The 55,837-nt window shown below is 68.2% G+C and carries 55 protein-coding genes and 1 riboswitch (2 of these 56 running past the window's edge); of the genes, 40 read left to right on the top strand and 15 right to left on the bottom strand.

The features are described 5' to 3' along the window. The 17 genes from nuoG to ACMV_RS04680 form a co-directional block, all read left to right on the top strand. A protein-coding gene (nuoG, locus tag ACMV_RS04760) for an NADH-quinone oxidoreductase subunit NuoG (RefSeq protein ID WP_013639708.1) crosses the window boundary here: on the top strand, positions 1-1,528 show its 3' portion. It extends 533 nt beyond the left edge of the window; 1,528 of the gene's 2,061 nt are visible here — the last part of the coding sequence; the start codon falls outside the window, past its left edge; it ends in the stop codon at positions 1,526-1,528. Between the two features lie 5 nt (positions 1,529-1,533). Further along, entirely contained in the window at positions 1,534-2,550 is a 1,017-nt protein-coding gene (gene nuoH, locus ACMV_RS04755) for an NADH-quinone oxidoreductase subunit NuoH (protein WP_013639707.1), read from the top strand. A gap of 15 nt (positions 2,551-2,565) precedes the next feature. Beyond that, entirely contained in the window at positions 2,566-3,054 is a 489-nt protein-coding gene (nuoI, locus tag ACMV_RS04750; RefSeq protein WP_035186180.1) for an NADH-quinone oxidoreductase subunit NuoI, read from the top strand. A gap of 6 nt (positions 3,055-3,060) precedes the next feature. Continuing rightward, on the top strand, positions 3,061-3,711 hold the full coding sequence (locus ACMV_RS04745) for an NADH-quinone oxidoreductase subunit J (RefSeq protein WP_013639706.1): 651 nt from the start codon (positions 3,061-3,063) through the stop codon (positions 3,709-3,711). Continuing rightward, a complete protein-coding gene (gene nuoK, locus ACMV_RS04740) occupies positions 3,708-4,019 on the top strand; it encodes an NADH-quinone oxidoreductase subunit NuoK (protein WP_011941875.1) in 312 nt (103 codons plus the stop codon). The genes ACMV_RS04745 and nuoK overlap by 4 nt, the downstream gene beginning before the upstream one ends. Before the next feature lie 6 nt (positions 4,020-4,025). Beyond that, positions 4,026-5,954 carry an NADH-quinone oxidoreductase subunit L gene (nuoL, locus tag ACMV_RS04735; protein WP_013639705.1) on the top strand — a complete coding sequence of 643 codons (1,929 nt, stop codon included), beginning with the start codon at positions 4,026-4,028 and terminating at the stop codon, positions 5,952-5,954. A 13-nt stretch (positions 5,955-5,967) separates the two neighbouring features. Beyond that, positions 5,968-7,485: an NADH-quinone oxidoreductase subunit M gene (locus ACMV_RS04730; protein ID WP_013639704.1), complete on the top strand. Its 1,518-nt coding sequence runs from the start codon at positions 5,968-5,970 to the stop codon at positions 7,483-7,485. Between the two features lie 8 nt (positions 7,486-7,493). Beyond that, positions 7,494-8,930: an NADH-quinone oxidoreductase subunit NuoN gene (nuoN, locus tag ACMV_RS04725; RefSeq protein WP_011941877.1), complete on the top strand. Its 1,437-nt coding sequence runs from the start codon at positions 7,494-7,496 to the stop codon at positions 8,928-8,930. Beyond that, positions 8,927-9,655, top strand: coding sequence for a biotin--[acetyl-CoA-carboxylase] ligase (locus tag ACMV_RS04720; RefSeq protein ID WP_007422401.1), 729 nt, complete (start codon positions 8,927-8,929; stop codon positions 9,653-9,655). Before nuoN ends, ACMV_RS04720 begins: the two co-directional genes overlap by 4 nt. 21 nt (positions 9,656-9,676) lie before the next feature. Next, the gene (locus ACMV_RS04715; RefSeq protein ID WP_007422400.1) at positions 9,677-10,477 is read left to right on the top strand and encodes a type III pantothenate kinase; all 801 of its coding nucleotides are present in this window, start codon (positions 9,677-9,679) and stop codon (positions 10,475-10,477) included. 34 nt (positions 10,478-10,511) lie between these two features. Beyond that, entirely contained in the window at positions 10,512-12,158 is a 1,647-nt protein-coding gene (locus ACMV_RS04710; protein ID WP_013639703.1) for a ribonuclease J, read from the top strand. Between the two features lie 251 nt (positions 12,159-12,409). Further along, positions 12,410-13,504 (top strand): acyltransferase family protein, encoded by a 1,095-nt coding sequence (locus ACMV_RS04705; protein WP_013639702.1) that lies wholly within the window; start codon positions 12,410-12,412, stop codon positions 13,502-13,504. Positions 13,505-13,537: 33 nt separating this feature from the next. Then, on the top strand, positions 13,538-14,851 hold the full coding sequence (gene proS / locus ACMV_RS04700) for a proline--tRNA ligase (RefSeq protein ID WP_007422397.1): 1,314 nt from the start codon (positions 13,538-13,540) through the stop codon (positions 14,849-14,851). Then, positions 14,851-16,098, top strand: a complete 1,248-nt coding sequence (locus ACMV_RS04695; protein ID WP_007422396.1) for a lipoprotein-releasing ABC transporter permease subunit — start codon at positions 14,851-14,853, stop codon at positions 16,096-16,098. Before proS ends, ACMV_RS04695 begins: the two co-directional genes overlap by 1 nt. Further along, a complete protein-coding gene (locus ACMV_RS04690) occupies positions 16,091-16,768 on the top strand; it encodes an ABC transporter ATP-binding protein (protein WP_013639701.1) in 678 nt (225 codons plus the stop codon). The genes ACMV_RS04695 and ACMV_RS04690 overlap by 8 nt, the downstream gene beginning before the upstream one ends. Before the next feature lie 22 nt (positions 16,769-16,790). Further along, positions 16,791-17,729: an alpha/beta hydrolase gene (locus ACMV_RS04685; protein ID WP_013639700.1), complete on the top strand. Its 939-nt coding sequence runs from the start codon at positions 16,791-16,793 to the stop codon at positions 17,727-17,729. After that, entirely contained in the window at positions 17,719-18,189 is a 471-nt protein-coding gene (locus ACMV_RS04680; protein ID WP_007422393.1) for a phosphate-starvation-inducible PsiE family protein, read from the top strand. Before ACMV_RS04685 ends, ACMV_RS04680 begins: the two co-directional genes overlap by 11 nt. Here ACMV_RS04680 and ACMV_RS04675 read toward each other — a convergent pair. Further along, positions 18,149-19,954 carry an ABC-F family ATP-binding cassette domain-containing protein gene (locus ACMV_RS04675; protein WP_041665238.1) on the bottom strand — a complete coding sequence of 602 codons (1,806 nt, stop codon included), beginning with the start codon at positions 19,952-19,954 and terminating at the stop codon, positions 18,149-18,151. The two genes, ACMV_RS04680 and ACMV_RS04675, sit on opposite strands and share 41 nt — an antisense overlap. Positions 19,955-20,021: 67 nt before the next feature. On the opposite strand from ACMV_RS04675, the gene ACMV_RS04670 reads away from it, so the two are divergent. Beyond that, on the top strand, positions 20,022-21,626 hold the full coding sequence (locus tag ACMV_RS04670) for an NAD(P)/FAD-dependent oxidoreductase (RefSeq protein WP_013639698.1): 1,605 nt from the start codon (positions 20,022-20,024) through the stop codon (positions 21,624-21,626). Between the two features lie 100 nt (positions 21,627-21,726). Here ACMV_RS04670 and ACMV_RS04665 read toward each other — a convergent pair whose 3' ends face one another. Beyond that, entirely contained in the window at positions 21,727-22,497 is a 771-nt protein-coding gene (locus ACMV_RS04665) for an exodeoxyribonuclease III (protein ID WP_007422650.1), read from the bottom strand. A 7-nt stretch (positions 22,498-22,504) separates the two neighbouring features. Further along, positions 22,505-22,846, bottom strand: a complete 342-nt coding sequence (locus tag ACMV_RS04660) for a HesB/IscA family protein (protein WP_013639697.1) — start codon at positions 22,844-22,846, stop codon at positions 22,505-22,507. A 79-nt stretch (positions 22,847-22,925) separates the two neighbouring features. Between ACMV_RS04660 and ACMV_RS04655 the strand changes: the two genes are divergently transcribed. From ACMV_RS04655 to ACMV_RS04595, 13 genes are all read left to right on the top strand, one after another. Further along, positions 22,926-24,068: a deoxyguanosinetriphosphate triphosphohydrolase gene (locus tag ACMV_RS04655; protein WP_007422648.1), complete on the top strand. Its 1,143-nt coding sequence runs from the start codon at positions 22,926-22,928 to the stop codon at positions 24,066-24,068. Positions 24,069-24,077: 9 nt separating this feature from the next. Then, positions 24,078-25,868 carry an arginine--tRNA ligase gene (locus ACMV_RS04650; RefSeq protein ID WP_013639696.1) on the top strand — a complete coding sequence of 597 codons (1,791 nt, stop codon included), beginning with the start codon at positions 24,078-24,080 and terminating at the stop codon, positions 25,866-25,868. A gap of 25 nt (positions 25,869-25,893) precedes the next feature. Further along, on the top strand, positions 25,894-26,760 hold the full coding sequence (locus tag ACMV_RS04645; protein WP_148360933.1) for an SPOR domain-containing protein: 867 nt from the start codon (positions 25,894-25,896) through the stop codon (positions 26,758-26,760). 10 nt (positions 26,761-26,770) lie between these two features. Further along, on the top strand, positions 26,771-27,697 hold the full coding sequence (gene nagZ / locus ACMV_RS04640) for a beta-N-acetylhexosaminidase (RefSeq protein WP_013639694.1): 927 nt from the start codon (positions 26,771-26,773) through the stop codon (positions 27,695-27,697). Continuing rightward, entirely contained in the window at positions 27,694-28,389 is a 696-nt protein-coding gene (locus tag ACMV_RS04635) for a site-2 protease family protein (protein WP_007421380.1), read from the top strand. Before nagZ ends, ACMV_RS04635 begins: the two co-directional genes overlap by 4 nt. Then, on the top strand, positions 28,376-29,170 hold the full coding sequence (locus ACMV_RS04630) for a segregation and condensation protein A (RefSeq protein WP_013639693.1): 795 nt from the start codon (positions 28,376-28,378) through the stop codon (positions 29,168-29,170). Before ACMV_RS04635 ends, ACMV_RS04630 begins: the two co-directional genes overlap by 14 nt. Further along, complete coding sequence (scpB, locus tag ACMV_RS04625) at positions 29,163-29,720, top strand: SMC-Scp complex subunit ScpB (RefSeq protein ID WP_007421382.1); 558 nt, start codon at positions 29,163-29,165, stop codon at positions 29,718-29,720. The genes ACMV_RS04630 and scpB overlap by 8 nt, the downstream gene beginning before the upstream one ends. A gap of 48 nt (positions 29,721-29,768) precedes the next feature. Further along, positions 29,769-30,212, top strand: a complete 444-nt coding sequence (gene tatB / locus ACMV_RS04620; RefSeq protein WP_007421383.1) for a Sec-independent protein translocase protein TatB — start codon at positions 29,769-29,771, stop codon at positions 30,210-30,212. 9 nt (positions 30,213-30,221) lie between these two features. Beyond that, entirely contained in the window at positions 30,222-31,028 is an 807-nt protein-coding gene (tatC, locus tag ACMV_RS04615) for a twin-arginine translocase subunit TatC (protein ID WP_007421384.1), read from the top strand. Beyond that, entirely contained in the window at positions 31,021-32,322 is a 1,302-nt protein-coding gene (gene serS, locus ACMV_RS04610; RefSeq protein ID WP_013639692.1) for a serine--tRNA ligase, read from the top strand. The genes tatC and serS overlap by 8 nt, the downstream gene beginning before the upstream one ends. A gap of 82 nt (positions 32,323-32,404) precedes the next feature. After that, on the top strand, positions 32,405-33,274 hold the full coding sequence (locus ACMV_RS04605; protein WP_013639691.1) for an MBL fold metallo-hydrolase: 870 nt from the start codon (positions 32,405-32,407) through the stop codon (positions 33,272-33,274). A gap of 18 nt (positions 33,275-33,292) precedes the next feature. Beyond that, entirely contained in the window at positions 33,293-33,730 is a 438-nt protein-coding gene (locus ACMV_RS04600) for a YeeE/YedE family protein (protein ID WP_013639690.1), read from the top strand. Then, positions 33,730-34,194 carry a DUF6691 family protein gene (locus tag ACMV_RS04595; RefSeq protein WP_007421388.1) on the top strand — a complete coding sequence of 155 codons (465 nt, stop codon included), beginning with the start codon at positions 33,730-33,732 and terminating at the stop codon, positions 34,192-34,194. Before ACMV_RS04600 ends, ACMV_RS04595 begins: the two co-directional genes overlap by 1 nt. Here the strand turns inward: ACMV_RS04595 and ACMV_RS04590 are convergent. The 5 genes from ACMV_RS04590 to thiC all read right to left on the bottom strand — a co-directional run bounded on the left by ACMV_RS04590 (position 34,143) and on the right by thiC (position 38,619). Beyond that, positions 34,143-34,502: an ArsR/SmtB family transcription factor gene (locus tag ACMV_RS04590; protein WP_231295369.1), complete on the bottom strand. Its 360-nt coding sequence runs from the start codon at positions 34,500-34,502 to the stop codon at positions 34,143-34,145. The genes ACMV_RS04595 and ACMV_RS04590 overlap by 52 nt on opposite strands. 198 nt (positions 34,503-34,700) lie before the next feature. After that, a complete protein-coding gene (gene thiG / locus ACMV_RS04585) occupies positions 34,701-35,468 on the bottom strand; it encodes a thiazole synthase (RefSeq protein WP_007421389.1) in 768 nt (255 codons plus the stop codon). A gap of 1 nt (position 35,469) precedes the next feature. Then, a complete protein-coding gene (gene thiS, locus ACMV_RS04580) occupies positions 35,470-35,676 on the bottom strand; it encodes a sulfur carrier protein ThiS (RefSeq protein ID WP_007421390.1) in 207 nt (68 codons plus the stop codon). Continuing rightward, entirely contained in the window at positions 35,673-36,794 is a 1,122-nt protein-coding gene (thiO, locus tag ACMV_RS04575; protein WP_013639689.1) for a glycine oxidase ThiO, read from the bottom strand. The genes thiS and thiO overlap by 4 nt, the downstream gene beginning before the upstream one ends. Before the next feature lie 4 nt (positions 36,795-36,798). Next, positions 36,799-38,619, bottom strand: coding sequence for a phosphomethylpyrimidine synthase ThiC (thiC, locus tag ACMV_RS04570; RefSeq protein WP_007421392.1), 1,821 nt, complete (start codon positions 38,617-38,619; stop codon positions 36,799-36,801). Positions 38,620-38,661: 42 nt separating this feature from the next. Then, a riboswitch (TPP riboswitch) is annotated at positions 38,662-38,766 on the bottom strand. Positions 38,767-39,038: 272 nt separating this feature from the next. On the opposite strand from thiC, the gene ACMV_RS04565 reads away from it, so the two are divergent. The 7 genes from ACMV_RS04565 (at position 39,039) to metG (ending at position 46,674) form a co-directional block, all read left to right on the top strand. Beyond that, positions 39,039-40,922, top strand: a complete 1,884-nt coding sequence (locus ACMV_RS04565; protein ID WP_007421393.1) for a putative bifunctional diguanylate cyclase/phosphodiesterase — start codon at positions 39,039-39,041, stop codon at positions 40,920-40,922. A 74-nt stretch (positions 40,923-40,996) separates the two neighbouring features. After that, on the top strand, positions 40,997-41,659 hold the full coding sequence (locus ACMV_RS04560) for a DsbA family oxidoreductase (protein ID WP_011941891.1): 663 nt from the start codon (positions 40,997-40,999) through the stop codon (positions 41,657-41,659). 42 nt (positions 41,660-41,701) lie between these two features. Next, positions 41,702-42,661 (top strand): lytic murein transglycosylase, encoded by a 960-nt coding sequence (locus ACMV_RS04555; RefSeq protein ID WP_013639688.1) that lies wholly within the window; start codon positions 41,702-41,704, stop codon positions 42,659-42,661. Continuing rightward, positions 42,658-43,545, top strand: a complete 888-nt coding sequence (locus ACMV_RS04550) for an SPOR domain-containing protein (RefSeq protein ID WP_013639687.1) — start codon at positions 42,658-42,660, stop codon at positions 43,543-43,545. Before ACMV_RS04555 ends, ACMV_RS04550 begins: the two co-directional genes overlap by 4 nt. Next, positions 43,542-44,174 carry a dTMP kinase gene (gene tmk / locus ACMV_RS04545; RefSeq protein ID WP_011941894.1) on the top strand — a complete coding sequence of 211 codons (633 nt, stop codon included), beginning with the start codon at positions 43,542-43,544 and terminating at the stop codon, positions 44,172-44,174. Before ACMV_RS04550 ends, tmk begins: the two co-directional genes overlap by 4 nt. Further along, positions 44,174-45,142, top strand: coding sequence for a DNA polymerase III subunit delta' (locus ACMV_RS04540; protein ID WP_013639686.1), 969 nt, complete (start codon positions 44,174-44,176; stop codon positions 45,140-45,142). The genes tmk and ACMV_RS04540 overlap by 1 nt, the downstream gene beginning before the upstream one ends. Further along, positions 45,139-46,674: a methionine--tRNA ligase gene (gene metG / locus ACMV_RS04535; RefSeq protein WP_007423208.1), complete on the top strand. Its 1,536-nt coding sequence runs from the start codon at positions 45,139-45,141 to the stop codon at positions 46,672-46,674. The genes ACMV_RS04540 and metG overlap by 4 nt, the downstream gene beginning before the upstream one ends. 69 nt (positions 46,675-46,743) lie before the next feature. On the opposite strand, the gene ACMV_RS04530 is transcribed toward metG, so the two are convergent. After that, entirely contained in the window at positions 46,744-47,757 is a 1,014-nt protein-coding gene (locus tag ACMV_RS04530) for a flagellar motor switch protein FliM (protein ID WP_007423207.1), read from the bottom strand. Between the two features lie 156 nt (positions 47,758-47,913). Between ACMV_RS04530 and ACMV_RS04525 the strand changes: the two genes are divergently transcribed. Continuing rightward, a complete protein-coding gene (locus ACMV_RS04525; protein WP_013639685.1) occupies positions 47,914-49,419 on the top strand; it encodes a glycosyltransferase family 39 protein in 1,506 nt (501 codons plus the stop codon). A gap of 6 nt (positions 49,420-49,425) precedes the next feature. Here the strand turns inward: ACMV_RS04525 and ACMV_RS04520 are convergent, their stop codons facing one another. The 3 genes from ACMV_RS04520 to ACMV_RS21430 all read right to left on the bottom strand — a co-directional run bounded on the left by ACMV_RS04520 (position 49,426) and on the right by ACMV_RS21430 (position 52,054). Then, positions 49,426-50,058, bottom strand: a complete 633-nt coding sequence (locus ACMV_RS04520) for a TVP38/TMEM64 family protein (protein WP_011941898.1) — start codon at positions 50,056-50,058, stop codon at positions 49,426-49,428. Further along, the gene (locus ACMV_RS04515; RefSeq protein WP_007424799.1) at positions 50,055-50,831 is read right to left on the bottom strand and encodes a glycosyltransferase family 2 protein; all 777 of its coding nucleotides are present in this window, start codon (positions 50,829-50,831) and stop codon (positions 50,055-50,057) included. Before ACMV_RS04515 ends, ACMV_RS04520 begins: the two co-directional genes overlap by 4 nt. 227 nt (positions 50,832-51,058) lie before the next feature. After that, entirely contained in the window at positions 51,059-52,054 is a 996-nt protein-coding gene (locus ACMV_RS21430) for a hypothetical protein (RefSeq protein ID WP_231844484.1), read from the bottom strand. Between the two features lie 454 nt (positions 52,055-52,508). Between ACMV_RS21430 and ACMV_RS04505 the strand changes: the two genes are divergently transcribed. Next, positions 52,509-53,414, top strand: a complete 906-nt coding sequence (locus ACMV_RS04505) for a bifunctional helix-turn-helix transcriptional regulator/GNAT family N-acetyltransferase (protein ID WP_013639683.1) — start codon at positions 52,509-52,511, stop codon at positions 53,412-53,414. Between the two features lie 11 nt (positions 53,415-53,425). Here the strand turns inward: ACMV_RS04505 and ACMV_RS04500 are convergent, their stop codons facing one another. The 3 genes in view from ACMV_RS04500 to ACMV_RS04490 are tightly spaced (each overlapping or abutting the next) and all read right to left on the bottom strand, a layout consistent with a single transcriptional unit that may run on beyond the window. Continuing rightward, entirely contained in the window at positions 53,426-54,274 is an 849-nt protein-coding gene (locus tag ACMV_RS04500; RefSeq protein WP_011941901.1) for a phosphodiesterase, read from the bottom strand. After that, a complete protein-coding gene (locus tag ACMV_RS04495; protein WP_013639682.1) occupies positions 54,268-55,056 on the bottom strand; it encodes an inositol monophosphatase family protein in 789 nt (262 codons plus the stop codon). Before ACMV_RS04495 ends, ACMV_RS04500 begins: the two co-directional genes overlap by 7 nt. After that, positions 55,053-55,837: the 3' portion of an ABC transporter ATP-binding protein gene (locus ACMV_RS04490; protein WP_011941903.1), read on the bottom strand. The gene runs 277 nt beyond the window's last position; the window shows 785 of its 1,062 coding nt (coding positions 278-1,062); its start codon lies beyond the right edge, outside the window — the gene reads right to left on this strand; its stop codon occupies positions 55,053-55,055. The genes ACMV_RS04495 and ACMV_RS04490 overlap by 4 nt, the downstream gene beginning before the upstream one ends.

Raw genomic sequence — 55,837 nt, 5'->3', positions numbered from 1 at the left:
CTATGTCGAGCGCGGACTGTCGTCCGAGTTATCGGGCAATATCATCGATCTCTGCCCGGTTGGCGCGCTGACCTCGAAGCCCTATGCGTTCACCGCCCGCACCTGGGAGTTGCGCAAGACCGACAGCATCGACGTGTTCGACGCGGTCGGCACCAATATCCGCATCGATGCGCGCGGCAGCGAGGTGCTGCGCGTCCTGCCCCGGCTGAACGACGCGGTGAACGAGGAATGGCTCGCCGACAAGGGCCGTTTCTCGATCGACGGGCTGAAGCGCCGCCGGCTCGACCGGCCCTGGTTGCGTGAGGCGGGCAAGCTGCGCCCGGCGAGCTGGGACGAGGCGCTTGCCGCCATCGCCGGCCGGATCAGAGGAATCGACGGCAGCCGGATCGGCGCCATTGCCGGCAATCTCTGCGATGCGGAGAGCATGATGGCGCTGAAGGACCTGATGGGGGCGCTCGGCTCCACCAATCTTGACTGCCGGCAGGATGGCGCGGTGTTCGATGTGTCGAGCCGGGAATTCCACCGCTTCAACACGACGATCGAGGGAATCGACGAGGCCGACGCGCTGCTGATCGTCGGCGCCAATCCGCGACAGGAAGCGCCGGTCCTGAACGCACGGCTGCGGCGCCGCTGGGTCGAGACTCCCGGTTTCTTCGCCGGACTGGTCGGCGCGCCGGCCGACCTGACCTATGAGCATGAACATCTCGGCGAGGGTGGCGATGCGCTGAAGGCGCTGCTCGATCCGGAGCATCACTTCACGAAGCGGCTGGCGGCGGCGAAACGGCCGATGCTGATCGTGGGCCCGCAGGCCTTCGCGCGGCCGGATGCCAAGGCGGTGCTAGCTTGCTGCTGGCAGATCGCGCTTCAGACCGGCATGCTGATCGCCGACTGGCACGGGTTCAACGTGCTGCACAACGCGGCGGCGCGGATGGGCGCGCTCGAACTCGGGTTCCTGCCGGGGGAGAACGGCAAGGACATCGCCGGCATGATGGGCGGCGGCGTGGATGTGCTGTGGCTGCTCGGCGCGGATGAATTCGACGTCTCGCAGATCGGCGCGGACACGTTCGTGATCTACCAGGGTCACCATGGCGACCGCGGTGCGGCGCGGGCCGACGTGATTCTTCCCGGTGCAGCCTATACCGAGAAATCCGGCACCTATGTGAATACGGAGGGCAGGGTGCAGCGCGCGCTGCGGGCGATTTTCCCGCCCGGCGAGGCGCGGGAGGACTGGGCGATCCTGCGCGCGGCGAGTGCCGCACTTGGCCAGGCGCTGCCCTATGACGATCTCGACACGTTGCGCACGCGCATGGTCGAGGCCAATCCGGTCTTCGGCGAGACGGGCGCGCTGCGCCGCATCGGCCATGCCGGGGGCGAGGCGCCGCGCGGCGATGCCGCCGCCGTGAGCGACGCGCCGTTCGGCCGCGCCTTCGCGACCTATTACCAGACCGATCCGATCAGCCGCGCGAGCCCGACCATGGCGAAATGCATCGAGGAAATCATCCTCCCGCGCCAGATGGCGGCGGAGTGAGCGCGATGGAGGCGGGTTTCTTCTCGACGGATTTCGGCATTCTCGTTCTCACCCTGCTGCGCACGCTGGCGCTGCTGGTGCCGCTGCTGATCGGTGTCGCGTATCTCACCTATGCGGAGCGCAAGGTGCTGGCGGCCATGCAACTGCGCAAGGGACCGAACGTGGTCGGCCCGTTCGGGCTGTGGCAGCCCTTCGCGGACGCGATCAAGATGCTGTTCAAGGAGACCATCATTCCGGACGGCGCCAACCGGATGCTGTTCCTGTTCGCGCCGATGATCACCTTCGGGCTCGCGATCATCGCCTGGGCGGTGATTCCGGTGAACGACCACTGGGGGATCGCGGACATCAATGTCGGACTGCTCTACCTGTTCGCGATTTCCTCGCTTGGCGTCTATGGCGTGATCATCGCGGGCTGGGCGAGCAACTCGAAATTCGCCTTTCTCGGCGCCATGCGCAGCGCGGCGCAGATGGTGAGCTATGAGGTCTCGATCGGCATCGTCATCCTCTCGGTGCTGGTCTGCGTCGGCAGTCTCAACCTGAATGACATCGTGACGGCGCAGCGGCATATCTGGTTCGCGATCCCGCTGCTGCCGATGCTGGTAGTGTTCTTCATCTCGGGCCTCGCCGAGACGAACCGCGCGCCGTTCGACCTGCCGGAAGGCGAGAGCGAGATCGTCGCCGGGTTCTTCGTCGAATACAGCGCGATGAGCTTCGCGCTGTTCTTCCTCGGCGAATACGCGAACATGATCCTGATGAGCGGGATGACGACCATCCTCTTCCTCGGCGGCTGGCTCTCGCCGATCCCGATCGCGCCGTTCACCTGGATCCCCGGACCGGTCTGGTTCCTGCTCAAGGTCATGATGTGCCTGTTCGTTTTCCTCTGGGTGCGCGCGACGCTGCCGCGCTACCGATACGACCAGCTGATGCAACTTGGCTGGAAGGTGTTCCTGCCGTTTTCGCTCGGCTGGCTGGTGCTGACGGCGAGCGTTCTCGAAATTTTCGGCTGGTTGCCGCATGCGTGACCGGGAGATCGGATGATGGCCAGACTTGATCGCATCGCGCACCGCTTCCTGCTGCTGGAGATTCTCTCCGGCCTGCGGCTGACCCTGCGTTATTTCTTCACGCGCAAGGCGACGCTGAACTACCCGTTCGAGAAGAACGCGATCAGCCCGCGTTTCAAGGGCGAACACGCGCTGCGCCGGTATCCGAACGGCGAGGAACGCTGCATCGCCTGCAAGCTGTGCGAGGCGATCTGCCCCGCGCAGGCGATCACGATCGAGGCGGAACCGCGCGAGGACGGCTCGCGCCGGACCACGCGCTACGACATCGACATGACAAAGTGCATCTATTGCGGCCTCTGCGAGGAAGCCTGCCCGGTCGATGCGATCGTCGAAGGACCGAACTTCGAATTCGCGACCGAGACGCGCGAGGAGCTGATGTATGACAAGGAAAGACTGCTCGCGAACGGCGACCGCTGGGAAAGCGAACTGGCCAAGCGCCTCGAACTCGACGCGCCTTACCGGTAACGCGCCATGATCGTCACGCTCGCATTCTACGTCTTCGCCGCGATCCTGCTGCTCTCGGCCTGCATGGTGATCACCGCGCGCAATCCGGTGCATTCTGTGCTGTTCCTCATCCTCGCCTTCATCAACGCGGGCGCGCTGTTCGTGCTCGCCGGCGCCGAATTCCTGGCGATGGTGCTTGTGATCGTCTATGTCGGCGCGGTTGCCGTGCTGTTCCTCTTCGTCGTGATGATGCTCGACGTCGATTTTGCGGCGCTACGTGAGGGCTTCCAGCGCTACGCGCCCCTCGGCCTGCTGATCGGGTTCATCCTGATGGTGGAAATCGGCGCCGTCGCCATCGGCTGGACCATCACCCCCGCCGCCCATCTCGCCAGCCAGGTGCCGATGCCGGCGCATCTTTCGAACACCGCGGCACTCGGCGACCTGATCTACACCCGTTACATGTTCGCCTTCGAACTGGTGGCGCTGCTGCTCCTCGTGGCGATGATCGGGGCGATCGTGCTGACCCATTCGGGCGAGCGCCGCTCGCGCCGTCAGGACATCTCGACGCAGCATCAGCGGCCGATCGACGAGACGCTGACGATGGTCAAACTCGGCATCGGCAAGGGAGCGAAGCAGATGACACAGGCAGCGCCCGCGAAACGGGAGACGATCCGATGAGCGCGGTCGGGCTCGGGCCCTATCTCGTCGTCGCCGGCCTGCTGCTGGTGATCGGGATTTTCGGGATCTTCCTCAACCGGAAGAACATCATCGTCATCATGATGTCGATCGAGCTGATCCTGCTCGCCGCCAACATCAATTTCGTCGCCTTCTCCTCGGCGCTGCACGACATGGCGGGGCAGGTCTTCACCATGTTCGTGCTCTCGGTCGCGGCGGCGGAGGCTGCGATCGGGCTGGCGATCCTGGTCGTGTATTTCCGCAACCGCGGCTCGATCGAAGTCGAAGACGTCACGCTGATGAAGGGCTGAGCCGACATGCTGCTTGCCATTGCCGTTCTCGCGCCGCTGGCCGGCGCGCTGCTCGCCGGGCTCGCGCGCCCCACCCTCGGCCGCGCTCCGGCCGTCGGGCTCAGCGTCGCCTCGCTGGTCATCGCCGCCATCGCCGCGATCGGCACGGTCTACCGCCATCTCGTGCTCGGGGCGGCGGACCATCTCGTCGTGCTCGGGCAATGGATTTCGGTCGGCACCTTCGCGCCGCAATGGGCGCTGCGGATGGACACGCTGTCGCTCGTAATGGTGGGCATGGTCTGCGTGGTTTCGGCGCTGATCCATGTCTACAGCATCGGATACATGGCGGAGGATCGCACCGAGCCGCGCTTCTTCGTCTACATCTCTCTATTCACCTTCGCGATGCTGATGCTCGCCACGGCGAACAACCTGCTCCAGCTGTTCTTCGGCTGGGAAGGTGTTGGCCTGATGTCCTACCTGCTGATCGGCTACTGGTACGACCGCGCCAGCGCCAACGAGGCGGCGATCAAGGCCTTCATCGTCAACCGGGTGGGTGACCTGTTCTTCGCGGTCGGTATCGCGTTGACCTGGTATGAGTTCGGCAGCGTCAATTTCGATACGATCTTCGCCGGCGTGGCCAAGGTCGCGCCACACGCCTACCATCTGTTCGGCACCGATATGCCGGTGCTCGAGGTGATCTCGATCCTTCTCTTCATCGGCGCGATGGGCAAGTCCGCCCAGTTGTTCCTGCACACCTGGCTGCCGGACGCGATGGAAGGCCCGACGCCGATTTCCGCCCTCATCCATGCCGCGACGATGGTGACCGCCGGCGTGTTCATGACCGCGCGGATGTCCCCGGTCATCGACGCGGCTCCCGTTGCCCTCGCGCTGATCACGGTAATCGGCGGCTTCACCGCCTTCTTCGCGGCAACGATCGGCTGCGTGCAGAACGACATCAAGCGCATCATCGCGTACTCGACCTGCTCGCAACTCGGCTACATGTTCCTCGCGGTCGGCGTGGGGGCGGCGCCGATCGGCATCTTCCACCTGATCAACCATGCCTTCTTCAAGGCGCTGCTGTTCCTGGGCGCCGGTTCGGTGATCCACGCGCTGGCCGACGAGCAGGATGTGCGCAAGATGGGCGGCCTGTGGCGCAAGCTGCCGGTCACCTATGTCACGATGTGGGCGGGAAGCCTGGCGCTGGTCGCGATCCCGCCGTTCTCGGGTTACTTCTCGAAGGATGCGATCCTGTCGGCCGCCTTTGCCGCACATTCGCACACGGCGGTGTTCGGCTGGCTCTGTGGCACGCTCGGCGCCGGTCTGACCGCCTTCTACACGGTGCGGTTGATGCTGCTCACCTTCCACGGCAAGCCGCGCGCCTCCAGCGAGACACTGGCCCACGCGCATGAAAGCCCGCTGGTGATGCTGTTGCCGCTGGTCGTGCTGGCCATCGGGGCGCTGACGACCGGCTTCCTGCTCGGGCCGACCTTCATCGGGGCACATTTCGCGAATTTCTGGGGGTCCAGCATCGCCTTGCCGCATGGTGGCGCGGTGATGGCGGCGCGCAACACGATTCCGGCCTGGGCGGAGAAGATGCCGCTGCTGCTGGCGATTGCCGGGATCGGCATCGCCTACTGGTTCTACGAGCTCGCTCCGGCGCTGCCGGCGCGGCTGGCCGAGGCCTGGCCCGGGCTCCACGCGTTCCTGCTCAACAAATGGTATTTCGACGAGTTGTATGACGCGATCTTCGTCCGCCCGGCGCTGCGCATCGCGCGCGCGATCTGGCGGATCGGCGATGAGGAGATGATCGACGGCGTGCCGGAAGGCCTGGCGCGGCTGACCGGCGATGCCTCCGGCGTTGCCAGCCGGCTGCAGAGCGGATCGATCGCGGTTTACGGGTTCGTCATGCTGGTCGGGTTGATGGTGCTGGTGACCGTTTTCTTGGTCGCGCGGTGAGGGGGAGCGGCACATGAATTTCCATCTTCTCTCGCTGATGACCTGGCTGCCGCTCGCCGGCGCCGTGCTGACGTATTTCACCGGCGACTCGGCCAACCCGGCCACCGCCCGCAATGCGCGCTGGATCGCGCTGTGGACCAGCCTGCTCGTGCTCGTGCTCGCGGTGGTGATGGTCGTCGGCTTCAATCCGTCAGTGCATGGGTTCCAGTTCGTCGACTCTGCCGAATGGATCCCGGCCTACGGCATCGGCTATAGGATGGGCGTTGACGGCATCAGCCTGTTCTTCGTCGCCCTCAGCGCGCTGCTGACGCCGGTCGCTGTATTGGCGAGTTGGCGCGAGAGCCGGCGCGTGCGCGACTACATGGCCGCCTTCCTGCTGCTCGAGACCATGACGATCGGCATGTTCTCGGCCCTCGATTTCCTGCTGTTCTACATCTTCTTCGAGGGCGTGCTGATCCCGATGTATCTCATCATCGGCGTCTGGGGCGGGGAGCGGCGGATTCATGCCGCGGTGAAGTTCTTCCTCTTCACCCTCGCGGGCTCGCTGCCGATGCTGCTCGCCCTGGTCTGGATGTGGCACCACGCCGGCACGACCGACATGGTGCAGCTCATGCACACCGCGATCGCCCCGACCACGCAGGACTGGCTGTTCGTCGCCTTCCTGCTCTCCTTCGGCGTGAAGGCGGCGGTCTGGCCGATGCATACGTGGCTGCCCGACGCCTATGGCGAGGCGCCGCTGCCCGGCACGATCATGCTGGCCGCGGTGCTCTCGAAAATGGGGGCCTACGGTTTCCTGCGCTTCTCGCTGCCGATGCTGCCGCAGGCAACGGCCTATTTCGAGCCGTTCATGTTCGCGCTCGGTATCATCGGCATCGTCTACATTTCCTTCGCCGCCTTGGCGCAGACCGACATCAAGCGCATGATCGCCTATTCGTCGGTCGCGCATATGGGGCTGATCGTGGTCGGCATCTTCACCGTCACCGTCGCCGGGATCGAGGGCGCGCTGTTCCAGATGGTGTCGCACGGGCTCGTCATTGCCGCATTGTTCCTCTGTGTCGGCATCCTGCTGGCGCGCGGCCATTCGCTGCGGCTCGACCAGCTTGGCGGTCTGGCCTCGCGCATGCCGGTCTACGCCACCTTCCTGATGCTGTTCGTGATGGCGAATGTCGGCCTGCCCGGCACATCCGGCTTCGTCGGCGAGATCCTGGTCATGATCGGCGCGATCCAGGCGAATTTCTGGGTCGCCCTGCTTGTCGGCTCCGGCATGATCCTGAGCGTGATGTACATGCTGGTGATGATCCGCCGCGTGCTGTTCGACAAGGCGCGCAGCGTCGCCAACGCGGTGATGGCCGATATCGGGCCGCGCGAATGGCTCATGTTGGCGCCGCTGGCGGTGCTGGTCATCGTGCTCGGCTTCGTGCCCGGCGGCCTGACCCATATCTTTGACGGCGCGGTGCAGGACCTTGTCCATGCCCATGTCGCCGCCCTGTCGTCCGGCGCGCATGCCCGGCTGGCCATGATCAAGCAGTGAGCGAGGCAATGTCGACGTTCTATACCGTGCTGCCCATCCTGTTCCTCGCCATCGCGGGGATGATCATGCTGATGTCCGGCGTCTTCACCGACCGCGACCACAGTTTCGCGATCACCGCAGCATCGATCGTGGTGCTCGCGATTGCCGCCCGGCTGCTGGTCGCGGCGCCTGGCGGGACGATCTTTCACGGTCTCTACCAGACCAATGATTTCACCCGCTTCGCCGACGTGCTGGTGGCGCTGGGGGCGATCGGCGCACTCGCGCTCTCGGTCACGTTCAACCGCAATATCGGCATCACCCGCTTCGAGTTTCCGGTGCTCGTCCTCTTCGCGGTGACGGGCATGGTGGTTCTGGTCTCGGCGAGCGACCTGATCACGCTTTACATCGGCTTCGAGATCCAGTCGCTTGCGCTCTACGTGCTGGCGGCCTTCGCGCGGCACAATCTGCGCTCCTCGGAAGCGGGGCTGAAATATTTCGTGCTGGGCGCGCTGTCGTCTGGGCTGCTGCTCTACGGAATCTCGCTGGTCTACGGCTTCGCCGGAACCACGAATTTCGCCGGGATCGCCCACGCGCTCGCCGGCCATCCGACTGCGGCGGTGGGCTCGACGATCGGCCTCGTCTTCGTTCTCGTCGGCCTCGCCTTCAAGATTTCCGCTGCACCGTTCCATATGTGGACGCCCGACGTCTATGAGGGTGCGCCGACCTCGGTGACGGCCTTCTTCGCCACCGCGCCGAAAATTGCCGTCTTTGCGCTGCTGCTGCGGGTGATGCTGGGGCCGTTCGGGCCCGTGCTCGGGCAGTGGCGCGACCTCGTGCAGATCATCGCCGCGGCTTCGATGGTGATCGGCGCCATCGGCGCGATCCGGCAGACCAGCATCAAGCGCCTGATGGGCTATTCCTCGATCGGCCACATGGGTTACGCGCTGATGGGCCTTGCCGCCGGCACCGCCGCCGGGGTCAGCGGCGCGTTGATCTATCTCGCCATCTATCTCGTGATGTCGCTCGGCACCTTCGGGTGCATCATCGCGATGAGCCGTGGCCGCCAGCCGGTCGAGCGAATCGCCGATCTCGCCGGCATGGCCTCGGACGATCCGCGTTTTGCCTTCGTGCTCGCGGTCATGATGTGGTCGATGGCCGGCATTCCGCCGCTCGCGGGCTTTTTCGGCAAATTCTATGTCTTTGCCGCCGCGATCAATGCGGGGCTCGGCCCGCTCGCCGTGCTCGGCATCATCACCAGCGTGATCGCGGCCTTCTATTATCTGCGCGTCATCAAGGTGATGTATTTCGACGCCGGCGAACCGGGGCTCGACCGGCGCAGCGCCGGCGTCAGCCTCGTGATGGGGGCGGCCGCAGCGTTCACGGTGCTGTTCGTCTTCCATCCGTCGACGCTGACGACCCTGTCGACCATGGCGGCCCACGCGCTGATGACGAGCCAGGGATTTTGACAGCCGACCGCGCGCCCTGGCGGATCGAACACTACGACACGCTTGGCTCGACCTCGGATTTCTGCGCAAGACGCGCGGCTGAGGGAGAGCCCGAGCGGCTGATGGTCGTCGCGGCGCGGCAGACCGCGGGGCGAGGGCGCGCGGGACGGGCCTGGGAGTCGCCGGCAGGCAATTTCTGCGGCTCCGCCCTGCTGCGCCCGCGCGTTCCGGCGGGGCAGGGAGGATGGTTCGCGCTGCTCGCCGGCCTCGCGCTGATCGAGGTGCTCGATCCCGCGCTGCCGGCACCCGGCGCAGTCATGCTCAAATGGCCGAACGACCTGATGGCGGGCGCCGCCAAGCTCGCCGGCATCCTGCTGGATGCGACAATCGAAAACGGGATGATTACCGCGATGATCGTCGGCGTCGGCGTCAATCTGGCCGAGGCGCCGCCGGTGCCGGGTCGGGTAACGACGAGCCTTGCTGCGCTGGGTGGCGCGATGACGCCGGAGGCGCTGGCGCCGGCATTCTGCGCGCGGCTCGACCACTGGCTCGACGTTCTGGCGTCGGGCGCCGCGCCGCTGCGCGCCGCCTGGATGTGTCGGGCGCACCCCGAAGGCACGGCGATCACCGTCGATGGCGGGCGGCGTTCGGGCATCTATGCCGGGCTCGACGATGACGGCGCGCTGCTCCTCCGTGAAGGCGACCGGGTCACCGCATTGCGCGGCGGTGACGTCGCCCTGATCTGATCGCGCAGCAGGGCCTTGGGCATGAAACTGGTCATCGACGCGGGCAACACCAACATCGTCTTCGCGGTGCATGACGGGGCGCGCTGGCGCGGCACCTGGCGCATCGCGACCGACGCGCAGCGCACGTCCGACGAATATGGCGTCTGGCTCACCGTCCTGCTTGACCGGGCCGGAATTGCCGCCGGGGGGATCGATGGCGCGGTGATCGGCACCGTGGTGCCGGCCGCGCTCTACCATCTGCGCCGGCTCTGCCGCGACTGGTTCAGCCTGGAGCCGCTGATCGCGCGTGCCGAACTCGACTGGGGCTTTGCGATCGAGATGGACAATCCGGCCGAAATCGGTGCGGATCGCCTTCTCAACGCGTTGGCTGCCCATCATGGCTACGGTGGCCCGCTCATCGTGATCGATTTCGGCACCGCGACGACGTTCGACGTGGTGAACGGCGACGGCGCCTATGTCGGCGGCGTGATCGCGCCGGGGATCAATCTCTCGGTCGAGGCGCTGCACCAGGCCGCGGCTCGCCTGCCGCGAATCGGCATCGGCCGGCCGCAGCTTGTGATCGGCAAGTCGACCATTCCCGCCATGCGCTCGGGCATCTATTGGGGATATGTGGGGCTGGTCGAGGGACTCATCGCGCGGATCGAGGCGGATTTCGGGGCGCCGATGAAAACGATCGCGACCGGGGGGCTTGCGCCGCTGATCGCCGAGGGCACGTCCCGGATCGAACACACCGACCCCGACCTCACGCTCGAGGGGCTGCGCCTGCTGGCCCTGCGCAACCCGGCCCCCGTGCTGCGCCCGCGCGAGGCCGAACACGAATGAACGAGAACGAAGCGACTGAAAACAAGGTGACTTCATGAACGAGATCAGCAAGGGGCTGAGTTTCACCCCGCTCGGCGGCACCGGCGAGATCGGCATGAACCTGAACGTCTACGGGCTGGATGGTGATCTGCTGGTGGTCGATTGCGGCATGGGCTTCGCCGGACCAGAGGCGCCCGAAGCGGAGTTGCTGGTGCCCGACCCGGCGTTTCTGGCTGCCAACCGGGACCGCATCGCCGGCCTGGTTATCACCCATGCGCACGAGGACCATATCGGCGGCATCGCGCGGATCTGGGACGCGCTGCGCTGCCCGGTCTACGCAACGCCCTTCGCCGCGGCGCTGATCCGCTACCGGCTCGGCGAGGCCGGGCTGCTGCGCAGCGTGCGCATCACCGAAATCCAGCCTGGCGCGGCCTTCGAGGTTGGCCCCTTTGCGCTGCGCTATATCCGCATGTCGCACTCAACGCCGGAGTCGCAGGCACTCGTCCTCACCACGAAATACGGCACCGTGCTGCATACGGGTGACTGGAAACTCGATCCGGAGCCGCTGATCGGCCCACCGACCGACGAGGCGGCGCTCGAGGCGCTGGGCGATGCGGGCGTGCTGGCGATGATCTGCGATTCGACCAATGCGCTGGTCGAGGGGCATTCCGGCTCGGAAGCGACCGTGCGACGCAGCCTGACGAGCCTGATCGCGGGGCTGCGCGGTCGCATCGTCGTCACCTGTTTCGCGAGCAACATCGCCCGGATCGATACGGTGGTGAAGGCCGCCGCCGCCGCCGGCCGGCATGTCGCGCTGGTGGGACGCAGCCTCGGCAAATATGTCGAGGCGGCGCAGGAAGCGGGCTATCTCGCCGACCTGCCGGATTTCGTTCCCGAGGACGAGGTCGGCGCCATTCCGGATGACAGCCTGCTGATCCTCGCCACCGGCAGCCAGGGCGAGAAGCGCTCGGCGCTGGCGCGGATCGCCGCCGATACGCATCGCAACGTCGCGCTGGGCGAGGGCGATACCGTGATCTTCTCCGCCCGCGTGATCCCCGGCAACGAACGGGCGATCGGCGCGGTGCAGGACGAGTTGGTCCGCGCCGGCGTGAACGTGATGACCGACGACGATCACATGGTGCATGTCTCCGGCCATCCGGCCCGCGACGAACTGCGCCGGCTCTACCGTCTGGTCCGTCCGAAATATCTGGTGCCGACCCATGGCGAATGGCGCCACATGGCGGCGCAGGCCGATCTGGCCGAGGCGGCCGGCATTAGCACGTTCCTTCTGGAGGATGGCGATGTGCTGCGCCTCGCGCCCGAACCGCCGCAGGTGGTCGACAGCGTTCCGGTCGGCCGGCTCGCGGTGGACGGAGACCGGCTGGTTCCGATGCAGGGCGGCGTAATGGCCGCGCGACGGCGGATGATGCTCAACGGCGTCGTGGTCGCCAGCATCGCGGTCGACCGCGCCGGCAAGGTGAAGGGCGGGGCGCAGATCGCCGCGCCAGGCCTGTTCGAAGCCGATGATCATGCGCTCGGCGCGCTGGCCGAAGACTTTGTCGCAACCTTCGAGGACCTGCCGGCCAACCTGCGGACCGACCGGAATGCGGTGAAGGAGGCAGCGCAAGCGGCCCTGCGCCGCGCGCTCGGGCGGCGTTTCGGCAAACGGCCGATGGTCGAGGTGCATGTCCTGCACATATGATGATTATTTTATAGTCAAATGTTCTTTTTCATTTCGATACAGATGAAAATTTTAGCAATATATGTCCAAATCCGTCATTTTCTTGTGCATAGGCGCGTGAATTCGCTTTACGCCCGGCATGCCGCAATGCAGTATCGTGTGCAGAGCGGAGATTGGTTCTTCGCTCTGCCGTGTGACTGGCGTTTCCTCCCTGAACTTGGCCCGCTGGCCCTGTGGCCGGCGGGTTTTTTTCCGTCCATGATCGGCCGCCGATGATGGGACGCGGCGAACTGACCGATCTGACCTCGTGCCGCGCGCTCTTCGCGCTCTGGGTCTTTGCCTATCACGTCAATCTGCAGGTGGAGTACGCGCACTGGCTCGGCCCGTTCGCGCCGGTCGTGGAACACGGTTATCTCGGCGTCGACGGCTTTTTCATTCTCTCCGGTCTGATTCTCACTCGGGTCGATGCCGACACGCCCTTCACCGTGCGCGGGGCCTTGCGGTTCTGGGGAAAGCGGCTGGCGCGGATCTATCCGGTGCATATCGCGGTAATCGCGCTGCTCGGCGGGCTGTTCCTTGCCGGTATCGCGGCCGGCATCCCCCCGCGCGAGCCGGCCCGCTTCGCGGGCTTCGCACTGCTCTGCCATCTCGCCCTCGTTCAGGGCTGGGGGACGCTTGATCACTGGGCGTGGAACTATCCCTCCTGGTCGATCAGCAGCGAATGGGCCGGTTATCTGCTGTTTCCGCTGCTGATCGCGTGCTACCGCGTCTTCTACAAGGGGGCGCTGGCGATCTCTCTGCCGCTCTGTTTCAGCATTCTCGCCACGGTCGCCGATATCCATGGCGGGCTGAACCTGACCTTCGGCGGCTCGTTGCTGCGCTTCTTTCCGGAATTCATCGCCGGAATGGCGACAACGGCGTTCATCCCCTTCATCGCCGACGAGGCGCCGAACCGCATCATCGCGCTTGCCGGCGCAGCGTTGGCGGTCGCCTTCGCCGCGACCGGGCACGACGCGATGACCGTGCTCGGCCTCTGGCTGATGCTTTATGGCCTCGCCATGCAGGGAGATGCCGAACGGCCGGCGAGCATCGGCGCCATCCGCCCGCTGCGCGCCATGGGCGTGATATCCTATGCGTTCTACATGAGTTTTGCGCCGGCCGAACTCCTCACCACGCAGTTTTTCCGGCATCTGGGCATCGCGCGCGCGGCCGCGCCGCTGGCGGTCGCCTCCATGCTTGCGGCGCTCACGCTCGGCCTTGCCGTGCTGCTGCACGTGCTCATCGAGAAGCCCGCGCGCATCGCCCTCAACCGCCGCTTCGATCCGTCCCGCGCCGCGGCTCTGGCCGCGGGCAGCGTGGCGCTGTAATCAGGCGACCGACCCAACCGATCAGGACCCATCATGCGCCTTTCCCGCTCGCTCATTCCCACCCTCAAGGAAACGCCCGCCGAAGCGCAGATCGTCTCGCACCGGCTGATGCTGCGCGCCGGGCTGATCCGCCAGCAATCGGCCGGAATCTACGCCTGGCTGCCGGCGGGGCTGCGGGTGCTGCACAACATCGCCAATATCGTCCGCGAGGAACAGGCGCGCGCCGGCTCCCAGGAAATCCTGATGCCGACGATCCAGTCCGCCGAGCTATGGCGCGAAAGCGGGCGCTACGACGCTTATGGCCCGGAAATGCTGCGCATCCGCGACCGTCATGATCGCGAGATGCTCTACGGCCCGACCAACGAGGAAATGCTCACCGCGATCATGCGCGATTCGGTGCAGTCCTACCGCGACCTGCCGCAGATGCTCTACCAGATCCAGTGGAAATTCCGCGACGAGGTCCGCCCGCGCTTCGGCGTGCTGCGCGGCCGCGAATTCTACATGAAGGACGGCTACAGCTTCGATCTCGACTATGAAGGCGCGGTCGAAAGCTATCGGCGGATGATGCTGGCCTATATGCGCACCTTCAAGCGCATGGGCGTGCGCGCGGTGCCGATGCGCGCCGATACCGGCCCGATCGGCGGCAATCTCTCGCACGAATTCCACATTCTGGCGCCGACCGGCGAGAGCGGCGTGTTCTACGATTCGAGCTTCGAGACGATCGAGCTCGGCGACGATGCCTACGACTACGAGGCCCGCGCCGATCTCGACGCGTTTTTCGACCGCATGACCTCGCTTTACGCCGCGACCGACGAGAAGCACGACGAGGCCGCCTGGGCGAAGGTGCCCGAGGATCGCCGCCGCGAGGGCAGGGGGATCGAGGTCGGCCAGATCTTCTATTTCGGCACCAAATACAGCCAGGCGATGAATTTCACCGTGGTCGGGCCGGACGGTGCGCGCCTGCACCCCGAAATGGGCAGCTACGGCATCGGCGTCTCGCGGTTGACCGGCGCGATCATCGAGGCGAGCCATGACGAAGCGGGGATCATCTGGCCCGACGCGATCGCGCCGTTCCGTGCCTCGATCCTCAACCTCCGCCAGGGCGATCAGGTGACCGACGCGCTGTGCGAGCGGATCTACGACGCCCTCGGCCGCGATGCGCTCTATGACGACCGCGAGGCCCGCGCCGGCGAGAAATTCGCCGATGCCGACCTGATGGGCCATCCTTGGCAGGTCATCGTCGGCCCGCGCGGCGCGGCGAAGGGCCAGGTCGAGCTCAAGCACCGCCGCACCGGCGAGCGCGCCGAACTCGACATCGAGTCGGCACTCGCGAAAGTGCGCGTCTGATGTTCTCCGCCTTCGAGCGCCGGGTCGCCTTCCGTTACCTGCGCGCCCGCAAGGGTGAGCGGTTCGTCTCGATCATCGCCATCTTCTCGCTGGTCGGCATCGCCCTCGGGGTGGCGACGCTGATCATCGTGATGAGCGTGATGAACGGATTCCGCCAGGAATTGCTGGCGCAGATCCTCGGCCTCAACGGCGATATCGGTGTCTACGGCGCCGGCCACAACATCACCCAATACGACGCCGCGGCCGGGCGGCTCGAAAAGATCCCGGGCGTGATCAGCGCCATCCCGATCGTGCAGGGCGAGGTGCTGATGACCGGGCCGCATGGCGGCGCGATCGGCGGGGTGGCGCGGGGCATCCAGCCGGACGGGCTGGCGAAGCTGCGGACCGTTTCGCGGCATATCGTCGCCGGCTCACTGAAGGATTTCACCGGCCGCAACATCGCGGTCGGCGCCGGCGTGGCCAGCCAGCTCGGCATTTCGCTCGGCGGCACCATCACCCTCGTGCTGCCGCAGGGCGATGCCACCATCATCGGCACCATTCCGCGCATCCAGAGCTTTCATGTCAGCGCGATCTTCCGCACCGGCATGGCGCAATACGATTCGAGCTTCGTGTTCCTGCCGCTCACCTCGGCGCAGACGCTGTTCCGCGCAAAGGATGCCGCGACGCAGATCCAGCTTTTCGTGAAAAACCCCGACAATACCGGCCCGATCAAGGCGGCCATCCCGAAGGTGATGGGCAGCGCGCCGGTCAACGTGGTGGACTGGCAGGACAGCAACAACGCCTTCTTCGCGGCGGTCAATGTCGAGCGGAACGTGATGTTCCTGATCCTCACGCTGATCATCGTCGTTGCCGTGTTCAACGTGGTGTCCTCGATGATCATGATGGTGAAGGACAAGACCGCCGACATCGCCATCCTGCGCACGATGGGGGCGACTTCGGGCTCGATCATGCGGATCTTCTTCATGGTCGGCGCCTCGGTCGGCGTGATCGGCACGATCGCGGGTTTCGGCCTCGGCGTCGTCTTCTGCGCGCATATCGAGCAGATCAGGCAGTTCGTGCAGGGGCTGACCGGCACGCAGCTCTTCAACCCCACGGTCTATTACCTTGAATCCCTGCCGGCGAAGCTGGTCTGGAGCCAGGTGATCGAGGTCGTGGTGATCGCCATCGGCCTGTCCTTCGTCGCCACGCTCTATCCAAGCTGGCGGGCGGCGCGAACCGATCCGGTGGAGGCGCTGCGCCATGAGTGAGGTTCTGAAACTCGAAGGTGTTGTCCGCACCTTTCACAGCGAGGGCGAGGATCTGCACATCCTGCGCGGCGCCAATCTCTCGCTGCGCAGCGGCGAGATCGTCGCGCTGGTCGCCCCCTCCGGTTCCGGCAAATCCACCCTGCTCCATCTCGCCGGGCTTCTCGAAAAGCCGGATGGCGGCACCATCCGCATCGGCGGGATCGATACCGCGCGCCTTTCAGATTCCGAAAAGACCACGCTGCGCCTTAATGAAATCGGCTTCGTCTACCAGGCGCATCATCTGCTGGCCGAATTCACGGCGCTGGAAAACGCAGCCCTGCCGCAGCTCATCGCCGGAAGCACCCGCAAGGATGCCGAGGCCCGCGCCGCCCATCTGCTCGATGCGTTCGGCCTCGCCGCGCGCGCGCATCATCTGCCCGGCAAGCTCTCGGGCGGCGAGCGTCAGCGCGTTGCCATCGCGCGCGCCATGGCGAACGCGCCGAAGCTCCTGCTCGCCGACGAACCGACCGGCAATCTCGACGTCGCCACCGCCGATCTCGTGTTTGCCGAATTGCTGCGGGTAGTGCGGCACGAAAACATCGCGGCGCTGATCGCCACCCACAACCCCGATCTTGCCGCGCGCATGGATCGCGTGGTCATGCTGCGCGATGGCCATCTCGTGGATGGCTGAACAACAAGGGGAGACTCCGTCGATGGCAGAACTCGACAGTAGCGCCGCCACAGCGCTTGAACTCATCCGTGCCGCGGGCCGCCCGCCGGCCGACCAGCTGAGCCCGGCCGAAGCGCGGATCGGTTATCTGCAGGCGCGCGGCGCCCTTTCGCCGCAGCCGCCAGCGATCACGCATGTGGGCGATCTTGACGCCCAGGGCCGCAACGGCGCCATTCCGCTTCGCCTTTATCGCGATGGGGATGATGAAGCGGCGCGCGGCTGTCTCGTCTATTTCCATGGTGGTGGCTGGGTGATCGGTGATCGCGACACGCATGATGTCGTCTGCCGGCAGATCGCGCAGCGCAGCCGCGCAGTGGTGATTTCCGTCGATTACCGGCTCGGCCCCGAGCACAAATTCCCCGCCGCCGTCGAGGATGCGATCGACGCCACCGCCTGGGTCGCCAAGCACGCCGATGAACTCGGCATCGATGCGAAGCGCCTCGCCGTCGGCGGCGACAGCGCGGGCGGCAACCTCGCCGCCGTCGTCGCGATCGATGCGCGCGACAATGCCGGCCCCGCCATCGCGATGCAGGCGCTGGTCTATCCCTCGACCGACATGCTCGGCTCGACCGAAAGTCACGAGGCCTTCGCCGAGAACTACATGCTGACGAAGTCGATGATGACCTATTTCCGCGCCCACTACCTGCGCTCGGCGGATGACAAGGCGGACTGGCGCGCCTCGCCGATGCGCGCTGCGCGGCATGACGGGCTGCCGCCGGCCCTGGTCATCACCGCCGGCTTCGATCCGCTGCGCGACGAGGGCGAGGCCTATGCGCGGCGGCTCGCGGAACGCGGCGTTGCGGTCACACTGCGGCGCTTTCCGGGGCAGATCCACGGCTTCCTGACGATGGGCCGAGTGATTCCCGAAGCCGGCGAGGCGGTTGACGAAATCGTCGCGACGATGGCGGCCCGTGGCGTCTGACGGAACCGAGAGGCCGCGCGGACGCTGGCGCGGCCTCGTCTTCCGCGGCTACGACATCGCGGTGGACGCGGTGATCCTCGGCGTCATCCCGCTGATGCTCGTCGCCCTCGCCTTCGCCTTTCTCGAGGCGGTTGCCAGCACGATCCATCTCTTTCCGGATTTCCGGCCACAGACGATGGACACCTTCACCCTGCGGGTGCTGGTGGAGCAGATTCTCGACGTCGTCATCCTCATCGAGCTGTTCAACACCTTCATGGATTATGCCCGCACGAGGCGCATCCGGCTGTCGACGCTGCTCGACGTGACGATCGTCTTTTCCCTCCGTGAGGTGCTGATCAAGCTCTACGGCCAGAAATTCTCGGCGGAAGACATCATCACGCTGGTCGTCGTCATCATCGTGCTGGTCATCGCGCGCAGCATCACGATGAGGTTTTCCCCTCATCCGCCGTCTCGCGCCTGAGTTCGAGGTCGAGCCATTCGGCCTCGAGCGCGGCGAGCCGCTCCTGGAGTCCGCCTACCGTTTCACTGGCCTTGCGGAACCCATCGGCGTCGCGGGTGAAGAAATCGGGGTCGGCGAGGCGGGCCTCGTGCCGGGCGATGCCGGCCTGAAGCGTTTCCATCTCGCTTTCGAGTTCCTTGAGCCGGTGACGGTCGCGGAAGGAAAACGCCGAGGCCGCGGCCTTGGGTTTCGGCGGCGGCGCGGCCGGCTTGCGCGGCCCTGCCTCGCGCGTTTCACGCGGGCCGCGCTGGGCCAGCATGTCCGCATAGCCGCCGGCATACTCCACCCACCGCCCGTCGCCCTCCGCCGCGAGCGTGGAGGTCGCGACGCGGTCGAGAAAGTCGCGGTCATGGCTGACCAGCAGCACCGTGCCGGCATAGTCCGACAGCATATCCTGCAGGATGTCGAGCGTTTCGAGATCGAGATCGTTGGTTGGTTCGTCGAGGATCAGCAGGTTCGACGGCCGTGCCATCGCGCAGGCCAGCAGCAGCCGGCCACGCTCGCCGCCCGACAGCGTGCCGACCGGCGTGCGCGCCTGTTCGGGGCGGAACAGGAAATCCTTCATGTAGCCGACGACATGGCGAAACTGCCCGCCGACCTCGACCATGTCGCTTCCCCCGCCGGTCAGCGTGTCGGCGAGGGTGCGGGCCGGGTCGAGGGCTGCGCGCTGCTGATCGAGGGTCGCCACGGCAAGGTTGGTGCCCTGGGTGATCGTGCCTGAGTCCGGCTCGATCTGCCCGGTCAGCAGCCGCAGCAGGGTGGTCTTGCCGGCACCGTTCGGCCCGACGATGCCAAGCCGGTCGCCACGCAGTACCCGCAGCGTCAGGTCGCGGATCACGCAGCGCTCGCCGAATGTTTTCGAGACGTGCTCGGCATCGACGACGATCTTGCCGGATAGTGCGGCGGCACTTGTCGTCACGTTCATCTCCCGCGCCTCGCGTCGCTCCTCGCGCTTGCGCGCGCGCAGGGCGGCGAGTTCGGCAACACGGCGGACATTGCGCTTGCGCCGCGCCGTCACGCCGTAGCGCATCCAGTCCTCCTCCCGCGCGATGGCGCGGGAGAGCTTCTGCGCGTCACGCTCCTCCTGTTCGAACACCTCGTCGCGCCAGGCCTCGAAATGCGAGAAGCCGCGATCGATCCGGCTGGTGCGGCCGCGATCGAGCCAGACGATGCTGCGCGTCACCGTCTCCAGCAGCCGCCGGTCATGGCTGATCAACACGATGCCGGCGCGCGAGGCCTTCAACTCGGCCTCCAGCCATTCGATCGCCGGCAGGTCGAGATGGTTCGTCGGCTCGTCGAGCAGCAGCACATCGGGCTCCGGCGCCAGCACCTTGGCCAGCGCGGCCCGCCGCGCCTCGCCGCCGGAGAGGCGGGCGGTACTCTCGGCGCCGGTCAGCCCAAGCCGGTCGAGGCAGGCGCGGGCGCGGTGCCCGTCCACTTCCGGATCGAGACCGTCGAACACGTAATCGAGCACGGTCGGGAAGCGGGTGAGGTCCGGCTCCTGCGGCAGGTAGCGCAGGGTGGCGCCAGGCTGCAGGAACCGCGTGCCGGAATCGGCCTCGGCGAGCCCCGCCGCGATCTTCAGCAGGGTGGACTTGCCCGATCCGTTCCGCCCGACGAGGCAGATCCGCTCGCCCGCGGCAATGCCGATTTCCGCCCCGTCGAGCAGCGGCGCGCCGCCGAGCGAGAGCCTTATGTCTTGCAGGTTGAGCAGGGGAGGAGCCATGCGCGCCTTGTGGCCAATCGCGGATCGCATGGCAAGCGAGCGCCGATCGGGGTATGAGAGCGCCGCCATGATCCGCCTGACCGAAATCCGCCTGCCGCTCGACCACACCCCCGACGCCCTGCGCGATGCGGTGCTCGCCCGCCTCGGCATTGGCGAGGCCGCGCTGCGCGGCTTCACCGTCTTCCGCCGCGCCGTCGATGCCCGCCGCAAGGCCGCGATCGTCCTCACCTACACGATCGATGTCGAGGCGGAGGACGAGGCGGGGCTTCTCGCCCGCCATGCTGCGAGCCGCCATGTCGGCCCGACGCCGGACATGACCTACCGGTTTCCGGACTCCCCTCCGCCGGCGCGCCGGCCCGTCGTCGTCGGCACCGGCCCCTGCGGCCTCTTCGCCGCCCTCATCCTCGCCCAGGCAGGGCTGCGCCCGCTGATCCTGGAACGCGGCAAGGTGGTGCGCGAGCGCACGAAGGATACCTGGGCGCTCTGGCGGCGCGGCGTGCTGACGCCCGAATCCAACGTCCAGTTCGGCGAGGGCGGGGCAGGGACGTTCTCCGACGGCAAGCTCTACAGCCAGATCAGCGATCCCAACCATCTCGGCCGCAAGGTGCTGACCGAATTCGTCGCTGCCGGTGCGCCGGAGGAAATCTTCTACGTCGCGCATCCGCATATCGGCACCTTCCGCCTCGTCGGCATGGTCGAGACCATGCGCGCGACGATCGAGCGGCTCGGCGGGGAATACCGCTTCGGCGCCAGGGTGACCGACCTTGCCATCGACACCACCGGCGCAGCCCGGCAGGTCCGCGGCGTGGTGCTGGACTCCGGCGAGACGATAGAGACCGACCACGTCATTCTCGCCATCGGCCATTCCTCTCGCGACACCTTCACCATGCTGCGCGACCGCGGCGTGCATCTCGACAAGAAGCCCTTCGCCATCGGGTTCCGCATCGAGCATCCGCAATCGATGATCGATCGCGCCCGCTACGGCGATCATGCCGGCCACAAGCTGCTCGGCGCCGCCGACTACAAGCTGGTGCATCACGCGCGGAACGGCCGCAGCGCCTACAGCTTCTGCATGTGCCCCGGCGGCACCGTGGTCGCCGCCACGTCCGAGCCGGGCCGCGTGGTCACCAACGGCATGAGCCAGTATTCGCGCAACGAGCGCAATGCCAATGCCGGGATCGTGGTCGGGATATCGCCGGAGGATTTTCCGGGCGACGTTCTGGCCGGCGTCGAACTGCAGCGCCGCCTCGAAGAAGCGGCCTATGTGGCGGGCGGGTCGAACTACAACGCGCCCGGACAACTGGTCGGTGATTTTCTCGCCGGCCGCGCCTCGACGGATTTCGGCGCCGTGATCCCGTCCTACCGCCCCGGCGTCACCCTCACCGATCTCTCGCAGTCACTCCCGGACTACGCCATCGAGGCGATCCGCGAGGCACTGCCGGCATTCGGGCAGAAAATCAAGGGCTTCGATCGCGAGGATGCGGTGCTGACAGGTATCGAAACCCGCACCTCGGCACCGATCCGCATCACCCGCGGGGCGGATGGGCAGAGCCTGAACACGCGCGGCCTGTTCCCCGCCGGCGAGGGTGCGGGCTATGCCGGTGGCATTCTCTCGGCGGGGGTCGATGGCATCCGCGCCGCCGAGGCCGTTGCCCGAAGCCTCGCCGCCTAGAGCAACATCCGATCAGATGGAGTCATCTGATCGGATAAAGATGCTCTGATAATCAACAAGATAGAGCACGACATCCGATCCGGATGGATCGGAACGTGCTCTAATCGCGGAGCGAAACAATCACCGGCACATGGTCGGAAGGCTGCGGCTTGTCCCGCTCCTCGCGTGCGACGCGCACCGTGTCGAGCCGCTCCGCCACGCGCGGCGAGAGCAACGCATGGTCGATCCGCAGCCCCCGGTCGCGCTGCCAGGCGCCGGCCTGATAGTCCCAGAACGTATAGAGCGTTTCATCCGGATGGAGCGCCCTCAGCGCATCGGTCAGGCCGAGCCAGATCAGCGCGCGGAACGCCGCCCGGCTTTCCGGCCGCACCAGCGCGTCATCCGCCGGCAGCGCGCCTTTGGCCAGATCCGCATCGGTGGGGCAGACATTGTAATCACCGGCCAGGATGAAGTCGCGGTCATGCTCCAGCAGCGAGGCGGCATGCCGGCGCAGCTTCTCCATCCAGTCGAGCTTGGCCGCGAAGCCGTCGCCGCCGCCGGAATTGCCGTTCGGCAGGTAGAGATTGCCAACCAGCAGGCCGCCGGCCTCGATCTCGATGAACCGCGCCGCCGCGTCTTCCTCCTCGCCGGGCAGGCGCCGGTGGGTCACCGTCACCGCCCCGCGCGAGAGCACCGCGACGCCGTTATACGCCTTCTGCCCGACGACCTCGGCGCGGTATCCCTCCGCCTCGAAGGCGGCAGCCGGAAACTGCTGAGTCTCGCACTTGATTTCCTGCAGCAGCAGCAGATCGGGCTGCTCGCGCTTGAGAAAATCCGCGATCAGCCCAGCCCGCGTGCGTGCCGAATTGACGTTCCAGGTCGCGATTCGCACGCCGCGCTCAGTCGACCGAGAAGGACGAGCCGCAGCCGCAGGACGAGGTCGCGTTCGGGTTGCCCACGGCGAAATAGGCACCCATCAGCGTGTCCTTGAAATCGAGTTCGGCGCCGTCCAGCAGGTCGAGGCTCGCAGGATCGACGACCACTTTCGCGCCGCCACGCTCGAACACCACGTCATCGGCCGCCATCTCGCGGGTGAGGTCGAACCTGTATTGAAACCCGTTGCAGCCGCCCGCCAGAACCTCGACCCGCAGGGCCGCGTCGGGGCTTTCCGCCGCCACGATGGCGGCGATCCGCGCCGCCGCCGCCTCACTGATCCGGAACCGGTCCATCGTCTCGCTCATGCCGCTGAATATAAGCGCTCATCCGCCGGATCGCCAGCGTCGCTTGGACAAGCCTGCGCTCTCCTAGTAAGCCGGGGCCATGTCACTCGCCCCCTACGCTGCCCGCGCCGAGGCCTCGCGCGGCCGCCAGCATCCCGAGCCCGAAAGCGCGACCCGTTCCCCCTTCGCGCGCGACCGCGACCGTGTGCTCCATTCGGCCGCCTTCCGCACATTGCAATACAAGACCCAGGTCTTCGTGATCCACGAGGGCGACTTCTACCGCACCCGGCTGACCCACAGCCTCGAAGTGGCGCAGATCGCCCGCAGCATCGCCCGTGGCCTCGGGCTCGACGAGGATTTGACCGAAACCCTCGCCCTCGCGCACGATCTCGGCCACCCGCCCTTCGGCCATGCCGGCGAGGCCGGGCTGAACGATGCGCTCGGCGAGCATGGCGGCTTCGACCACAACGCCCAGAGCCTGCGCACCGTCACCCTGCTGGAACGCCGCTATGCCGGGTTCGACGGGCTGAACCTCACCTGGGAATCGCTGGAGGGGCTGGCCAAGCATAACGGCCCGCTGACCGCGCCACCCGCCTATATCGCCGCCTTCGATGCCGCCTATCCGCTCGATCTCGCCCGCCAGGCCTCGGCCGAGGCGCAGGTCGCCGCCCTTGCGGACGACATCGCCTATCATGCCCACGACATCGACGACGGGCTGCGCGCCGGCCTGTTCACGCCGGACGATCTCGCCGCCGTGCCGATCATCGGTGCCACCCTGGCGGAGGCTCGCGCTCTGACGGCCGATCCGGTCCGCATCCGCGCCCATGCCGTGCGGCAGATGATCGGCGTACTGGTCAGCGGCGCGCTGGCCGAGAGCCGCCGCCGGCTGGCTGCCCTCGCGCCCGCCGATTCCGATGCGGTGCGCGCCTGCCCGGACGCGGTGATCGGCTTCGCGCCGGAGCTTGCCGCGGAGAATGCCGAAATCCGCCGCTTCCTCTACGCGCGGATGTATCGCCAATGGCGCGTCAACCGCATGACCCACAAGGTCGAGCTCGTGGTGCGCGACATGGCCCGCCTGCTGCTCGCCCGGCCGGACCTGCTGCCCGATGACTGGCGCAACGCCGCCGGCGCGCCGCGCAGCATGACGGCGGCCGAGGCGGTGCGCGACTATATCGCCGGCATGACCGACCGCGCCGCGCTCGACGAGCATCGCCGCCTGACCGACCCCCATTCTCCCGCCTGAGGTTTCCGCATGTCCCACAACATCTTCAATGCCCTGCGCCGGCTGATCCTCGCCGAAATGGCGCGCCTGTTCCCGGCCCTCGATGCGGAAGTGCAGGCGCGGATCGAGGTATCGCCGACACGAGAGGCAGCGCATGGCGACATGGCGACCAATGCCGCGCTGATCGCCGCCAAGCCGCTCGGCCGTCCGCCGCGCGAGATCGCCACCGCCCTCGCCGCAGCACTTTCGGCCCTGCCGGATATCGCGAAGGCCGAGCCGGCCGGGCCGGGCTTCGTCAACCTCACTTTGACCGATCCGGTCTGGCACGCCGAGATCGCCGCCATCCTGCGCGCCGGCGAAGCCTTCGGCGCGAGCGCGATGGGGCAGGGGCGGCGGGTCAATGTCGAATACGTCTCCGCCAACCCGACCGGCCCGCTCACCGTCGGCCATTGCCGCGGCGCCGTGGTGGGCGACGCGCTGGCCTCGCTGCTGGCCAAGGCCGGGTATGACGTGACCCGCGAATACTACATCAATGATGCCGGCGCGCAGGTCACCGCACTCGCCTGGTCGGTCTACTGGCGCTATTTGCAGGCCCTCGGCACGCAGCTCACCGAGCACGATTTCGCGGCGGCCACGCCGACCGGCCTGCAATATCCGGGTGATTACCTGATCCCGGTGGCCGAGGCGCTGGTCGCCGCCCATGGCGACGCGCTCGCGGGCCCCGGCCTGTCCATCGCCCCCGCCGAGGCCTGGCTCGACACGGTCCGCCGCCACGCGATTGAGTCGATGATGGCGCTGATCCGCGAGGATCTCGCCGCCCTCAACGTCCGCCAGGACGTCTTCACCAGCGAGGCGGCGCTGATCGCCGCGGGCGGCGTCGAGCGCGCCGAGGCGATCCTGCGCGGCCAGGACCTGCTCTACGAGGGCGTGCTGGAGCCGCCCAAGGGCAAGACGCCTGAGGACTGGGAACCGCGCGAGCAGACGCTGTTCCGCGCCACCGGCTTCGGCGACGATGTCGACCGCCCGGTTCGCAAGTCGGACGGCTCGAACACATATTTCTTCAACGACATCGCCAACCACGCCGACAAGATGGCCCGCGGCTTCGACACGATGATCGATGTCTGGGGCGCCGATCATGGCGGCTACGTCAAGCGGATGCAGGCGGCGGTGAAGGCGCTCGCCGCCGGGCGCGACGCCACGCTCGACATCGTGCTGTGCCAGATCGTCCGCGTGATGAAGGACGGCACGCCGATGCGCATGTCGAAACGCGCCGGCACCTATATCGAGCTGCGCGACCTCATCGACGCGGTCGGGCCGGATGTCGTCCGCTTCATCATGCTGATGCGCAAGTCCGACGCGCAGATGGAGTTCGACCTCGATGCCGCGGTGGCGCAGACACGGGAAAACCCGGTCTTCTACGTGCAGTATGCCCATGCCCGCTGCCGCTCGGTGCTGCGCGCCGCGGCCGAGATGCCCGAACTCGGCGACACCGTCGATGCCGCCCTCGCGGAGGCCGCGCTCGCCAGCCTGACCGCGCCCGAGGAACTGGCGCTGGTCCGCCGCCTCGCCGCCTGGCCACGCCTCGTCGAATCCGCCGCCCAGGCGCGCGAGCCGCACCGAATCGGATTTTTCCTGTATGATCTGGCGGGCGACTTCCATGCGCTGTGGAATGCCGGCCGCGCCGATGCCACGCTGCGGTTCATCCAGGCCGATGCCGTCGAGGCCAGCCGGGCGCGGCTCGCGCTGGTGGCGGCGACCGCGGTGGTCATCCGCTCCGGCCTCGCGGTGATGGGGGTCGCCCCGGTCGAGGAGATGCGCTGAGCGGCGCCGGCTGCCCGGAGAGATGATGGACCGACAGGATTACGACGACGAGATCGACATTCCGCCCTATGCCGTGCGGCGTCCGCCCACGCGCGGGTTCGATCCGGAAATGCGCCGGATCGCGCTCATCGCCGGCGGGTTCGCGGGGGCGATCGTCCTTGTCGCGCTGATCTGGGGCGGTGTGCATCCGCGCCTCGGTCCGCCGCCGGTGATCAAGCCGCCGCCAGGGCCGATGCGCACGGCACCCGCCAATCCCGGCGGCCTGCAGGTGCCTGGGGCTAACGAGCAGATCATGTCCGGCACCACGGCCTCGGGGCCGCCCCGGCTCGCACCGCCGCCGCCCCAGCCGGATTTCTCCAAGCTCGCCGCCGAGGCGAACTCGGCGCAGCCCAAGCCGAAGATGCCCACAGCCGCCGCCGTGCAGACCCAACCGCCCGGTGCGGGCCCGGTGACAACCCTGCCGCCGCCGCCCGTGCTGCCGCCATCCGCAGCAGCCCCGGCATCCGGCGCATCGGCCTCCGCCTCCGCCTCGGCCGCGCCGGCGGCACCGGCCACGACGCCAGCCACGGCCGCAGCCGCCGCGCCCAACCCGCAGGTCGGCAAGGCCATGCCCACGATCATCCCGCCCACGCAAGCCGCGAGTGCCGGACCGCATGACATCCAGCTCGGCGCCCTCGTCTCGATGGCGAAAGCCAATGAGGCCTGGCAGATCCTGCTTGCCCGCGTGCCCGACCTGCTGGCCGGGCGCACCCCCGTCGTTGTGCCGGGCACGGTGAACGGGCAGACCTTCTACCGGCTGCGCCTTGGCGGCTTCGCCAGCGCCGCCGCCGCCGCCGCGTTCTGCGACCGGTTGAAGACCCGCCACGTCGCCTGCTACGTCCCGCCGAAGTGAGGCACCGTCCATGAAGGCCGCCATACTCGGCATCGCCGGCCCCACCCTCGCGCCGGAGGAACGCGCGCTGTTCGCCGAGCATCCGCCGGCGGGCGTGATCCTGTTCGGCCGCAACATCGCCGACCCGGCGCAGCTCTGCGATCTCGTCGCCGCGCTGCGCGAGAGCCTACCGAAAGAGGCGGTGCTGATGGTCGACCAGGAAGGCGGCCGCGTCGCCCGGCTGCGCGCGCCGCACTGGCCCGAACTGCCGCCCGCCGCCCATCTCGGCGCCCTGTTCGCGACGGACCCCGACGCCGCCCGCAACGCCGCCCGCGCCCATGGCGCCGCGATCGGCGCGATGGCCCGCGACGCGGGGTTCGACGTCGTCGCCGCCCCGGTGCTCGACGTCCCGGTTCCGGGTGCGCATGACGTGATCGGCGACCGGGCGATCGCCGCCGACCCCGCCGTGGTCGGCGCGCTGGGGGCGGACATCGCCTGGGGCCTGATGTTCCAGGGCATCGTGCCGGTAATGAAGCACATGCCCGGCCACGGCCGCGCCGGGCTCGACAGCCATCACGGCCTGCCACGCGTCACCGCAACCGCGCTCGATACCGATTTCGCACCCTTCGCGGCGAATCGCGACCTGCCCTGGGGCATGACCGCGCATATCCTCTACGAGGCGCTCGACCCCGCCCATCCCGCGACCTTCTCGCGCCGGATCATCGAGGAGGTGATCCGCGGGCGGATCGGCTTCCGGGGCATCCTGGTCAGCGACGACCTCGCGATGGGCGCGCTCGACGGCGCGCCGGCCTCCCGCGCCCTGCGCGCCCTTGCCGCCGGCTGCGACCTTGCCCTCTACTGCCCCGGAGAGCCTGCGGCCAACCGCGCGGTGCTCGAAGCCGTGCCCGATCTCGACGTAGCGCTGATCCCCCGCCTCAAGCAGACGGCGATTCCATGACCCATAACCCCATCCTTTCGGTCGTGATCAGCGTGCTCGCGGCGATCCCGGCGATCGTGTTGCATGAACTCGCGCATGGCTACGCCGCGCTGGCCCTGGGTGACCGCACGGCCCAGCGCGCCGGGCGGCTCTCGTTCAATCCGCTGCGCCATGTCGACCGGTTCGGCACGGTGATCCTGCCGCTGTTTCTCATCGCCAGCCAGCTTCTGACGATCGGACGGATCGACTTCATGTTCGGCTGGGCGAAGCCGGTGCCGGTGGACCCGACCGGGTTCCGCGATCCGCGGCGCGGCATGGCGATCGTTGCCGCCGCCGGCCCGCTGTCGAATTTCGTCCTCGCCCTCGCCGCCGCCTTCGCCATCGCCGGCTTCGGGAATGTGCCGGTCCTTGGCGATTTCCTGCTCTATTTCCTGCTCTTCAACATCGTGCTCGGCCTGTTCAACCTGTTGCCGCTGCCCCCCTTCGACGGCGGGCGGATCGCCGTCGGCCTGCTGCCGCTACCCGCCGCCAGAATGCTCGCCCGCGTCGAGCGGCTCGGCATCCTGCTCATCCTTTCGGTGATCTTCATCCTGCCTGCGCTGCTCGGCCAGTTCGGCATCCGCTTCAACCCGGTATCGGACGCGCTCGGCCTCTGGGTGCCGCGCGTCGCTGCCTGGTTCCTCCACCTTGCTGGCGTCAATGCCGGATTCTGACGCCGCGCCGCCCTCCGAACCCGTCGAAGCCTTCATCGTCCGCTTCGAGGGGTTCGAGGGACCGCTCGACCTGTTGCTGGAACTGGCCCGCAGCCAGAAGGTCGATCTCGCCAATGTCTCGATCCTCGCCCTCGTCGAGCAATATCTCGCGATCGTCGAGGGCGCGCGGCGGGTGCGGCTGGAACTCGCGGCGGACTGGCTGGTCATGGCCGCCTGGCTCGCCTGGCTGAAATCCCGCCTGCTGCTGCCCGAGGACGAGACCGCCGCCGAAGAGGGCGAGATCGCCGCCGACGTGCTGGCCGCCCGGCTCCAGGCGCTGGAGGCCATCCGCGAGGGTGCCGCCTGGCTCGGCGCGCGGCCGCAACTCGGCCACGACGTCTTTCCCCGCGGCGCGCCCGAGGATTTCACCGAGATCGACCGCTCGCGGCTGCGCGTCGACCTCACCTCGCTGCTGACGGCCTATCTCGCCGCCCGCCGCCGGTCCGGCGCGAAGCGGCAATACCGGCCGAAGCCGATGAATTTCTGGTCGGTGCAGCAGGCGTTGGAGCGCCTGACCCGGCTGCTCGGCGCAACGCGGGACTGGACCGACCTCGCCGGCTTCCTGCCGCCCGAACTGCCCGATTCGCCCGAACCGCCGCTCGCCCGCCGCGCCGCCCTTTCCAGCACGCTGCTCGCCGGGCTCGAACTCGCCCGCGACGGCCAGCTCGCGCTCCGCCAGGAGCTGCCTTTCGGCCCCATCCAGATCCGTCCCGGCCCGGAGCCCGAACCCGACCATGAATGACACCGAACCGCCCAGTGCCCGCCCGCACGCCGAACGGCTGATCGAGGCGGTGATCTTCGCCAGCCGCGACCCGGTGCCGATGCGCACCCTCGCCACCCTGTTGCCCGAAGGCGAGGATCTCGACGCGGTGCTGGCCTCCCTCCGCGCCCGCCACGAGGGTGGTGGAATCGAACTGGTCGAGGCGGGGCAGGGGATGATGTTCCGCACCGCCCCGGATCTCGCGCCGGCGCTGCGCCGGGTCGTGGAAATCCCCCGCCGCCTGCCGCGCGCGGCGATGGAGACGCTCGCCGTCATCGCCTATCACCAGCCCGTCACCCGCGCCGAGATCGAGGAGATCCGCGGCGTCAGCCTCTCGCAATCGGCGCTTGATGCACTGCTTGAAGCCGATCTCGTGACCCCCGCCGGCCATCGCGAAGCCCCCGGCCGCCCGGCGCTCTGGGCCACGACGCCGCATTTCCTGGTCCAGTTCGGCCTCAAATCGCTGCGCGACCTGCCCAAGCGCAGCGATCTTCTGGTCGAGCCGGCCGGTCCGGCCCCCGCCGATCCTTGACCTCGGGCGCAGGACTGCTAGCAGAGAGGCCGGTTTAAGCGGACGGACATGCTCGGATTTTCCTGGCCAGAAATTGGCGTGATATTGATGGTGGCGCTCGTCGTCATCGGGCCCAAGGACCTGCCGGTGGCCATCCGCACGGCGACTGCGGCGCTGCGCAAGATGCGCGGCCTTGCCAGTGAGTTCCAGGGCCATGTTCAGGAACTCATGCGCGAGGCCGATCTCGCCGATATCGGCAATGATCTCCGCAATCTCCGCAATTTCGATCTCGGCAGCACGATCGAGCGCCATGTCGACCCCGATGGCACCATTCGCAGCAGCTTCGATCCGGCGGAGGGCGAAACCTATGGCGTTCCCTCGGCCGCCGACACCGTGATCGAGGGGGCGGCGGATGACGAATTCCCGCCGGATATGCCCGCTTTCATTCCGCCCGACGCGGTGCGCGCCCGACCGGTGCCCGCCTTCATTCCCCCCGGCACGCGACTCTGGTAGGCCCGCCGCATGACATCCGATGAGACCGAAACGCCGCAGGACGCGGACCCGATCAACGACAAGGAAATGCCGCTGCTCGACCATCTGGCCGAGCTGCGCCGCCGCCTGCTCTGGTCGGGCCTCGCCTTCCTCGCCGCCTTCCTCGTGTCGTACTACTACGCGCAGCCGATCTATCACTTCCTCGCCCAGCCGCTCGTCAACATCCTCAAGGAACGCGGGCAGAAGCCGGAACTCGTCTACACGGCGCTCTACGAGGCGTTCTTCACCTATGTGAAGGTCGCGATCTTCGCCGCCGCCTTCATCTCCTTCCCGGTCATCGCCACGCAGATCTGGCTGTTCATCGCGCCCGGCCTCTACCGATCGGAAAAACGCGCGCTGCTGCCCTTCCTGATCGCCACGCCGGTACTGTTCTTCGCCGGCGGCGCACTGGCATATTATGTCATATTTCCAAATGCCTGGAAGTTTTTCCTGAGTTTTCAGACGAACCCGCACAACGCGAATTTCCAGATCAACGTGTTGCCGCGCGTCTCGGACTATCTCAACCTGGTGATGAAGCTGATCTTTGCCTTCGGCATCTGCTTCGAACTGCCGGTATTGCTGACGCTGCTCGGCCGGGTCGGCATCGTCAACGCGGCGGCGCTGAAGAAATACCGCCGCTATGCCTATGTCGGCTGCTTCATCGTCGCGGCGATCCTGACCCCGCCGGACGTCTTCACCATGACCGGCCTCGCGCTGCCGCTGATCGCCCTGTTCGAACTGTCGATCTTCGCGGTGAAGATGGTCGAGCCGAAAGCCGAGGTTTCCGAGAATGCATGACCTGAAAGCCATTCGCGACGACGCCGCGGCCTTTGGTGCTGCGATGCGCCGACGAGGACTTGCCGGGCCGGAAGGGGCGGACGAGGGCGCGGCAGCACCGATCCGCGCTCTCGATGAAGAGCGCCGCCGCGCACAGACCGAGCTTCAGGGCCACGAAACGCGCCGCAACGAACTCGCCCGCGCGATCGGCCAGGCCAAGCGCGCCGGCGAGGATACCACGGCCCTCGAAGCCGAAGGCACGGCCCTGCGCCAGTCGATCGAGACCGCCAACGCCTGGCTTGCCGAATCGGCACGCAAGCTGGACGAGCTGCTTGCCGTCCTGCCCAACGTCCTCGATGCCGACGTCCCCGATGGCCCCGACGAAACCGCCAATGTGGAGCAAAAACGGGTCGGCGCACCGCCCTCATTCGATTTCGAGGCAAGGCAGCATTTCGAACTTGGCGAAGCCCTCGGCCTGATGGATTTCGCCGGCGCGGCCAAGCTCGCCGGCGCCCGGTTCACCGTGCTGCGCAGCGATCTCGCCCGGCTCGAGCGCGCCCTCGGCCAGTTCATGCTCGACCTGCATGTGAACGAGCACGGCTATACCGAGGTTTCGCCGCCGCTGCTCGTCAACGACACGACGATGTATGGCACCGGCCAGCTTCCCAAATTCGCCGAGGACCTCTTCCGCACCACCGACGGTCGCTGGCTGATCCCCACCGCCGAGGTGCCGCTGACCAACCTCGCCGCCGGAGAGATCCTCGATGCCGCCAGCCTGCCGCTGCGCATGACGGCGCTGACCCCGTCCTTCCGCTCCGAGGCCGGCTCAGCCGGGCGCGACACCCGCGGAATGCTGCGCCAGCACCAGTTCTGGAAGGTCGAGCTCGTCTCGCTCACCACGCCGGAGGCCAGCGCCGACGAGCACGAGCGGATGACAAGCTGCGCCGAATCCGTGCTGGAACGCCTGGGCCTGCCCTATCGCCGCATGCTGCTCTGCGCCGGCGACACCGGCTTCTCCTCGGCCAAGACCTACGATCTCGAGGTATGGCTGCCGGGGCAGGGGGCCTATCGCGAAATCTCCTCCTGCTCGAACTGCCGCGCCTTTCAGGCCCGCCGCATGAACGCCCGCTACCGCCCGCCGCAGACCGGCCCGAAGCCGGCGAAGCCGGATTTCGTCCACACCCTGAACGGCTCCGGCGTTGCGACCGGACGCGCCCTCATCGCCGTGATGGAAAACTACCAGAACGCCGACGGCTCGATCACTGTTCCGGACGCGCTGCGGCCCTATATGCGAGGATGTGACCGGATCGGCTGACCGCCCCGGTCCCCTCCTATTGACCGGGGCGGGCGGCTTCTCATATTCGATGTCCAGAATATGATATCCCAAGGAGGCTGCGATGAGCCTGCGCCCCGAAGTCTTGCCGTTCTTCGATCCCGCGACGAGCACGATCAGCTACATCGTGGTCGACCCGGCCACCGCGCACGCCGCGATCATCGATTCCGTGCTCGATTACGACCCGAAAGCCGGCCGGGTTTCCACCACCTCCGCCGACGCGCTGATCGCAAAAGTTCGTGAACGCGGCCTCTCCATAGACTGGATTCTCGAAACCCACGTCCATGCCGATCATCTCTCCGCCGCGCGCTACCTGCAGCGCAACCTGGGCGGCGGCGTGATCGGCATTGGCGATCATATCGCGCCGGTCCAGGCCAATTTCGCCGACATTTTCGACCTCGGCCCCGACTTTCCCACCGATGGAAGCCAGTTCAACCACCTGTTTCACGATGGCGAGCGCTTCGCGGTCGGCACGATCGAGGCCGAGGCGATCTACACGCCCGGCCACACACCGGCCTGCATGTCCTACCATGTGGGCGACGCCGTTTTCGTGGGCGACACGCTGTTCCAGCCCGATTACGGCACCGCCCGCTGCGATTTCCCGGGCGGGGACGCGCACGCGATGTATCGCTCGGTCCACCGCCTCTACAGCCTGCCGGACGAAACCCGCGTCTTCACCGCGCATGACTACCAGCCCGGCGGGCGCGAGCCGGAATGGGAAAGCACGATCGGCGAACAGAAGGCGAAGAACCTGCAGATCAACACCGGCATCGGCGAGGAGCAGTTCGTCGCCATGCGCGAGGCGCGGGATGCGACTCTCGCGGCCCCGGTGCTGATCCTGCCGTCGCTGCAGGTGAACATCAGCGGCGGCGATCTGCCGAAGCCGGCGCCGAACGGCCGCCGCTACCTCAAGATTCCGCTCAACACGCTCTGACGGCGAGGACCCCGCCTCATGCTGCTTCCCGCACTCTTTCCCACGCGCTTCACCCCGCTGCCCGATCTCGCGGGCGGGCTGCTGATCGGCGCATCCGCTGCCCTGCTCTGGCTCGGCATCGGCCGCATTGCCGGCATCACCGGCATCGCCGGCGACCTGATCCAGCGCTCCGGGCGGGACTGGCGGCTCGCCTTCATCTCCGGCCTGCTTCTGGCCGGCCTTCTCGCGCGCACGCTCGGCGCCGCGCCCTCCATCCATGTCGCCGCCGGCCTGCCGGTGATGATCGGCGCCGGCCTGCTGGTCGGTATCGGCACCGCGCTCGGCGGCGGCTGCACCTCCGGCCACGGCGTCTGCGGCCTGGCCCGCGTCTCGCCGCGATCGATCGTCGCCACGCTCATCTTCATGGCCATCGCCGTGATCGTGGTCTTCCTCACCCGTGACCTCGGAGCCGTCTGATGCGCCAGCCCCTGATCGCCTTCGCCGCCGGCCTGCTCTTCGGCGCCGGGCTTCTGCTCTCCCGCATGGTCGATCCCGCGAAGGTGCTGGGATTCCTCAACTTCGCCGGTCATTGGGACCCAAGCCTGGCCTTCGTCATGGGCGGCGGCGTGATCATCGCCGCACTGGGCTTCGCGCTCGGCCGGCGGCTTTCCGCGCCGCTCGCCGGCGGCAGCTTTCCCGTGCTCCGGCGCAGCGGCATCACCGCGCGGCTTGCCGGCGGGGCTGCGATCTTCGGCGTCGGCTGGGGGCTCGCCGGCCTGTGTCCGGGGCCGGCCATCACGGCGCTGGCACTGGATCCGCTCGTCATCGCGCCGTTCGTGGGCGCGATGCTGGCCGGAATCTGGGTCGTGCGGGGGCTCGACGCCGCGCGTCAGCCGCAGCCGCCCGCGCTACCCGTCTCCGCGGTGCAGAACAGCCGGTAGATCAGCGCGACAACCTCCCGCGCCGCCTCGCTGCCGAGCGAGTAGTAGATCGTCCGGGAATCGCGGCGCGTCGTTACCATTCCGTCCTGCCGCAGCCGCGCCAGCTGCTGCGACAGATGCGCCTGGCGGATGCCCAGTTCGCGCTCAAGCTGGCCGACCGACGCTTCGCCATGCGTGAGATGGCAAAGCACCATCAGCCGGTGCGGATTGGCAATGCAGCGCAGGAACTGCGACGCAAGTGTTGCGTTTCGCATCATCGCGTCGAGTTCGATCTCGCTGTCATCCGACGGCAGGATGGACTTCGCCATGTCGGCCCGAATATCTTCCTCAGCTGTCAAGGGGGCGCTCTGACCCATTTTGTGTTCCCCGTGTCCAAGCTCGCTTTATAGGCAGCGACTATGATCTGATCGATCAGCCTTTGGCAATACGTGAGCCGTGGTTTCCGGCCACGAGGCCATGCCCGCAGCTCGCCACAGGCTACGGGGCGGCGCGCGGCGCGCTTGTCCTCAGGCGCCGATCAGCCCGAGTTCCGGGCTCGATGCCTCGGCCCGCAGCCGTTTCGGAATCCGTCCCGCCGCGCGGGCGCCGAAACCGGCTTCCACCGCCGCCCGCATCGCCGCCGCCATCCGCACCGGGTCATGCGCCCGGGCAATCGCGGTGTTGAGCAGCACGGCGTCGCAGCCGAGTTCCATCGCCAGCGTCGCGTCCGACGCGGTGCCGATCCCGGCATCAAGCACCACCGGCACCGCACTCTGCGCGCAGATCCGCTCGATATTGTAGGGGTTAGCAATCCCGAGCCCCGAGCCGATCGGCGAGCCCAGCGGCATCACGGCGGCCGCCCCGAGATCCGCCAGCTTGCGGCAGAGAATCGGATCGTCCGTGCAATAGGGCAGCACGGTGAACCCCGCCTTCACCAGCGCGCCGGTCGCCTCGATCAGCAGTTCGGCATCCGGATACAGGGTTTCCCGGTCACCGATGATTTCAAGCTTGATCCAGTCGGTCTCCAGCGCCTCGCGTGCGAGTTCGGCGGTCAGCACCGCATCGCGCACGGTCGAGCAGCCGGCGGTATTCGGCAGCAGCCGGTATCGTCCGCCCAGCGCATCGAGCAGCGAGCCGCCATAGGCATCGAGGCTGATTCGTCTGATCGCCACGGTGACCAGCGACGGATCCGCCGCCTCCAGCGCGTCGAGCAGCACCTGCTGGTTCGGATAGGCGCTGCTGCCCATGAACAGGCGCGAGCCGAGAGCAACGCCGCCGATCTCGAATGCGCTCATCTCAGCCCCCTCCGACCGCGCGAACGATCTCGATCTCGTCGCCCGGCATCAGCCGGGTGCGTGCCCAGGCCGCCCGCGGCACCACGGAGGCGTTCAGCGCCACCGCCAGCCCCTTGGTTTCATGCAGCCCCTTCGCCTCCAGCAATGCGGCAATGCTCGCCGCAATCGGCTCGAACGCGCCGTTCACCCGGATTTCCTCGCGATTCATGCAGCACTCCTCACCCGCGCGAAGCGCCCGATCCCGAACGGGGCGATGCGCGGATCAAGCTTCTGCTCCAGGATCGTCGCCGCCATCGCCGCGGCGGTGACCGGGGTGAGCAGAATGCCGTTGCGGTGATGCCCGGTGCAGAACATCAGGCCGGGCAGGGCGCTGGGACCGAGCACAGGGGCGTCATCGCGCGATCCGGGCCGGAAACCGACCCAGGTTTCCACCACGGCGAGCTCCTCGATCCCCGGCAAGGCGCGCCAGGCGCCGTCGAGCAGCGAATAAAGCCCGCCGGCCGTCATTGCGCCATCGAACCCGCGTTCCTCGACCGTCGCACCGATGACCAGCAGGCCACTCCGCCGTGGCACCAGATAGGCCCGCGGCGCCCAGATCACATGGCGCAGCAGGGGGATTTCCGGGTCCATCTGCACCGAGAGCATCTGCCCCTTGATCGGGCGGACCGGCGGCAGCGGCACCGGCAGATCGAACCCGGCGGACCAGGCGCCAGCCGCCAGCATGACCACATCCGCCGCGTGAACCCCCTCGGCGGTCACCACGCCCCGGGCGCGGCTGCCATCGGTCTCGATCCGCCGCACGGGCATCCGCTCGCGCAGCATCCCGCCCGCACGGCGGAACGCCTCGGCCAGCGCCGCCGTCGCCGCGCGGTTGTCGACCTGTATGTCGTCTGGCGAAAACACCGCCCCGGCCAGTTGCGGCGCGAGATAGGGCTCGCGCGCGCGCGCCTCGGCCGGCGTCAGCCATTCGAGCTCGATGCCCTGGCTTTTCTGGAATTCCATGTCGTGGCGCAGCTTCGCCGCGTCGTCGCGGTTGAGGGCGATCAGCATCGTGCCCTCGCGCCGCAACCCGACCTCCATGCCGGTGGCCGCCTCGAGTTCCGCCGCGAAGTCCGGCCACAGCGCCAGCGACTCGCGGTTGAGCACCCCGAGCGCCTGTTCGCCCGGCTCCGCCTCGCAGCCCGCGGCGAGCATCCCGGCCGCGGCGTAGCTGGCGCCGCGGCCGATTGCATCGCGCTCGAACACCGTGGTCTCGGCGCCGCGCTGCGCGAGGCGCCAGCCCAGGGCGAGCCCGATGATGCCGCCGCCGATGATGGCGACCTTCATGGCTTCACTCCGCCGCCTGATCCTCGACATAGATGCGGCTGCCGCCATCGCGGAACTCCGCCGCCTTCTGCGCGAGCCCTTCCTCGCGCGCCACCTCGTCGCGAATGTCCTGGGTGATCTTCATCGAGCAGAATTTCGGCCCGCACATCGAGCAGAAATGCGCGACCTTGTGCGCCTCCTTGGGCATCGTCTCATCGTGGAAGGCGCGCGCCGTGTCCGGGTCGAGGCCGAGATTGAACTGGTCCTCCCAGCGGAACTCGAAGCGCGCCCGGCTCACCGCGTCGTCGCGCAGCTTCGCCGCCGGATGCCCCTTGGCGAGATCCGCCGCGTGCGCCGCAAGACGGTAGGTGATGACGCCGGTCTTCACATCGTCGCGGTTGGGCAGGCCGAGATGCTCCTTCGGCGTGACGTAGCAGAGCATCGCGGTGCCGAACCAGCCGATCATCGCCGCCCCGATCGCCGAGGTGATGTGATCGTAGCCCGGCGCGATGTCGGTGGTCAGCGGCCCGAGCGTATAGAACGGCGCCTCGTGGCAGACCTCGAGCTGCTTTTCCATGTTCTCCTTGATCTTGTGCATCGGCACATGGCCGGGGCCCTCGATCATCACCTGGCAGCCCTTGGCCCAGGCGATCTTGGTCAGCTCGCCCAGCGTCTCCAGCTCGGCGAACTGCGCCGCGTCATTGGCATCGGCGATCGAGCCGGGCCGCAGCCCGTCACCCAGCGAGAACGACACGTCATACTTGCGCATGATGTCGCAGATCTCGTCGAACTTCTCGTAGAGGAAGCTCTCGCGGTGATGCGCGAGGCACCAGCGCGCCATGATCGACCCGCCGCGCGAGACGATGCCGGTCACCCGCTTCGCCGTCAGCGGCACATGGGCGAGCCGCACCCCGGCATGGATGGTGAAATAATCCACGCCCTGCTCGGCCTGCTCGATCAGCGTGTCGCGGAACACCTCCCAGTCGAGCTTGTCCGGATCGCCGCCGACCTTCTCCAGCGCCTGGTAGATCGGCACGGTGCCGATCGGCACCGGCGAGTTGCGCATGATCCAGGAGCGGATGTTGTGGATGTTCCGCCCGGTGGAGAGGTCCATCACCGTATCCGCGCCCCAGCGAATCGCCCAGACCAGCTTCTCGACCTCTTCCGCGGCCCCCGAGGTGACCGCCGAGTTGCCGATATTGGCGTTGATCTTGACGAGGAAATTGCGCCCGATGATCACCGGCTCCAGCTCGGGGTGGTTGATGTTCGCCGGAATGATCGCCCGTCCCGCCGCGATTTCGCTGCGGACGAATTCCGGTGTCACGAATTCGGGGATCGCCGCGCCGAACCGCTCGCCATCCGCCCGCCGCGCCGCCGCGCCTTCGGCGGCCTTCGCCCGGCCGAGATTTTCGCGATGCGCGACATAGATCATCTCTTCCGTGACGATCCCGGCCCGCGCGTATTCATACTGCGTCACCAGCGCACCGTCCTTGCCGGCGAACACGCTCCGCCCGGCGGGGCAGGGGGGCACCAGCCGGTCCGCCGCCGCGAATCCGTTATCCTCCGGCTTCACCGCCCGGCCGGCCACGGCATCGAATCCGCGCCGCTCGATCCAGGCGCCGCGCACCAGCGGCAGCCCGTTGTCGAGATCGAGACTGAAATGCGGGTCGGTGAACGGCCCCGACGTGTCATAGAGCCGGAACGGCGCTTCCCCCGCGCTGGGGTGCAGGTCGACCTCGCGGAACGGCACGGCGATGTCGGGCCGCCCCTCGGGCGAGGTAAACACCTTGCGCGAGCCGGCGATCGGGCCGGTCGTGACACTGGCAGGCTTGGTCTGGACGTTCATGGCGCGCTCCTCGGAACAGGGGCGACGCTGGGGCGTATGGTTCGGTCTGGATGATCCCGTCCCTCCGCCGGCGCAACCCGGATCAGGTTCAAAGGGTTGCCGGCTTCCCGGCTCTCAGCGTCCGTCGACGCACCCCTCGGATAAGACGACGATGGGTCGGTCGCGCCGGCAAGTCAAGTGCCACACCACTTTGTCATGAATTGCAGAAACGTTTTGTTCATCTTTGAAAGGCATAAGGAAATCAGAATTCCGCCCGTTCGGAGATCCAGGATTTTCATGATCGGTTTCATTGCGGCCCCGATAGAAGATTGTGCCAGCAATGGCTTCCTGGCGCGCGGTCTCATACCGCCCGAAGCCGCCCCCCGCTTGGCGTCGCCCTCCGGCCGCATCTCGCCCGGCCGCCCCGGAACGCTCCGCTGATGGGGCAGAAACTCCAGGCGGGTTGCGTCGATCCGGCCGAGATCGACCGCCTCCACGAAACCTTCATCCATGCCTCGGCCGATCTCGCGCGGGATCTTCACGCGGGAGCCGACGATCCGGCCATCCGCCGGTTCAACCTCGCGGCGGGCATGGCATTCGACGTGGCGCGCCGCTCCATCCGCTGCGCCAACGAAGCCCTCGAAGACCTGCGGACCATCCACCGAATCGCCAGGATCGGCAACTGGCGCGTTCGGCTCGACGATCATCTCACCTCCTGGTCGGAGGACATGCACGAACTCTTCGGCACCGATCCGGATCGTTTCGTGCCGCTGTTCGATGTCCTGACCGGACAGATGGACGAGACCGACAGGACGGCGTTCCTCGCGACCTTCCGCACCGTGGCCGAAACCGGCCAGGCTGCCGCGGCGGAAATCCGCATCCGTGGCGCGGAGGAGGGCGCACGGCGCTGGTTCTGGATCGACATGCGGCCCGAGACCGACGACACCGGCGCCATCGTCGCCGTGCGCGGCATCTGCCAGGAAATCACCGACCGCAAGGTGGCGCTGGAGCGGATCCGCTACATGTCCTCGCACGATCCGCTCACCAACCTGATCAACCGTACCCATCTCCTCGAACGGCTCGACCAGATCCTGGGCGAAGCCCGCCGCCGCCGCGAAAACGTCGCCCTGCTCACCTTCGACATCGACGATTTCAAGGGCATCAACGATCTGTTCGGCCACGCGGTGGCCGACAGCGTGCTGCGCGAAATCGCCGGGCGGATCGCCCGCCAGGTGCGCGAGTCCGATCTCGTGGCCCGCATCGGCGGTGACGAGTTCGTGGTGGTCCAGGCCGGGTGCGAACAGCCCGAACTGGTCGAAACCCTGGCCCGCCGCCTGCTGCGCACGATCGCCGATCCCATCGTCCTCGCCGATGGCCGCGAAATCGGCATTTCGGCCTCGGTCGGTATCGCGCTGCACCCTTTCGACGGCATGACGCCGGGCGCGCTGCTCGCCCATAGCAGCCAGGCCCTGCACGTCATCAAGAAAGAACGCCCGAACACCCTCGGCTTCTACGACGCGTCGGTCCAGTCCGAGTGGCAGAAGCGCCGCGCGCTCGAGCAGGATCTGCGCCTCGCCTTGCAGCATCGCGAACTGTCGCTGGTCTATCAGCCGATGTTCTGCATGCGGTCGTCGCTCTGCAGCGGCTTCGAGGCGCTGCTGCGCTGGAACAGCCCGACGCACGGCCCCGTAGCACCCGACCTGTTCATCGGCCTCGCCGAATCCATCGGCCTGATGGAGGAGGTCGGCACCTGGGTGCTGCGCGAAGCCTGTGCCGAGGCCGCGCGCTGGGCGGTACCGCTCACCGTCGCGGTCAATGTGTCGCCGATCCAGATCCAGCAGGGCGATCTCGCCTCGGTGATCACCGAAACCCTGAATACGACCGGGCTTCCGGCCAACCGGCTGGAAATCGAGGTCACCGAATCGATGCTGATCCGCAATTTCGACCGCGCGGTCGACACGCTGCAGCGCATCAAGGCGCTCGGCGTCGGCATTTCGATCGACGATTTCGGCACCGGCTATTCATCGCTCGCGACGCTGCGGGCCTTTCCGTTCAACAAACTCAAGATCGACCGCAGCTTCGTCCGCGATCTTGCGGAGGAATCGGAATCGCTCGCCATCGTCAACGCCGTCCTCGGCCTCGGCCGGGGACTTCGCCTGCCCGTCGTGGTCGAGGGGGTGGAGACGGAACGCCAGGCCGACATCCTGCGCGACTGCGGGGCCGATGCCATCCAGGGCTATCTTTTCGGCCGGCCGTCGCCGATCTCCGCTTACAGCAACATCACGGATCCGCGCGTGACCTCCCGGCGCCGCCTCGCTGTCTAGCGCGCTCACGGCGGCATCCGCGCTCTTTTGCTTTGCCGGCGCCCCGCTTTCCGCTAGACTCCGCATCCGTGAACATGGTCTTGCCGCGCCTGCCGAGGATCACGGTCGAAGTCGTTTTCGATTTCGTCTGCCCTTGGTGCTATCTCGGCGTTCACCGCCTGCAGCAATTGCGCGCCAGCCGGCCGGACCTGCCGATCGCGCCGCAATGGCGGCCGTTCCTGCTCAATCCGGACATGCCTCGCCCCGGCATCAGCCGCGCCGACTACACGGCGCGCAAGTTCGGCGATGAGGAGCGCGCAAGACGGTTCCACGCGGCGGTCGCCGCGATCGCCGCCGAGGACGGCCTCGATCTCGCCTTTCCGCGAATCAGCCGCGCGCCGAGCACCGTCGATGCGCACCGCCTGATCCGCTTCGCCCACGACCACGGCCCCGTCGAGGATCTGGTCCTCGCGATCTTCCGCGCCTATTTCACCGAAGGCCGTGACATCGGCGACGCCGCAACACTCGCGGCCCTCGCGGCGGCGCACGGCCTGCCGCGGGATCGCGTCGCGGCCTTTCTCGCCGGCGACCGGGCGACCGACCAGATCCATGCCGACAATCTCTTCGTGCACCGCCTCGGCATCAACGGCGTCCCCTGCTTCATCATCGACGGCCAGACCGCGATCGCCGGCGCCCAGGAACCCGGCATTCTAGAGCGCCTGGTCGAACTCGCCGCCTCGGACGTCGCCCTGTCCTGATCCGCCCTTCCGCGAGGGCGCGCACCGTGGCAGAACGGCACGATGAAACGTCGCTTCGTGGTTGCCGCCCTGCCGTTCGCCCCCGTCCTGATCCGGCCCGCCCGCGCCGCGGGGTTCGAGGCCTTCATCCACACACTCGAAAGCCGCGCCCGGCAAGAGGGAATCCCGGGGCGGATTGCCGGCGCCGCCCTGTCCGGCCTCAGGCCGAACCAGGACGTGATCCATTACGAAACCCATCAGCCCGAATTCACCCTGACCTGGGCGCAATACAGCGCCCGTGTCGTGACCGAAACCCGGGTGACCGAGGGCCGGGCGGCCTTCGCACGGCACCGGGAACTGCTCGAACACATCCGCGCCCGCTTCGGTGTCGCCGCCGCGCCGATCGTGGGCATCTGGGGCATCGAGACCGATTTCGGCCATTACCAGGGCGATTTCAACGTGATCGACGCTCTCGCCACGCTCGCCTGGTATAAGAACAGCGCCTATTTCAGCCGCGAGGCCATCGCCGCGATGCGGATCGTCAGCCGCGGCGACATCCGCCTTGCCGAGTTGCGCGGCTCCTGGGCCGGGGCCATGGGGCAGCCGCAATTCATGCCCAGCATCTACCTCAGCACGGCGGTCAGCTATTCCGGCCACGGCCAGCCGAACATCTGGACCAGCGTGCCCGACACCCTGGCCTCGATCGCCAACTACATGCGCAAGTCGCACTGGCGGCTCGGCCTGCCGTCGAGCGAGCCGGTATTGATTCCACCGCATTTCGACACCGCGCTGGCCGGGCGCGGCCACACGCTGCCGCTGGCGCGCTGGCAGGCGCTCGGCGTCCATCGCCTCGCACCGGCTCGCCGACTGCCGGCAACCACCCCGGCCTCCCTGCTGCTGCCGGATGGCCCGCACGGCGAAGCTTTCCTCGCCTTCGGCAATTTCCGTGCGATCCGCAGCTACAACCCGTCCGATCTCTACGCCCTCGCGGTCGGCGAACTCGGCCGCCGGATCCTCGCATGATCCGCGCGACCCTGCCGCTCGCGGCCGCGCTGGCACTCGCCGGCTGCGGCCTGCTGCATCATCGCCCCCCGCCGGCGCAGCACGTCCGCTACACGGTCGGGAAACCCTACAACGCCGGCGGGCAATGGCATTATCCGCGGGTATTCGGCCACTACGACCGCACCGGCCTGTCCACCCTGATCGCCCCCGGCCCGGCACGACTCACCGCCGATGGCGAGGCCTATCGCGCCGACAGCCTGACCGCCCAAAGCCCGGTCCTGCCGCTGCCCTCGATCGTGCGAATCACCAATCTTGATACCGGCCACAGTCTTGCCGTCCGCGTGAACGATCGCGGACCGATGCAGGCCGGGCGGATCGTCGCGGTCACGCCCCGCGTCGCGCGCCTGCTCGGCATGCCGGCGGACGGCGTCGCCGAGGTCCGCGTCCAACTGCTCGCCGGGCGCTCGGCGGCGTTGCAGGGCAGCCTTGGCGCCGGGCCCCATCTCACGGCGGCGCCGGTCGGCGCGGTCGCCGCCGCCGCCCTGCCGCCGCCGCCCGGCGCCGGCGGTTCGGCCGGCGCGGTTTCCGGCACGATCCGCCCAGCCACCGCGCATCCGGCCGGCGTCCCCGGCGCTGTCGAGCGCCTGTCCGGCGTGGTGCGCACCGCACCACCATCGCCCGGCCCGCTCTATGTCGAAATCCCCGGCTTCGGGTCCACCACCGACGCCATGAACCTGCGCGCGCGGCTCGCCGGCATGCCGGGCGCGATCCTCCCGCAATCCGCCGGCGGCCGCACCCTCTATGCGCTGCGCCTCGGCCCCTATGCCAGCGCGCCCGCCGCCGATGCGGCGCTGCGTTCGCTGCTCGACCGCGGCGTCGCCGGCGCCGAGATCGTGGTCCGGTGAGCCGGCAGGGCGTCTTCATCACGCTCGAAGGCGGGGAGGGGGCCGGCAAGTCGACGCAGATTGCCCGCCTTGCCGCCCGGCTTCGCGCCGCCGGGCACGAGGTTCTGACCACCCGCGAGCCGGGCGGCACGCCCGGGGCCGAAGCGATTCGCGCGCTGATGCTCGACCCCGCGCGCCATTTCGCGCCGCTGGCCGATACGCTGCTGGTCTTCGCCGCCCGCGCCGACCATGTCGCGGCCATCATCCGCCCGGCGCTCGAACACGGCGCCGTCGTGCTGTGCGACCGTTTCACCGACTCGACGATGGCGTATCAGGGCCACGGCCTGGGCGTGGACCGCGCGGCGATCGCAACCCTCGGCGCGATGATCGGCGCCACGCCCGATCTCACGCTGATCCTCGACCTGCCGGACGCCATCGCCCGTGCGCGACTGGCGCACCGCGGCGGCGCCGCCGACCGCTACGAACAGTTCGATACCGGCTTTGCCATCCGCGTCGCTGACGGCTTCCGCGCCATCGCGGCTGCCGAGCCGGATCGTTGCGTCCTGGTCGATGCCGCCGGCGGGATCGAGGATGTCACCGAAACCCTCGCCGGCCTCATCCGCGCCCGGCTCGGCCTCGCCATCGCCTGATGCTGCCGCCCCGCGCCAATCCCGAGCTTCGGGGCCATGACGACGCCGTTGCCGAACTCTTCCGCGCCGCGACCGGCGCGCGCCTGCACCATGCCTGGCTGATCGCCGGCCCGCCCGGAATCGGCAAGGCCACGCTCGCTTTCCGCTTCGCCCGGTGGCTGCTCGCCGGCGCCCGCACGCCAGACCTGTCGCTCCCCGCGCGCGATCCCGCCTTCCGCCGCATCGCCACCGGCGCGCATGCCGACCTTCTGGTCATCGAGCGCCGCTACGATGAGAAGCGCAAGCGGATGCAGGGCGAAATCGTGGTCGACACGGTCGCCGCCGCCGGCCGCTTCCTGCGGCTCACACCGGGCGAGGGGGGGTGGCGCGTCGTCATCGTCGATGGGGCCGAGGCGCTGAACCGCAACGCCGCCAACGCGCTGCTCAAGCTGCTCGAGGAACCGCCGGCCCGGGCGATCTGGCTGCTGGTCTGCCACGCGCCCGGCCGCCTGCTGCCCACCATCCGCAGCCGCTGCCGCCGGCTGGACCTCGACCCGCTGCCGGCCGACACCGTCAGCAGCCTGCTCGCGGCCGCTCTGCCCGACCTTCCCGCCGAACGCCGCACGGCCCTGGCCGCGCTGGCCGAAGGCTCGATCGGCCGCGCCTTGTCCCTCGCCGATGCCGATGGCCTCGCCCTGGCCGGCCTCGTGGGCGAAGCGCTCGCCGGTCCGCTCCCGCCCGCGCGCGACGCCGCCATCGCCGATACGATCGCCCGCGCCGATGACGGCTTCGCCACCTTCGCCGACCTGCTGCGCGCCGCCCTGGCCACCGAAACCCGTGCCGCCGCCCGTGCCAAACCGTCGCCGGCGCTTGATGGCCGCGCCCGCCTCTGGCAGGACTTCGGCAGGATCGCGGCGGAGGTCGACGGTCTCAATCTCGACCCGCGTGCGGCGGTTCTGACCATGCTCCAGCTTCTCCGAGTGCCATGACCCGAAAATTCTACATCACGACCCCGATCTATTACGTGAACGGCGCGCCCCATATCGGCCACGCCTACACCTCGGTCGCCGCCGACGTGCTCGCGCGCTTCAAGCGGCTCGACGGGTTCGACGTGCATTTCCTCACCGGCACCGACGAGCATGGCCAGAAGGTCGAGGCCACCGCCCGCGCGAACAACATCGCCCCGCAAGAGTTCACCGACCGCATCGCCGGCGAGTTCCGCGCCATGGCGCAGGCGATGAACATCTCGAACGACGATTTCATCCGCACCACCGAGCCCCGCCACATCCGCTCCTGCCAGGCGATCTGGCAGGCGATCGAGCGGGCAGGGGCCATCGAGCTCGGCCATTACGAGGGCTGGTACGCCGTCCGCGACGAGGCCTTCTATGATGAAAGCGAGCTCGTCACCGGCGCGGACGGCATCAAGCGCTCGCCCTTCGGCGCGCCGGTCGAGTGGGTGCGCGAACCCTCGTATTTCTTCAAACTCAGCACGTTCCAGGATCGTCTTCTGAAACTGTATGAAGACAATCCGGAGTTCATCCAGCCCGCTTCCAGCCGCAACGAGGTGCTCTCCTTCGTCCGCTCCGGCCTGCGCGACATCTCGATCAGCCGCACCAGCTTCAAATGGGGCATTCCGGTGCCCGGCGCGCCCGATCACGTCATGTATGTCTGGATCGACGCGCTGACCAACTATCTCACCGCCTGCGGCTATCCGGACATGGACGCGCCGCTGATGAAATACTGGCCGGCGGACCTGCATCTGGTCGGCAAGGAAATCACCCGCTTCCACGCCGTCTACTGGCCGGCGATGCTGATGGCCGCCGGCCTGCCGGTTCCCCGCCGCATCTTCGCCAATGGCTGGTGGACGATCGAGGGCGAGAAGATGAGCAAGTCGCTCAACAACGCCCTGGCCGTCGAGCCGCTGATCGCGGAATTCGGGCTCGACCAGCTGCGCTTCTGCCTGCTGCGCGAAATGCCCTTCGGCAACGACGGCAATTTCTCCCGCCGTTCGGTCATCACGCGGATCAATGTCGAGCTCGCCAACGATCTCGGCAACCTCGCCCAGCGCACGCTCTCCTTCATCGCCAAGAACGCTGGCGGCGTGGTGCCCGAAGCGGGTCCCGCCGCCGAGGCCGATCACGCGCTGCGCGCCATCGCCGACGGCCTGCCGGACCGCATGCGCGATGCGATGGATCGCCTGGCCTATCAGGAGGCGATCGAGGAGGTCTGGAAACTCGTCCGCGCCGCCAACGCCTATATCGACCACCAGGCTCCCTGGGCCTTGCGCAAGACCGACCCGCAGCGGATGCTGACTGTGCTGCGGACCCTCTGCGAGGCGCTGCGCGTCGTCGGCATCCTGCTGCAGCCCTTCATGCCGGAAGCCATGGCGAAACTGCTGGACCAGCTTGCCCTTCCGGCGGATCGGCGGGGTTTCGCGTCACTCGCCACCCCGCTCGACGCTGGCGCCGTTCTGCCGCCGCCGTCCGGCTTGTTCCCCCGGATCGTCGAACCCGCTTCCTGAATCACGCAGCAATCGGATCGCGAACCTCGAACAGGGCATAATTCGCGATCCGGGCCAGGCCCGGCGGAGCTATTCCCGCTCGCGCGAGATCCAACCCCGGATTTCGGCGGCCAGCCTGCCGTGCCGCACGCCAAGGCGGCCGGCGAACAGATCCACGCTGCCGCAGCGCAGCGTAACGTCCGAGCCGCGCGGCGCATTGATCGGGATGATGTCGCCGACGCGCAGGTCCATCACCGCCCCCAACTTCATCGTCTGTTCGTCGAGCACGGCCTCGAGTTCGATATCCGTGTGCCAGAGTTCCTCGGCGAGATGGCTTTCCCAGATGGAGTCGCGGCCGAACTTCTCGCCCATGAACTGTTGCAGCAGCAGTTCGCGCACCGGTTCCAGCGTCGCGAAGGGCAGGATGATGTCGATCATGCAGTTGCGCCCTGCCGAGTGCAGGCTGAGCCGCGCGGTCAGCGCCACGCCCGAATTCCGTCCGATCGTCGCGAATCGCGGATCGGTCTCGGTGCGCTCGAAATCGAACGTCACGTCGCAGATCGGCGCGAAGCTGTTTCTAAGATCGTGCAGCACCACCCGGATCAGCCGCTCGGTCAGGTTGCGGCTGATGGAGGTCACCGGCTTGGGCAGTTGTCCGGTCGCGGCGGCAACCCGACGGCCGCCGAGCAGGATCTCGGTCAGGTTGCTCACCGTCATGGCGTCGACATGGATCAGCCCGAGATTGTCCCACTCCCGCGCGCGGAACACGCCCAGCAGCGCCATCGGCGCGATCTCGGCAAAGCTGTCTGCCAACCGCCGCGAGGCCAGCCGCGTCAGCCGGACTTCCACATTGTCCTGAAACAGGTTGCGCAGCGAGCCGGCCAGGATTCGCGACAGCCGCTCGAAGACGACTTCCGCCATCGGCAGCCGCTCATAGCTGTCCGCCCGGCCATAAAGCAGCCGGCTGGCTTCCTGCTCCGCTTCCGGCTCCGGTTGCAGAGCGTCGTCCTCAAGAGCGCCCCCGCCCGAGAGAATCGAGTCGATCTCTTCCTGCGCGAGTTGTGTCGCGCTGTCGGTCCTGTTCGTTCGAGCCTGCCCGCTCATCCGCTCCTCTACTCCCGCCGGGCCATGCGACTGGCCCGCTCCTCGATCCGCCGACACCATGCCCCAACCGGGTTAACAAAGAATTGAGAACGCAATCGAAACGCAGCCGACACCGAACGTCGTCGATCCGTTACACGCCGGCGTCATTCTGTCGCGATGCGGGCGGCGTCGGATCATCGCAGCGAGCGGGCCGGACTTCTGGCGGGCATCGGGCTGGTTTTCGCGGCGTCGCTCGCGGCACGCCTGCACGGGCTCGGGGCCAAGCCGCTCTGGCTGGATGAGGTCATCACCTTCACCCGCGCCGGACGGCCGCTGCACGGCCTCGTGCTCGATTCGCTGCGCAACCACCATCTGCCGGGCTTTTTCGTGATCGAGCGCGCCGCGCTACTGCTCGCGCCGAAGGCCGCGCAGGTGGCGGCGTTGCGCCTTGTCCCGGCACTCGCCGGGGCCGCCTGCGCGGCGCTGGTCTTTGCCATCGCCTGGTCGGCCGGCGGACGGAGCGGCGCCTGGCTTGCCGGCCTGCTGATGGCCTTCGCGCCGCTGCAGGTCGCATTCGGCCAGGAAGCCCGGTCCTACACGCTGATGATGGCGCCCCTGCTGCTGGCGCTGCACGGTCTGCTCGGCCTCGTGCGCGCGCCCGATGCGCCCTCCCGCCGCCCCTGGCTGAATTTTGGTCTCGGCACCGCGGGCGCGCTGCTGGTGCTCCCGGATGCGCTTCCCTGGCTGGCGGCGGCGACGCTTGCGATACTCGCCGCCGCCCTGCCGCGGAGCCGCGACCGCATCGGGCTTCTCCGCCGCTGGGTCGCGCTGAATGCCGCCCTCCTGTTGCTGGTGGCGCCGGCCTATGCCTTGTTGCTGCTGGTGCCGCCCCAGGGTCCGATGGCAGGGTTCGCCTGGATTCCGCCGCCTTCCGCATCGTTCCTGTGGGCCGACGCCGCCAGTCTCTATTTCATGCGCGACGCGACGATGGTGACGATGCGGCTGCTGCCCCCCGTCCTGCCCGGGTTCGCCGCCGCAATGGCGCTACTCGCCATCCTCGGTCTCTGGCGCCTCCGGCGCGCCCGCGCCGAGGCACTGGTGCTGCTGATCGTCTGGCTTGGCCTGCCGATCGCCCTCGGCGTCGTCTCGCTCGTCCACCCGGTGATGCTGCCGCGCTACCTGCTCTGGAGCGCGCCGCCCTTCTTCGTTCTCGCCGGCCTCGGCATCGAAGCCCTGCCGCCACCTGCGAGGCTGGCGGCGCTGCCGGCCGCCGCCGCCGTGCTGCTGTTCAATCTCGCGCCCTACTACCATGCCGAAACCAAGCCCCGCTGGGATCTGGCGGCGGCCCGGCTCGCCGCGCGCGCCACGGCGGGCGACGTCATCCTGGCAAGCGACGGTGCGGCCTGGGCCATGCTCGGCCATTACGATCCCGCCCTCGCGCCGCTCGTCACCCAGCGGCGCGCGCGCGCCGCGGCGGCGCTGGCCGAGGGACGTCCGGTCTTCGCGATCTACGGGCCGGCGGGGCAGGGGGCGCAACCCTCGCCCGCCGCCTTTGCGGCGATGGCCGCAAGTCTCGGCCCGCTTTCGCCGCCCCAGCGCGCCGGCTCCGAAATCGTCATCCGCCGGATCAGCCCGCCGCCCGCCGCGCGGATCGCCTGTTCGTCGGGCGCCATCTGCCGCTGATCCGAGTCAGACGCCGGCGAGTTCCGGCGCAATCCGGCGGCGCAGCCCGAATGCCAGCACGATCGAGATCACGAACAGCACGACACCCACGGCAAGTTCAACATCCCGCCCCACACGTCCGCCCGCGCCGATCAGGGCGAAGATCACGGTCTGCGGCACGAAGCCCAGCGCCGATCCGGCGAGGAACGGAAATACTTTCACGCTGGAGACGCCGGCGAGCAGGTTCAGCGCGAGATTGCTGCCCAGCGGCATCAGGCGCAGCGTGAGCGTGGCGGTGAACGGGCGCGCCGCGAGAGCGCGGTCGATCCGGGCCGCCCGATGGCCGAGCCGGGAACGCACGAAGGCTCGGCCGACCAGCCGCGCCCAGAGCAGATCGGCGGCGCAGCCGGCCAGCTGGGATGCAAGCGCCAGCGCCGTGCCCGGAATCACGCCCCAGGCGAAGCCCGCCGCAAAGCCGATCACCTGCCTCGGCATCCCGACCGCGCAGGCCAGCGCCCCCAGCGCGCCGAGTGCCAGCGCGTCACGCCAGCCGTGGCCGGGATGCGGCGCGAACAGCGCGCCGAACGGATGCAGGTGCAGCACCAGCGCCGCGCCCAGCAGCCCTCCCGCCAGCAGCGCCGGCCGGGCGAGGCGGATCACCGAGCCACCTCCAGCGAGGCCGGCGACCCGGCATCGGCCGCGCTTGCGCCCAGAACCGGCCGGCAGGCCCGCCGCTGCAACCAGGCCACGCCCGCGAGGTCGACGATCCCGACACGCAACCGGTCCCATGTCCCGTAATGCGACCGCCCGGCCACGCGCGGGCGGTGGGCAACGGGGTGCAGCACCGTCCGCCCGCCGATGCTCGCGAACAGCGCCGGCAGAAACCGGTGCATGTGGTCGAAGCGCGGCAGTCCGAGAAAGACCGAGCGCCGGAACAGCTTCAGCCCGCAGCCGCTATCGGGCACGCCGTCGTGCAGCACCCGCGCCCTGACGCCGTTGGCGATCCGCGAGGCGATCCGCTTCATCGCGCTGTCCTTGCGCCGGACGCGGCGCCCCGCCACCAGCACCGGCTCATCGGGCCGCTCTTCCTGCCAGGCGCGCTGGAGCATGTCCGGAATGTCGGCCGGATCGTTCTGCCCGTCGCCATCAATCGTGGCGATCCACACCGCGTTCGCGGCGGTCACGCCGGTGAGTATTGCCGCGCTCTGACCGAAACTCCCCGTGTGGCGCAGGACGCGAATCTCCGGCCTTTCCTTCGCCAGTGCCGCGAGCACCGCTTGGCTGTCATCGGTGCTGCCGTCGTCGACGAAGATGATCTCGTGATCGATCCCGGCCAGCGCCGTGCCGAATTCGGCCACGAGCGGCGGAATGTTCGGCGCCTCGTCGCGGACGGGGACGACGACGGCAAGCAGATGCGACGGCGGTGGTTCCATGGTCGGAGTCCCGGACAGGGTTGACGCGGGTCGATCCTGATCCGGAAATGTGAGCCCGATCTGACAAACGCGGGGTCGCGATTTTCAAATTGTATCCTGGTCCGCGCGCCATCGCGGGCATTACGCCACGCAATAAGGTTCCATAATATTTCTTCTGCGACATTCAGACCGGCGCCAAGACAAGCCAGGGACAGCGACCGGCGCCGCCGTCCCTGGCTGAACTCCTGTTACAGCGCCCCTGTCACGGTGGACAATGCGCCGGTGACCGGCGCAAGCGGACTCGTGCTGCCCCCTGTCGCGCCGGACAACGTGCCCGTAACCGTCGATACCGTCGTGGTCACCGGCGCCAGTGGGCTCGAACCGCCCGCCGCGCCTGACAGCGTGCCCGTGATGGTCGATACCGTGCTGGTGACCGGCGCCAGCGGATTGCCTGTTCCGGTCGGCAGCGTTCCGATCGGCAGCGTTCCGGTCGACCCTGTCGGCAACGTGCCGGTCGCCGTGTCGAGAATGGTGCCGGCCGAGCCGGTCAGGTTTGTGAGCGTCTGGGTCAGCGTCGCCCCGCCCGGATTGCTCGTGCCGCCAATCGCGTTGCCCGCCGTCACCAGCGCCCCCTTCAGCGTGCCACCCAGCACGGGCACGCTGCCAGTGCTGTTTGCCACCGTGTTGACCACGCCGCCGACATTGCTGCCGACGCTCTTGCTCGACGTCGCCAGAAGCGTCGAAACCACCGGCAGCGTCGAGGTGCTGAGCGATCCGGCCTTGAGCTGGACCACCTGGCCGTTCGACAGCACACCAACCTGGATCGGGGAATTCGCCTGTGGCGTCGTGCTCAGCACATTGGCGCTGATCAGCGGCTTGACGCTGGACGAGCTCGTCGAGGTGTTCAGGACCGAAACCTTGGCGAGCGCATTGGTGACAGGGCTGAGGAAGCTTGTGACGCCCGCCGCACCTGCCGCACCGGTTGCACCCGTAGCGCCCGTAGCGCCCGTAGCACCTGTTGCGCCCGTAGCACCAGTTGCTCCGGTCGCACCCGTGGCGCCCGCCGAGCCCGTCGCCCCCGCCGAGCCCGTCGCCCCCGCCGAGCCTGTAGCCCCTGCCGAGCCCGCCGCCCCCGTCGAGCTACCCGTCGAGCCACCCGCCGTGCTTCCGCCCGCCGTGCCTCCCCCGCTGGATTTCGCTCCGGATGAACCTCCTCCGGTAACCGCGCCGGACACAGGGGTCACCGAAGGGCTGGAGCCGCATCCGGCGAGCGCCAGAACCGAACCCAAACCCAGGACATACAGTGTCGTGGCCAACACTTTCTTACGGAACGCCTTTGACATGAAAGCTCCACCTGCAAGTTGCAATGATTATTTTCGTCCGCTCAACCCGGGGGAAATCCGAGGATGAATGGCGATGGCAGTAACCTTTCATTAACATTGTAACGAAATACGATGTATTAATATTTTTTTAGATCGTAATGTCTAAATCTTTATTCAAAATGAATCTGAATCGATCCGCCCCGCCGCCTCGGCACCTTCTCTCTCCCGGCATGCCGATCCAAATGGCTGTCTGCCGAACGCCAGAGAGCCAACTGCCAGAGAGCCAACTGACGGTGTCTCGCCCTCGAAAGACCGTGCGCGAAGAAATAGTTGCTCAAGTCAACAATTCATGGCATTATTAATTATGGATAACGCAATGGATGGCGTCCGCGCGTTCAACCGTTTCTTCACCCGTTTCGTCGGCGCGCTCGACACCCGGTTCCTCGGCACCGAACTCACCCTCGGAGAAGCCCGGCTGCTCTATGAAATCGCCCAGGCGGAAGCGCCGCTGGCCGCCGACCTGCGCGCGGCCCTCGGCGTCAACGCCGGCCATGTCAGCCGCGTGCTGCGCCGCTTCGAGGAGCGCGGCTGGATCACCCGCAGCCCGGCTGTCGGCGATGCCCGGCGCCGGCCAATCGCGCTCACGCCCGCGGGGCGCGACGTCTTCGCCGATCTCGACAGCCGCCAGCGCAACGCCGTCGCCACCACGCTCGACGGCCTCGCCCCCGCCCAGCAGCGCGACCTGGTCGGCGCCCTCACCCTCGCCCGCATCCTGCTCGGCGACCCTTCGACCCGCCGCTTCGCCCTGCGCCCCTTCCGGCCCGGCGACATGGGGCAGATCGCCGCGCGGCAATCCCTCATCTATCGCGAGACCTATGGCTGGGGCCGGCAGATCGAGGTGATCGAGGGCGAGGTCACCTCCGCCTTCCTGCGCAACTTCAAGCCCGGGCGCGAACAGTGCTGGATCGCCGAGATGGAGGGCGTCATGGCCGGCTCGGTCTTCCTCACCGACGAGGGCGACGGTCTCAGCCGCCTGCGCCTGCTCTATGTCGAGCCCTTCGCCCGCCGCCTCGGCATCGGCAACGCCCTGGTCTCGGCCTGCGTCGGCTTCGCCCGCGAGACCGGCTACCGGCGGATGACGTTATGGACCCACACCGTGCTCGAAAGCGCCCGCCGCATCTACGCCGCGCACGGGTTCCGCATCGTCGATGTCCATACCCACGAGGAGTTCGACAAGCCGGTCCAGAGCGAAACCTGGGAGCTCGACCTCGCCGCCGGCTGACCCGCTCCGCCTCAGGAGGCCGCGCCGGCCCGCCGCATGCCCGGATACTCCGGCTCGACGACGAACGGATACGGCCCCGGCAGATCGCCCACGCTGTCGAGCATCGCCGTCAGCCCCTCCGGCTCGGTCCAGCGCAGCAGGAAAATGCCGCCCGGCTCCAGATGGAAATAGGCCCGCGCCTTCGGATCGAAGGTGATCTCGCTCTGGTGCCCCGCGGCGGCCGGCACGCTCAGCAGCATCGTGCCGCCATGCGCGGCATGGATCGCGCGGTGATGATGCCCCGAGAGAATGGCCGCGACGTTCCCATGCGCCGCCGCCCGCGCCAGCAGCGCCTCGGACGAGCGCAGCATGATGCTGTCCATCGCCGCCACCCCGGTGATGACCGGCGGATGATGCAGCCCGATCAGCACCTTGCGTCCCGCCGCCGCCTCCAGCGCCGCATCCAGAAACGCGAGCCGTTGCGGGCACAGCTCGCCATGCCCCGCCCCCGGCACCACGCTGTCGAGCATGATCAGCCGGAACGGGCCGATATCGGCGGAATACTGCACGAAGTCCGGATCCGCCGTCACCCCCGGCAAATGGCCCAGCGCCGCGCGGAACGCCTCGCGCCGGTCGTGGTTGCCGGGCACCACATAGACCGGGCATGGCAGCTTGCGGTCGAGCAGCCGGTTCAGCTCCTCATATTCGTCGTCCCGCCCGCAATCCACGAGATCGCCGGTGATGACGATCGCCTCCGGCGCCGGATCCAGCGTCGCCACCCGGCGCAGCACGCGCTCGGCCATCATGTTGGTCTCGACCACGCGGTTGGCCGGCCGGCCGACCGGGCGGACATGCAGGTCGGAAATATGGGCAATCAGCAAGAGTCACCTCGAAGAATGGCAAGGGCCTCGTCGCGCAGCGACGGGTCGCCCAGGATCAGCACGGTCCCGTCGGTCTCGGCGTCGAGCCGCAGCGCCCGGCCCGACCAGTCGCACATCGTCCCGCCCGCCGCCTCGACGATCGGCACCGACGCCGCCCAGTCCCACGGCTTGTGCCCGGCCTCGGCGATGATGTCGATCGCGCCGAGCGCCAGCAGCCCCGCGGCATAGGCATTGTCGCCCCACGACACCCGGCGGCAGGCCCGGCCGAGCCGGTCGAACGCCACGCGCTGCGCCGGCGCGAACCATTCCGGCCCGGTGCAGGAGAGTTCCGCCTCGCCCAGCGCCGCGCGCCGCCGGCAGCCCGGCACCCCGCCGAACGGGCCGCTGAACTCGATCTGCCCGCCGGCCGCCAGCCACCGCTCGCCGGTCATCGGCTGGTCGATCAGCCCGAGCACCGGCACGCCGTCCTCGACCAGGCCGATCAGCGTCACGAAACTCGCCCGCCCGGTGATGAACTCCCGCGTCCCGTCGATCGGGTCGATCACCCAGTTGAACCGCCCGCGCCGGTCGTCGCCGAATTCCTCGCCGATCACCCCGAACCCCGGCGTGTGCCGCGCCAGCGCCGCGCGCATCGCCGTCTCCGCCGCCCGGTCCGCCGCCGTCACCGGGCTCGCATCCGCCTTGTCGTCGGCACCCACGCCGGCGCGGAAATACGGGCGGATCGCCGCCCGCGCGGCCTCCGCCGCGGCCTTCGCCGCCTCGATCGCGCCCTCGGGGATCATCCGGCGGCCAGCACCCGCGGCGCCTCCCCGTCCCACCAGATCGAAACTCGGCTGCCCTGTGCCACAGCGCCAGCCTCTGCACTCGGCATCGCCGCCGCGAGACTGAAGCCGCCATCCACCTCGATGCGGATCGACGTCAGCGCGCCGAAGAAAACCCGCGAGGCGACCACCCCCTCCAGCAACGCCTCCGCCGCCCCCGGCGGGCCGAGCCGCACCGTCTCCGGCCGCAGCAGCACATGCACGTCCGACCCCGCCGCCAGCCCGCGCGCCCGCGCCGCGGGCACCGCCCGCCCGCACAGCTCGACCAGCCCGGCCTCGGCGTCCCGCACCCGGCCGCGCAGTTCCGCCGCGGCGCCGACGAACCGCGCGACGAAGATGTTCGCCGGCTCGCCATAGATCTCCGCCGGCGTCCCCGCCTGGGCGATCCGCCCCTCCTGCATCACCACCACCCGGTCGGAGATCGACAGCGCCTCCTCCTGGTCATGGGTGACGAACAGCGTCGTCACCCCGGTCTCCTGCTGGATGCGGCGGATCTCGTCGCGCAGCTGCACCCGCACCTTGGCGTCGAGCGCGGACAGCGGTTCGTCGAGCAGCAGCAGCGCCGGGCGGATCGCCAGCGCCCGCGCCAACGCCACCCGCTGCTGCTGGCCGCCGGAGAGCTGGTGCGGATATTTCCGCGCGTGCTCGGCCAGCCCCACCAGCGCCAGCAGCTCCGCCGCCCGCGCCTGCTGCGCCGCCGGCGTCTCCCGCCGCACCTTCAGCCCGAAGCGGACATTCTCCT

This window comes from Acidiphilium multivorum AIU301, assembly GCF_000202835.1.
In the GTDB taxonomy this organism is placed as follows: domain Bacteria; phylum Pseudomonadota; class Alphaproteobacteria; order Acetobacterales; family Acetobacteraceae; genus Acidiphilium; species Acidiphilium multivorum.
This window is presented reverse-complemented; position numbering and strand designations above follow the sequence as displayed.

Bases quoted from the DNA above. Each gene is read 5' to 3' on its own strand.
- nuoH (WP_013639707.1), top strand. From the start codon at position 1,534: ATGGAGGCGGGTTTCTTCTCGACGGATTTCGGCATTCTCGTTCTCACC.
- nuoI (WP_035186180.1), top strand. From the start codon at position 2,566: ATGGCCAGACTTGATCGCATCGCGCACCGCTTCCTGCTGCTGGAGATT.
- ACMV_RS04745 (WP_013639706.1), top strand. From the start codon at position 3,061: ATGATCGTCACGCTCGCATTCTACGTCTTCGCCGCGATCCTGCTGCTC.
- nuoK (WP_011941875.1), top strand. From the start codon at position 3,708: ATGAGCGCGGTCGGGCTCGGGCCCTATCTCGTCGTCGCCGGCCTGCTG.
- nuoL (WP_013639705.1), top strand. From the start codon at position 4,026: ATGCTGCTTGCCATTGCCGTTCTCGCGCCGCTGGCCGGCGCGCTGCTC.
- ACMV_RS04730 (WP_013639704.1), top strand. From the start codon at position 5,968: ATGAATTTCCATCTTCTCTCGCTGATGACCTGGCTGCCGCTCGCCGGC.
- nuoN (WP_011941877.1), top strand. From the start codon at position 7,494: ATGTCGACGTTCTATACCGTGCTGCCCATCCTGTTCCTCGCCATCGCG.
- ACMV_RS04715 (WP_007422400.1), top strand. From the start codon at position 9,677: ATGAAACTGGTCATCGACGCGGGCAACACCAACATCGTCTTCGCGGTG.
- ACMV_RS04710 (WP_013639703.1), top strand. From the start codon at position 10,512: ATGAACGAGATCAGCAAGGGGCTGAGTTTCACCCCGCTCGGCGGCACC.
- ACMV_RS04705 (WP_013639702.1), top strand. From the start codon at position 12,410: ATGATGGGACGCGGCGAACTGACCGATCTGACCTCGTGCCGCGCGCTC.
- proS (WP_007422397.1), top strand. From the start codon at position 13,538: ATGCGCCTTTCCCGCTCGCTCATTCCCACCCTCAAGGAAACGCCCGCC.
- ACMV_RS04695 (WP_007422396.1), top strand. From the start codon at position 14,851: ATGTTCTCCGCCTTCGAGCGCCGGGTCGCCTTCCGTTACCTGCGCGCC.
- ACMV_RS04690 (WP_013639701.1), top strand. From the start codon at position 16,091: ATGAGTGAGGTTCTGAAACTCGAAGGTGTTGTCCGCACCTTTCACAGC.
- ACMV_RS04685 (WP_013639700.1), top strand. From the start codon at position 16,791: ATGGCAGAACTCGACAGTAGCGCCGCCACAGCGCTTGAACTCATCCGT.
- ACMV_RS04675 (WP_041665238.1), bottom strand. From the start codon at position 19,954: ATGGCTCCTCCCCTGCTCAACCTGCAAGACATAAGGCTCTCGCTCGGC.
- ACMV_RS04670 (WP_013639698.1), top strand. From the start codon at position 20,022: ATGATCCGCCTGACCGAAATCCGCCTGCCGCTCGACCACACCCCCGAC.
- ACMV_RS04660 (WP_013639697.1), bottom strand. From the start codon at position 22,846: ATGAGCGAGACGATGGACCGGTTCCGGATCAGTGAGGCGGCGGCGGCG.
- ACMV_RS04655 (WP_007422648.1), top strand. From the start codon at position 22,926: ATGTCACTCGCCCCCTACGCTGCCCGCGCCGAGGCCTCGCGCGGCCGC.
- ACMV_RS04650 (WP_013639696.1), top strand. From the start codon at position 24,078: ATGTCCCACAACATCTTCAATGCCCTGCGCCGGCTGATCCTCGCCGAA.
- ACMV_RS04645 (WP_148360933.1), top strand. From the start codon at position 25,894: ATGGACCGACAGGATTACGACGACGAGATCGACATTCCGCCCTATGCC.
- nagZ (WP_013639694.1), top strand. From the start codon at position 26,771: ATGAAGGCCGCCATACTCGGCATCGCCGGCCCCACCCTCGCGCCGGAG.
- ACMV_RS04635 (WP_007421380.1), top strand. From the start codon at position 27,694: ATGACCCATAACCCCATCCTTTCGGTCGTGATCAGCGTGCTCGCGGCG.
- ACMV_RS04630 (WP_013639693.1), top strand. From the start codon at position 28,376: ATGCCGGATTCTGACGCCGCGCCGCCCTCCGAACCCGTCGAAGCCTTC.
- scpB (WP_007421382.1), top strand. From the start codon at position 29,163: ATGAATGACACCGAACCGCCCAGTGCCCGCCCGCACGCCGAACGGCTG.
- tatB (WP_007421383.1), top strand. From the start codon at position 29,769: ATGCTCGGATTTTCCTGGCCAGAAATTGGCGTGATATTGATGGTGGCG.
- tatC (WP_007421384.1), top strand. From the start codon at position 30,222: ATGACATCCGATGAGACCGAAACGCCGCAGGACGCGGACCCGATCAAC.
- serS (WP_013639692.1), top strand. From the start codon at position 31,021: ATGCATGACCTGAAAGCCATTCGCGACGACGCCGCGGCCTTTGGTGCT.
- ACMV_RS04605 (WP_013639691.1), top strand. From the start codon at position 32,405: ATGAGCCTGCGCCCCGAAGTCTTGCCGTTCTTCGATCCCGCGACGAGC.
- ACMV_RS04600 (WP_013639690.1), top strand. From the start codon at position 33,293: ATGCTGCTTCCCGCACTCTTTCCCACGCGCTTCACCCCGCTGCCCGAT.
- ACMV_RS04595 (WP_007421388.1), top strand. From the start codon at position 33,730: ATGCGCCAGCCCCTGATCGCCTTCGCCGCCGGCCTGCTCTTCGGCGCC.
- ACMV_RS04590 (WP_231295369.1), bottom strand. From the start codon at position 34,502: ATGGCGAAGTCCATCCTGCCGTCGGATGACAGCGAGATCGAACTCGAC.
- thiG (WP_007421389.1), bottom strand. From the start codon at position 35,468: ATGAGCGCATTCGAGATCGGCGGCGTTGCTCTCGGCTCGCGCCTGTTC.
- thiS (WP_007421390.1), bottom strand. From the start codon at position 35,676: ATGAATCGCGAGGAAATCCGGGTGAACGGCGCGTTCGAGCCGATTGCG.
- thiO (WP_013639689.1), bottom strand. From the start codon at position 36,794: ATGAAGGTCGCCATCATCGGCGGCGGCATCATCGGGCTCGCCCTGGGC.
- thiC (WP_007421392.1), bottom strand. From the start codon at position 38,619: ATGAACGTCCAGACCAAGCCTGCCAGTGTCACGACCGGCCCGATCGCC.
- ACMV_RS04565 (WP_007421393.1), top strand. From the start codon at position 39,039: ATGGGGCAGAAACTCCAGGCGGGTTGCGTCGATCCGGCCGAGATCGAC.
- ACMV_RS04560 (WP_011941891.1), top strand. From the start codon at position 40,997: ATGGTCTTGCCGCGCCTGCCGAGGATCACGGTCGAAGTCGTTTTCGAT.
- ACMV_RS04555 (WP_013639688.1), top strand. From the start codon at position 41,702: ATGAAACGTCGCTTCGTGGTTGCCGCCCTGCCGTTCGCCCCCGTCCTG.
- ACMV_RS04550 (WP_013639687.1), top strand. From the start codon at position 42,658: ATGATCCGCGCGACCCTGCCGCTCGCGGCCGCGCTGGCACTCGCCGGC.
- ACMV_RS04540 (WP_013639686.1), top strand. From the start codon at position 44,174: ATGCTGCCGCCCCGCGCCAATCCCGAGCTTCGGGGCCATGACGACGCC.
- metG (WP_007423208.1), top strand. From the start codon at position 45,139: ATGACCCGAAAATTCTACATCACGACCCCGATCTATTACGTGAACGGC.
- ACMV_RS04530 (WP_007423207.1), bottom strand. From the start codon at position 47,757: ATGAGCGGGCAGGCTCGAACGAACAGGACCGACAGCGCGACACAACTC.
- ACMV_RS04525 (WP_013639685.1), top strand. From the start codon at position 47,914: ATGCGGGCGGCGTCGGATCATCGCAGCGAGCGGGCCGGACTTCTGGCG.
- ACMV_RS04515 (WP_007424799.1), bottom strand. From the start codon at position 50,831: ATGGAACCACCGCCGTCGCATCTGCTTGCCGTCGTCGTCCCCGTCCGC.
- ACMV_RS04505 (WP_013639683.1), top strand. From the start codon at position 52,509: ATGGATGGCGTCCGCGCGTTCAACCGTTTCTTCACCCGTTTCGTCGGC.
- ACMV_RS04495 (WP_013639682.1), bottom strand. From the start codon at position 55,056: ATGATCCCCGAGGGCGCGATCGAGGCGGCGAAGGCCGCGGCGGAGGCC.